Below are 57,445 nucleotides of genomic sequence, written 5' to 3'. Positions count from 1 at the left end.
TTCGGGAAGAAGGCGCGCACCACGTGACCGAAGATGATCGGGTCGGAGACCTTCATCATCGTGGCCTTCAGGTGCACGGAGAACAGCACGTCCTCCTGCTTGGCACGGGCGACCTGCGCGCCGAGGAACTCGCGCAGCGCGGCGACGCGCATCACGGAGGCGTCGACGACCTCGCCCTCGAGGACCGGCACGGACTCCCGCAGCACGGTCGTCGAGCCGTCGTCGCCCTTGAGCTCGATACGCAGCGTACCGGCCTCGGAGATCACCACGGACTTCTCCGTGGAGCAGAAGTCGTCCACGCCCATGGTCGCCACGGCGGTCTTGGACTCGCCGGTCCAGGCGCCCATGCGGTGCGGATGGGTCTTGGCGTAGTTCTTCACCGAGGCCGGGGCACGGCGGTCGGAGTTGCCCTCACGCAGGACCGGGTTGACGGCGGAGCCCTTGACCTTGTCGTAGCGCGCGCGGATCTCGCGCTCCTCGTCGGTCTTGGGGTCGTCCGGGTAGTCCGGCAGCGCGTAGCCCTTGCCCTGCAGCTCGGCGACGGCGGCCTTCAGCTGCGGGATGGACGCCGAGATGTTCGGCAGCTTGATGATGTTGGCCGCGGGCGTCTTGGCCAGCTCGCCCAGCTCACTCAGCGCGTCAGGGATGCGCTGGTCCTCGTTCAGGTACTCCGGGAAGACGGCGATGATGCGCCCGGCCAGCGAGATGTCACGTGTCTCCACGGGCACACCGGCCTGCGAGGCGTACGCCTGGATCACCGGCAGGAACGAATGCGTCGCCAGGGCCGGGGCCTCGTCTGTGTAGGTGTAGATGATGGTCGAGTCAGTCACCGGGTGCTCCGCTCCACGTCTGCAACATTGCTCGACATCAAGATATCTCGTGAGGGAGGTCTGCTCGACAGGGGTCCCGGCCGGAAAGCGCCGCGAGCCGCCGCGGCCAGGAGCCGCTGCCGGTGGCCGTGACAGGCGATCACCCGGCGGCGACGGACGGTCGGCACGGACCGGACACCGGGTCTTCCCCGCCCCTCGGCGATGACGCGTACGGCGTGTCCCGTCCCACCCCGGCGCGGCCGGCCATCGGCCCGGGAATCTTGCGGGGCTGCGATCAGCCGCGAGGCGCGGTGCCGCGCCCGGCCCCGCCCGTCATCTCGCGCTCGATCCAGCGGCAGATCACGTCCACCACGTACACGTGCTCGGCCCGGGTCAGCTCCCGCCCCATGGGGATGCCGTGCCGGCGCTCCAGGCAGCCCCGGCAGCAGGTGGCGGTCGCGTGCTGGGCGACGAAGACCGGATGCCCCCTGTACGGCGTCTGCTTGCCGTCCTTGTACGGCGCGGCCGGCGCGAGCCGTTTCGCGATCAGGTCGTACGCGTGCCACCTGATCGTCGCCGGGCCCTTCAGCCCGGCGGTCGCCCGGTCCCGGCCGCGCAGGTGGAACCTCGCCCGGAACGGCTCCCGGGCGAGGGCGTCGAGTCGTCGGTCGAGCCAGGCGGGATCGGCGGAATCAGACATACCGCTTCGAGCTCAACGTGCGGCTACGGGGCCGGCCTGGCCCCCGGCGCCCGCTCCTCCCCGCTGCGCTGCTGCGGGATCGTCACCGCCGCCTGCTGCAGCGCCACCGTGCGGGCGGGGGCCGGGATGGAGATTCCCTCCTCCCGGTAGCGGCGGTGAAGGCGCTTGATGAACTCGTGCTTGATGCGGTACTGGTCGCTGAACTCGCCGACACCGAGGATCACCGTGAAGCCGATGCGGGAGTCGCCGAAGGTGTGGAAGCGGATGGCGGGCTCGTGGTCGGGGACGGCGCCCTCGACCTCGCGCATGGTCCGCGCGACGACCTCCACGGTGACCTTCTCCACGTGCTCCAGATCGGAGTCGTAGCCCACCCCCACCTGCACCGGCACGGTCAACCGCTGCTCGGGATGGGTGTAGTTGGTCATGTTGGCCTTGGCGAGCTGGCCGTTGGGGATGACCACCAGGTTGTTGGACAGCTGGCGGACCGTCGTCTGGCGCCAGTTGATGTCGACGACGTATCCCTCCTCGCCGGTGCCGAGGCGGATGTAGTCGCCCGGCTGAACCGTCTTGGAGGCGAGGATGTGGACGCCCGCGAACAGGTTGGCGAGGGTGTCCTGGAGGGCGAGAGCGACCGCAAGGCCGCCGACGCCCAGCGCGGTCAGCAGGGGCGCGATGGAGATGCCGAGGGTCTGCAGGACCACCAGGAAGCCGATCGCCAGGACCAGCACCCGGGTGATGTTGACGAAGATGGTCGCCGAGCCCGCCACGCCGGAGCGGGACTGGGTGACCGTGCGGACCAGACCGGCGATCACCCGGGCCGCTGACAGGGTCACCACGAAGATCAGCCACACCTCGAGGGTCTGGTCGACGTGGTGCTGCACCGTTCGCGTCAGCGGCAGCACGGCCGCGGCCGCCGCCGCGCCGCCCGCGATCGCCGCCCAGGGGACGACCGAGCGCAGCGCGTCCACGATGACGTCGTCACCGCTCCAGCGGGTCCGCTTGGCGTGCTTCGCGAGCCACCGCAGAAGCGTGCGGGACAGGAAGGCGAGCAGCAGGCCCGCCGCGAGGGAGATGCCGGCGACGACGAGGTCGTCCAGGGTCAGCGCGCGGTTCACCGGTCACCTCCGGTGCGGGCCGAGGCTGCGGGGTCGTGAAGTCTCGTCACCATGTCACCTGCTCGATGTGCGGGATGTGCGATCGTGCCGGTCCGGAGGAACTCCGGTGACCGGCGCGATCGTTCATCCTGCCCCATCGGGAACACCGGTTCGTGGCCGGACCGGTGTCCGTCGGACGGACGGCTCGGACGATGCCCTCGGCGAGTTCGGCCTGGCCGCGGTCGCTGCCGTACGCGGCGGCGGTCGGGTGCCGTACGCGGCGGCGGTCGGGTGCCGTACCAGCGGCGGGCGACCCACCACCAGGTGCGCAGCCCCGGCGCCGGCCGCCGAGCCGGTCGGCCATGTGGTACAGCGCGCCCGAGGTCGGATGGGCGCTGGTGACCTCGGCGAGGGCGGGACCGACGCACCGCACGGACAGGCCGGCGCCCGCCCGGCCCCCCGGCATCACGGCGGGACCGCCGGTGTTCAGGCCGAGTCCGTACGGCGTCACGCGGCCGCCCGGACTGTGCCGACCCGACTGCCCCGCAGACCCCGACGGCCCGGTCGGCGACCTGCCCGGACAACTGCGCGTCCCGTGCTCCCGGCCGGCGTTCGGCGCGCCCGGGCAGGGCGGCCTCAGAGCGTTCGAGGAGCCGGCAGTGGCGGCGCCGGGTGCGGGTGCTCACCGGACCCGGCACGGACACACGGCAGCGGGTGAACCTCGCGACAACCGTGCGCGCCCGGGGCCTGCCCACCCGGCGCACCCCCGTGTGCCCGTACCGGTGGCTGCCGGCAGAGCAGGGGACTGCGGCCCTGGTGGTTCACAGGTCCGCGAACGACCCGTGCCGGCCGGCCCCGGCGGCGAAGCGGGCGGCTCCCTCCGCGCTCTCGGCCAGCACGGCCGTTCCGTGCCGGAGTTCACCGCGCAGCGCCCTCTCCTCGTCCAGGCCCTCCTGCTCGAGGACCGACGCGCGGTCGCCGCGCAGACAGGCCTGCGGGAACCGGGCGATCTCGGCCGCAAGCGCCTCGGCCTCGGCGCGGGCGCGTCCCGTCGGCACCACGCGGTTGGCGAGCCCCATCTCGTACGCCTCGCGGGCCGGCACGGGCCGGCCGGTGAGGATCATGTCCATGGCCCGGCCGGTGCCGATCAGCCGGGGCAGCCGTACCGTGCCGCCGTCGATCAGCGGTACGCCCCAGCGGCGGCAGAACACCCCGAACACGGCGTCCTCCTCCGCGACCCGCAGGTCGCACCACAGGGCCAGCTCCAGACCGCCCGCCACCGCGTGTCCGGCGACGGCGGCGATCACCGGCTTCGACAGTCGCATCCGCGTCGGCCCCATGGGCCCGTCGCCGTCCTCCGCCACCCGGTTGCCGCGTCCGGTGCCGATCGCCTTGAGGTCCGCGCCCGCGCAGAAGGTGCCGCCCTCACCCCACAGCACCGCCACCCTCGCGCCGTCGTCGGCCTCGAACTCCCGGAATGCGGCGGCGAGTTCGGCGGCCGTCGGCCCGTCCACCGCGTTGCGTGCCGCGGGTCGGGAGAGGACGACCGTGGTGACGTGCTCCGTGCGCTCGACGCGGACCGGCATGGGGAGCCCTCCTTGGTTCGGTTGAGAAGGCCACTGTGCCTCAGATGACCTTGAACCGGACCAGCGCCCCCAGCGCCAGCGCCCCCGGCAGCAGCGGGACCCACACGGTGATGATGCGATAGGCGAGGACCACCGCCGTGGCCACCGCGGCCGGGCCGCCCACCGCGACCAGCGCCACGATCAGCGCCGCCTCGACGGAGCCCAGGCCGCCCGGTGTCGGCACCAGCGCCACGGCAACGGTCGCCGCGAGGTAGGCGAGCGCCATGTGCGCCACCGGCACCGGCAGGCGGAGGGCATGGCCGACCGCGGCGAGACCGGCGGCCTGCAACGCGGGGAAGGCCAGCGAGCCGCCCCACAGGGCAAGAGCACGGGCGGGCCGGGTGTGCACCGACCGGGCCTCGCCGAGGGCGGCCCGCAGGAACGCGCACACGCGCCGCCGCAGCGGCCGTACGACAGCGGCCACGGCCGCCGCCGGCGCCAGCAGGCCGGCCGCGCCCAGCAGCAGCGGGAGGGCCGAACCGTCCGGCAGCAGGGGCCCGAGCCGCAACGCGTCGGGGAAGGCGAGCAGCAGCGCGGCCAGCAGGCCGACCCGGCCCACCGACTCGGCCAGCAGATACAGGGCGAGCGCGGCCGAGGAGCGGGCGAGCGGCACCCCGCACACGGTCATGAAGCGCAGGTTCACCGCGCCCGCGCCGAGCCCGGTGGGCAGCAGGTGGTTGGCCGAGGCCGCCGCGAACTGAGTGGCCAGCAGCCGCCCCTTCGGCAACGGCTGCACCACCGCGCCCTGGCGGGTGAACGCCGCGGCCACCCAGGTCAGACAGGTGGCACCGGCCGCCGCCAGCAGCCACGGCCAGGAGGCGGTACGCAGCTGGCCGAAGCCCTCGGCGAGCAGCGAACGGTTCCGCACGGCGACCACGGAGACGAGCGCGAGCGGCACCAGGCACAGCACCTGGCGGACGGGGACGCGACCGGGGAGGCGCCCCCGGGGCGGGGGAATCGGGACGGCAGTCACATCGGCAGAGGTTCTCCGCGCCGTCCCAACCGCGGGTGAAATGCCGCCGACCTTGACCTCAACGTAGCTTGAGGTTCTACGTTCTGTCCCATGAGCATGGAGACCACCGCATGGACGCAGCTGCACGGCGTGATGAACGCGCAGTCCGAGCGCCGTCCGTTCGCCCGCGCCACACTGCGCCGCATCGCCGCCTTCGCCCGCCCGCACCGCGCGGGCATCGTCCGGTTCGTCCTGCTCGGGGTGGTGACGGCCCTGCTCGCCGTGGCCACCCCCATGCTCGCCGGCCGCGTCGTCGACGCGATCGTGGCGGGGCACGACGCCGCCACGGTGATCAGGCTCTCCCTGCTCATCGCGCTCGTCGCCCTCGCCGAGGCGGGGCTCGGCATCCTCGGGCGGCGACTGTCGTCGACGCTCGGGGAGGGGCTCATCCTCGACCTCAGAACGGCTGTGTTCGATCATGTGCAGCGCATGCCCGTCGCGTTCTTCACACGGACACGTACGGGCGCGCTGGTCAGCCGACTCAACAACGACGTGATCGGCGCCCAGCGGGCGTTCGCCAACACCCTCTCCGGCGTGGTCAGCAACCTGGTCACGCTGCTGCTCACCCTGGCCGTGATGCTCACCCTGTCCTGGCAGATCACCCTGCTGGCGCTGGTGCTGCTGCCGGTGTTCGTGCTGCCCGCCCGCCGCATGGGCAGCCGGATGGCCCGCATGCAGCGCGAGGCGGCGGCGCTCAACGCGGCCATGGGCACCCGGATGACCGAGCGCTTCTCCGCGCCCGGCGCCACCCTGGTCAAGCTGTTCGGCCGCCCCGAGGAGGAGTCCGCGGAGTTCGCGGCCCGCGCCGCCCGCGTCCGGGACATCGGCGTGCGCACGGCCACGGCCCAGTCCGTCTTCATCACCGCCCTCACCCTGGTCTCCGCCCTCGCGCTGGCCCTCGTCTACGGCCTCGGCGGCTGGTTCGCGCTGCACGGCACCCTGCAGGCCGGCGCGGTCGTCTCCCTCGCCCTGCTGCTGACCCGCCTCTACGCCCCGCTCACCGCGCTCGCCGGCGCCCGGGTCGAGGTGATGAGCGCGCTCGTCAGCTTCGAGCGGGTCTTCGAGGTGCTGGACCTCGAGCCGCTCATCGGGGAGAAGCCGGACGCCCGCGAGGTCCCCGAGGGTCCCGTCGCCGTCGAGTTCGACGACGTCCGCTTCTCCTACCCCTCGGCCGACCAGGTCTCCCTGGCCTCCCTGGAGGAGGTCGCCGCCCTCGACACCCGCGGCGGCAGCGAGGTCCTGCACGGCATCTCCTTCCGCGCCGAACCCGGCCGGACCGTCGCCCTCGTCGGCTCCTCCGGCGCCGGCAAGTCGACCATCGCCCAGCTGCTGCCGCGCCTGTACGACGTCGACGCGGGCGCGGTCCGCGTCGGCGGGGTGGACGTCCGCGACCTGACCGCCGCCTCCCTGCGCGGCACGGTCGGCCTCGTCACCCAGGATGGTCACCTCTTCCACGACACGGTCCGCGCCAACCTGCTGCTGGCGAGGCCGGAGGCGACGGACGACGACCTCTGGGACGCGCTCGGCCGGGCCCGGCTCGCCGATGTCGTACGGACCCTGCCCGACGGTCTGGACACGGTGGTCGGGGAGCGCGGCTACCGGCTCTCCGGCGGGGAACGCCAGCGGATGACCATCGCCCGCCTCCTTCTGGCCCGGCAGCGCGTGGTCGTCCTGGACGAGGCCACCGCGCACCTGGACAACACCTCGGAGGCCGCCGTGCAGGAAGCCCTCACGGAGGCTCTGGAGGGCCGTACGGCCGTGGTGATCGCCCACCGGCTGTCCACGGTCCGGGCAGCGGACCAGATCCTGGTCGTGGAGGCGGGGCGGATCGTGGAACGGGGCACGCACGAGGAGCTGTTGGCGATGCGGGGGCGGTACGCGCAGCTGCACCGGACGCAGTTCGCGGACGCCGGCGGAGCCTCGATGGCGGTGGCCGAGGCGCCGCCGGCGTGAAGAACGCGCTGAAGAACGCCTACGGCCACGGCGACGACCAGGCCCACCGGGACATGGGCATCTCGTCCATGAACGGCATCACCGACAACAACGAGACCGTCACGGTGAACGACTTCCGCACCATCCTCGCCCACGCCCAGGCCCACCATCTCGCCCGGCTCACCTTCTGGTCCGCCAACCGCGACCGGCCCTGCACCGGCGGCCCCGCCGACAGCTGCTCCGGCGTGAACCAGTCCGACTGGGACTGCACCCGCGTCTTCGCCGGCCACCGGCTGAGTGAGGTTCACCGGCATGGTCACCGTCTGCCTCGCCGGCACCGGCACCAGCACCGTCGGCCACGTCATCGACGGCACCGGAGGGCCCCTCGAGCTCCTCGACCGACGTCGCGGACCCGGTCCGCTCCGCCTCCCCCGAGCGCGGGGTGCGGCCCTCCGCACGTGTGAGGCGCCGCCGCCTGGATACGCGGTCAGGACGGACTCAGGGCCCGTCCGGAAGGCCATCCCTGCCATGACCAGTGAAAACCAGCTTCCCGCCGCGTCGGAGATCACCCTTGCTGTCAACGGCAAGCCGTACACCCTGCACGTCGACCACCGGCGGGTCCTGCTGGACCTGCTCCGTGAGGACCTCGGCCTGACCGGGTCGAAGAAGGGCTGCGACCACGGCCAGTGCGGTGCCTGCACCGTGCTGGCCGACGGCCGCCGCGTCAACAGCTGCCTGCTGCTCGCGGTCGCCCTCGACGGCAGTGAGATCACCACCGTCGAAGGCCTCGGCGGCGACGGAGAGGAACCGCACCCGCTACAGCGGGCCTTCCTCGACCGCGACGCCTTCCAGTGCGGCTACTGCACCCCCGGCCAGATCTGCTCCGCCATCGGCATGCTCGCCGAGGCCGCGGCCGGGCACCCCTCCCACGTCACCGATCCCGCGGCCCCCTCCGGCCGGCCCGTGCCACTGGACCGGCCCGAGATCCGCGAGCGGATGAGCGGCAACCTGTGCCGCTGCGGCGCCTACCCGCGCATCGTCGAGGCGGTGGAGGACGTGATCCGGTGAACGGCTTCGGATACCTCAGGCCCCCCAGTGCCGAGGAGGCCGTGGAGGCGTACGCCGCCCACCCCGGCGCCCGCTATCTCGCCGGCGGCACCAACCTGGTCGACCTGATGAAACTCGGCGTCGAGCGGCCCACCGTCCTCATCGACGTGGGCCGGCTGCCGCTCGGCACCATCGAGGAGCTGCCCGACGGCTCGCTGCGCGTCGGAGCCACCGTCCGCAACAGCGACCTGGCCGCCGACCCCCGCGTCCGCGACCGCTACCCGGCGCTCTCCCAGGCCCTGCTCGCCGGAGCCTCAGGACAGCTGCGCAACGCCGCCACCACCGGCGGCAACCTGCTCCAGCGCACCCGCTGCCCCTACTTCCAGGACCTCGACAAGCCCTGCAACAAACGCGAGCCCGGCAGCGGCTGCGGAGCCCGCGAGGGCGTGCACCGCGACCACGCGGTCCTCGGCCACTCCGAGCAGTGCATCGCCACCGCCCCCTCCGACATGGCCGTCGCCCTCGCCGCGCTGGACGCCGAGGTCGAGCTGTACGGCACCGAGGGCGTCCGGCGGCTTCCCGCGGCCGAGTTCCACCGGCTGCCGGGCGAGCACCCCGAGCGGGACACCTGGATCCGTCCCGGCGAACTGATCACCGGCGTGCTGCTCCCGGCTGCCCGCGCCGGCGTGCCCTCGGCCTACCGCAAGGCCCGCGACCGGGCCTCGTACGCCTTCGCCCTCGCCTCCGTGGCCGTCGTCCTGCGGGTCGCGGACGGTGTCGTCGACCAGGTCGCAGTCGCCTTCGGCGGGCTCGCCCACCGGCCCTGGCGGGCCCGGCACACCGAGCTGGCCCTGCTGGGCGCCCCCGCGAGCCCCGAGGCCTTCGAGGGAGCCGTCGCCCTGGAACTCGCGCACGCCGAACCGCTGCGCGACAACGCCTACAAGGTGCCCCTCGCCCGCAACCTCGCCCTGGACGTCCTGAACCGTCTCACCCCCGCCCCTCGGCGGCCTGAGCCGACGCAGGAGGAACCATGACCGCCAACCTCCCGGACGAGCACCCCACCCCACGGCGTCAGGCCCCCGCGGCCTCCCCGGCCGCCACCGACGGTCGCCACGCCGGTGGGGTCCTCGGCACCCCCGTCGAGCGGCGCGAAGGGTGGCAGAAGGTGGGGGGCGTCGCCCGTTACGCCGGGGAGTACGAGCTGCCCGGCCGGGTGCACGCGTGGCCCGTGCCCGCCGCGGTCGCGCGCGGGCGGGTCACCGGCGTCGACACCTCGGCCGCCCTCGCCCTGCCCGGCGTCCTCGCCGTGCTCACCCCCGCCGACGCGCCCCGGCTCGCCGAGCCCGAGGACGCCACGCTCGCCGTCCTGCAGAGCCCGGACGTGCCGCACCGGGGCTGGTGCGTGGCCCTCGCCGTCGCCGAGACAGCGGAGGCGGCCCGTGCGGCCGCCCGAGCCGTCCACGTCAGCTACGCGGTCACGCCGCACGACGCCGATCTGCGCCCCGACCACCCGGACGCCTACGAACCCGAGATGACCAACGCCGGGTTCCCGGGCCGTGTCGAGTTCGGCGACCCGGAGGCCGCCCTGGCCGCCGCCGAGACCTGCGTCGACGTCACCTACCGGGTCCCGCCGCTGCACAATCACCCGATGGAGCCGCACACCAGCACGGCCCACTGGGACGGGGACCGGCTCCTCGTCCACACCTCCAGCCAGGGCGGTTCGACCGTGCGGGAGGTACTCGCCCGCATGTTCGGTGTGCCCGAGGACCGTGTCACCGTCGTCACCGAGCACGTCGGCGGCGGCTTCGGCTCCAAGGGCACCCCGCGCCCGGACGTCGTCCTCGCCGCCCTCGCCGCCCGGCGCACCGGCCGGCCCGTCACCCTCGCCTACCCCCGCCGGTACCTGCCCACCACCGTCGGCCACCGCGCGCCGACGGTGCAGCGGCTGCGTCTCGGCGCGAGCGCGGACGGCCGGCTCACCGCCCTGCTGCACGAGGCGATCACCCACAGCTCCCGGGTGCGGGAGTTCATCGAGCAGGCCGCGGTGCCCTCCCGTGTCATGTACGCCACCCCGGCCCTGCTCAGCGCGCACCGGGCGGTCCCCCTGGACATCCCCGGCCCGTCCTGGATGCGCGCCCCCGGCGAGGCGCCCGGCATGTACGCCCTGGAGTCCGCCCTGGACGAACTCGCCGACGCGCTCGGCACCGACCCGGTGGAGCTGCGGGTGCGCAACGAGCCCGAACGGGAGCCGGAGAGCGGCAAGCCGTTCAGCAGCCGGCACCTGGTGGAGTGCCTGCGCGACGGCGCCCGCCGCTTCGGCTGGGCCGACCGCGACCCGCGGCCGCGCACCCGCGCCGAGGGCCCACTGCTCATCGGCACCGGCGTGGCCGCCGCCACCTACCCGGCCTCGTCCGTCCCGGCCACCGCGACCGCCCGCGCCCTGCCCGACGGCTCCTTCACCGTGCGGATCAACGCGACCGACATCGGCACCGGGGCCCGTACCGTCCTCGCGCAGATCGCCGCCGACGCCCTCGGCGCGCCACTCGACCGGGTCCGCACCGAGATAGGGCACAGCGACCTGCCGTCGGCCTGGCTGGCCGGCGGTTCCACCGGCACCGCCTCCTGGGGCTGGGCCGTGCACGAGGCGTGCGCCGCACTGGCGTGCCGGCTCGCCGAGCACCCCGGACCGCCACCCGCCGACGGCATCGAGACCCGCGCGGACACCGCCGGCGAGGCCGACGCCGACAGCCCCTACGCCCGGCACGCCTTCGGCGCCCACTTCGCCGAGGTGGCCGTCGACACCGTCACCGGCGAGACCCGGGTGCGCCGGCTGCTCGGCGTCTTCGCCGCCGGCCGGATCCTCAACGCCCGTACCGCACGCTCCCAGTTCACCGGCGGCATGATCATGGGCCTCGGCATGGCCCTCACCGAGAGCAGCACGCTGGACCGGGCGTTCGGCGACTTCCCCGAGGCCGACCTCGCCTCGTACCACGTGCCCGCACACGCGGACGTCCCCGCCGTCGAAGCCCACTGGATCGACGAGGACGACCCGCACCTCAACCCCATGGGCAGCAAGGGCATCGGCGAGATCGGCATCGTCGGCACCGCCGCCGCCATCGGCAACGCCGTCCACCACGCCACCGGCATCCGCTTCCGCGAACTGCCCCTCACTCCCGACCGGATCCTCACCGGCCTGCTGAACGAGGGGCGGCCGTGACGGGACCGACCTGGGAGTACGAGGGCTACCGGCCGGAGGAGGAACGCCTGCGCGAGTCACTGTGCACGGTGGGCAACGGGTACTTCGCCACCCGCGGGGCGCTGCCCGAGTGCACCGCGGACGACATCCACTACCCGGGCACCTACGTGGCCGGCTGCTACGACCGGCTCACCTCCGAGATCGCCGGACGCCGGGTCGAGAACGAGGACATGGTCAACCTCCCCAACTGGCTGCCGTTGCGCTTCCGCCCGGCGGGAGGCGCCTGGCTCACCCCGGACACCGCCCCCGTCACCGAGCACCGACTCACCCTCCGGCTCGACCCCGGCCTGCTGGAGCGCCGTACCAGCTACCGCCTCGACGACGACGGCGGCACGCTCCATGTGCGCCAGCTACGGCTCGTCCACCTGGTCGACCCCCATCTCGCCGCCCTGCGCACCGAGTTCAGCGTCGACGGCCGTGCGGTCGACCTGGAGGTCGAGGCCGCCCTCGACGGACGCGTCACCAACTCCGGCGTGGTCCGTTACCGGGACCTGGACGGCCGGCACCTCACCCAGGTACGGACCGGCCTCGCCGCACACGGCGCGATGTGGCTGCGCTGCCACACCCGCACCTCCCGCATCGAGTGCGCCCTGGCCGCCCGGCTGACAGCCGACGCGCCCGTGGCGACGGGGCACGAGGCGCTGCGAGCCGTCCAGCACGTGACGCTGCGTCCGGCCCCCGGCGACGCCGCCACCCTCGACAAGACCGTCGCCCTGCACACCTCGCACGATCCCGCCATCGGCGACCCGCTGGACGCCGCCGTCGACCGCGTCGGCGCCGCCCCGGGCTTCGACGAACTGCTGGAGTCGCACGCCACGGCCTGGGAGCAGCTGTGGCGGCGCACCGCGCTGGAGATCCCCGGCGAGGCGGGCGCCATCCTGCGGCTGCACCTGTTCCATGTGCTGCAGACCCTTTCGCCGCACACGGCCGACCTCGACGTCGGGGTCCCCGCGCGGGGACTGCACGGCGAGGCCTACCGTGGCCATGTCTTCTGGGACGAGCTCTTCGTCCTGCCCTACCTGAACCTGCACCTCCCCGAGGTGGCCCGCGCCCTGCTCCACTACCGGCACCGGCGACTGGACACCGCCTGCCGCGCGGCCCGCGCGATCGGCCGGCGTGGCGCGCTGTACCCGTGGCAGAGCGGCAGCGACGGCCGCGAGGAGACCCAGGAGGTCCACCTCAACCCCCGCTCCGGCCGCTGGCTGCCGGACCACTCCCGGCTCCAGCACCACGTCGGCTCGGCGGTGGCGTACAACATCTGGCAGTACTGCGAGGCCACCGGCGACACCGACTTCCTGCACGGCGAGGGCGCCGAGATGCTGCTGCAGATCGCCCGTTTCTGGGCGGACTCGGCCGCCTACGACGAGCACCTCGGCCGCCACCGCATCCGGGGCGTGATGGGTCCCGACGAGTACCACGACGCCTACCCCGACGCGGACCGGCCGGGCCTGGACGACAACGCGTACACCAACGTCACCGCCGCCTGGGTGCTCGCCCGGGCCCTGGACCTGCTGAGCATCCTGCCCGAGCCGCGCCGCCGGGAACTCGGCCAGGCAAGCGGCCTCGAGGAGGACGAGCCCGCCCGCTGGGAGGAGATCTCCCGCACCCTCCACGTGCCTTTCCACGACGGGGTGATCAGCCAGTTCGAGGGCTACGGCGACCTCGCCGAACTGGACTGGGACGACTACCGCAAGCGGTACGAGGAGATCCGGCGCCTGGACCGGATCCTGGAGGCGGAGGGCGACACCGTCAACCGGTACAAGGCGTCCAAGCAGGCCGACGTCCTGATGCTCGGCTACCTCTTCTCCCCACCCGAACTCCGTTCCCTCTTCCGCAGGCTGGGCTACCGCCTCGACGAGCGGCTGTGGACCGCGACCGTCGACCACTACCTGCACCGCACCAGCCACGGCTCCACGCTCAGCGGCCTGGTGCACGGCTGGATCCTGACCCGCGCCCGCCGCGCCGACGCCTGGGCCTTCGTCCAGGAGGCGCTGCGCGGCGACATCGCCGACCTGCAGGGCGGCACCACCGGTGAGGGCATCCACCTCGGCGCCATGGCCGGCACACTCGACCTCGTCCAGCGCGGACTGACCGGCCTGGAGACCCGCGACGGCGCCCTCTGCCTCGACCCGGTCCCGCTGCCCGAACTCTCCTCCTACGGTTTCCGCATCCGCTACCACGGCCACTGGGGCGTCCATCTCCGCCTGCGCAGCGGCCTGCTGGAGATCTCGGTCCCGGACTCCGACCGCGCCCCCATCGACGTCTGCCTGCGCGACCGGGTGGTCCCGGTGGGCCCCGGCGAATCCGCCCGCCTGCTGGTACCGGGCGGAGCCGCTCAGCCCTCGGCCATCGGGTAACGGTGCACGGGCGGCAGCCCCGGCAGCAGACCCGGCCACATCGTGTCCAGGACGTGCGCGCTGGGCGTGAACAACGGCCGCCCGGGGAACGGAAGATCACCGACCTCGTGCCACTCCCAGCGACGGCAGCCGGGGTTCGGTGACGGCCGGTTCGCCGGTGAAGGCGGTCACTCGGACGGCGGCCGCCACCCCCGGCAGGCCGTCCACGCAATCCATCAGGATCGCCCGACCCGAGTCCCGGCCGGGTCGGCCCGCAAGGACGTCTCCTCCTCCAGTTCCCGTACGGCCGCGGCGGCGAAGTCCTCGTCGGCGTCGTTCTTGCCGCCCGGCAGCTCCCAGACACCCCCCACCGAGAGGCCCAGCAGCACCCTGCCCTCCGCCTCCGTGACGACGACTCCGGCGCCGGTGAGGGCGTGCGGGGAGGGGTGCCCCTTGCCGGTGTACCCGGGGGCGGCGGGAGCGGGGTCGCGCAATACGAGCACGGCCAGGCCGTCGGCGTCGTACCGGTCGGCTTTCGCCCAGCCGGCCCGGAGCAGGCCGATCTCCTCCTCGTCCAGGGCGATGCCGCGCCGGCCCTCCGGCACGGCACCGGCCACCGGCGTGATCACGCAGAGCGCCCCACCGGGACGCAGCCGTTCGCGCAGCCGGTTCGGCACCCGGGTGGGGGTGCTCAGGCGTCAGGTTTTGCCGGTGACGACGAAGGTTCCGGCCATGCCCTTCTGGGCGTGGCCCGGGACCGGGCACAGGTACTGGTAGCTGCCGGGTGAGCCGGCGGTGAAGGTGAGGGTGCCGGTGTGCATCCCCGCAGCGGTGGACTCGCCGAGGAACCACAAGGCCGCGCCGGGGAAGGCAGGCGACGCGGTCATCATCGGCATCCGGGCCGAGGCGGCTTCGGCGGAGGTGACGACGAGCCCGTGGGCCATGTCGGAGTCGGCGTTGACCAGCTGGATGGTGACGTGTGCCCCGGCGGGCACGCTGATGGTCGGGTCAGTCATGCCGGCCACGCGGAAGTTCTCCGACGGCATGGACGGGCTCGCGAGCACCGTGAGGCGGACATCGTGGCCGGTGAAGGTGAGCCGCCGGGCGGCGCGATCGGCCGTGGCCGCGGCGGGCACCCGGTCGCCGAGCCTGGCCGCCTCGGCGGGGTCCATGCGGGGGCCGGGGGCGTTCGCCCACAGGGATCCCATGGCGCTGCCGGGATCGGTATGGTTGCCCATCATCGACTGGGCCAGGGTGCCGCCGGTCATCCACCCGGGGGCGGCGGACGGCCCGCCCATCATCCAGTGATACCCGTTCGCGCCGGGGGTGGGGCCGCCGCCCATCATCGATCCGGGCCGCATGCCGCCCATCACCGACTGGTAGTACGAGTAGCTCGGCTCGCCCGTCACGTGCGCGATCGGCGTTCCCGTGGAGTTCGCGGAGGTGACGGCGAGACCGGTGCCGACCCCCACAGCGGCCAGCACAGCCGCGCCGATGGCGGCGATACCTCTGCGCTTCATTGCTGCCTCCGCGTCGTACGGCTCCGTTGCCGGCGCGTGATCACACTTGCGTTGCCCGGAGCCGGGTCCGGTTGCCACATCTCGGTCTGTGTCCAGGGTCCACCTCAGGCAAGGGCGTGGGCAGGAGCACTGTGGCCCCGTATGGGGGACGAAAGGCCCTGATCCGTGGGAGTCGGCAGACGGGATCGGACAGGGCTGAGCGTTCCCGGCTCCGGCACCCGCTTCAGCCAACCAGGACGTATGCCAATAGCCCGCCTTGCGGGCGCGGCGCCACAACTGCCGCGTGTCCGCGGCGGGCACGGGTACCCGGCCGTACACCGACAACCCAACAGCAAACGGCCCACTAGGTGAGTGTATGGAACCCCATAGTTGTCCGGCGGGCTGGATCGAGGCGATCGGGTGGTTCAGCCTGTCCGTGGCCTTCGCCGGCGCGCTGGTCATCCTGATCGACGTCTTCGTCCTCGGCTACCGCCAGAAGATGTGGATCATGAATCTCGTGTACCCGATCACCGCCCTGTACTGGGGCCCGGTCACGCTGTGGTTCTACTTCGTCCACGGCCGGCGCAAGTCCAAACCGGTCATCGAGCAGAACGGGATGCAGGACCCCGACGAGCTGCCGCAGTGGAACGTGCTGTCGAAAGCAGTCAGCCACTGCGGTGCCGGATGCACACTCGGTGACATCGGCGCCGAGTGGCTCGTCTACTCGTTCGCCCTGACCATCGGCGGAAAGGCACTGTACGCGGACTTCCCGCTGGACTTCGCCTTCGCCTGGGTGCTCGGCATCGTCTTCCAGTACTTCACCATCGTCCCGATGCGCGACGTCGGCAGGATCAAGGGCATCTGGGCGGCGGTCAAGGCCGACACCCTGTCCATCCTCGCCTTCCAGATGGGCCTGTTCCTCGGCATGTGGATCTACCAGGAGGTCATCTTCGCCCCGGGCCTGCCGAAGACCACCGCCACCTACTGGATGATGATGCAGCTGGCGATGATCCTCGGATTCTTCACCGCCATGCCGGTCAACGCCTGGCTGATCCGGGTCGGCTGGAAGGAGAAGATGTGACCAGGCCCGGCGCCACCCCGGACCCGCGGCCGCAGCGACCAGGGTCCGGAGAGCGCCGGCAACCCGCAGCCGCCGATGTCGTCCCCATCGTCGGCGCCTCGACGGTGGCGGCCTCGCGGCAGCCATCCGGACCACATGTCCGGCCCACGCAGGCTGGTCCATCCCCCAGCCGCCCGAACCGACCCCGTCGGCTGAAACCCGCCCGGGCACAGGCAGTTTCCATCCGGTACCCGACGTCGCGACTCTATGATTGTGGCGCTCATGGCCCAACACTCCGGTGCAGGGCCGGCACTGGCTTTACCCCCTAGGGGTATATTGTCGGCTGATCGTTCCCCAGTGCGGATGGACACCATGGCGGCATCTGACCACCGGCAAGGCAGCGCTTCGCGCGCCGTCCTCGGCTGGACGCGTGCCGTTGTCGTCGCGCTGGTCGCCGCGCTCGCCGTCCTCGTCCATCACGACATGACATCGGCCGTGAGCCACGTGCCGTCCCCCCGGACGGTGCAAGCGATGGGCACGGGCCAGGGCTTGATTGTGCCGGCGTCCGCCCGTCCCCAGGGGCCTGCCTCGGCGTCCCGGGCTGCGATCCCGTCGGCCGTCGACAATGAGGGAGCCTGCTCGGGCATGGCGGGACAGCACTGCTCCACAGCGAGTGTCGACACGAGTAAGCCGGCGCCTCCGGTCAAGACCTCCGTCGACCGCGCCACGACCGCATACCACCCTGCGATCACCGGACGGACCGTCCCGGGAACGGTAGGCCGAGCACCGCCTGATCTCTCAGTCCTCTCCCGATTGCTGGTGTAGAGCGCGACCGCGGCTGCGCACGTCCCGGTACCGCGCTGCCGCCTCCTCACGCGACCACACTGAAGCGATCCTGGAAGAGGACCATTGTGAACAGCATCAACCGCCGATCCGTGCTGCTGGCCGGGCTCGGCATCGCCGGTACGGGCGCGCTCGCAGCCTGCAGCAACAGCTCCGGCAGCACGCCCGCCCTGCTCGGCCCGTCCGGCTCGGCGGTCGCCGCGGCGGACAAGAGGCGCACCAGCACCGGCAGGACACACGAAACAACCCTGATCGCCGCTGGGGCCATGGTGGAGCTGGGCGCCGGCATCATGGCCAAGACGTGGGCCTTCGGCGGGGAGACTCCCGGCAAGGTCCTGCGCGTCTCGGCCGGGGACACGCTGGCGGCGACCCTGTCCAACCAGCTTCCCGACCGGACCACCACATCCATCCACTGGCACGGCATCGCTCTGCGCAACGACATGGACGGCGTCCCGCCCATCACCCAGGCCGCCGTGAAGGCCGGGAAGAACTTCACCTACCGGTTCCTCACGGACACCCCGGGCACGTACTTCTTCCACCCGCACGTCGGGGTGCAGCTCGACCGGGGCCTGTACGCGCCGCTGATCGTGGAGGACCCCGAGGAACCGCTGCCGTACGACGAGGAGTGGGTCGTCGTCCTCGACGACTGGCTCGACGGCGTCACCGGCACCCCGGACGAGGTCTACAGCGAGCTGAAGCAGGGCATGGGCGGCATGCACGGCGGCGACTCCACCAGCGCATCCGGCCCCTCGGACAACAGCAGCCATGACATGGGAACCATGGGCGGCATGGACATGAGTGGTGGGACGGGCGGGATGAGCAGGTCCCCGTCGGCCTCGCCCTCGGGCGGCGGCATGTCGGGCGGATTCATGCTGATGGGCGCCGAGAGCCCGCTGCTCGGCGGGGACGCCGGCGACGTGAAGTACCCGTACCACCTGGTCAACGGGCGCGTTCCGGCGGATCCGCAGGTCTTTGGGAGCAAGCCGGGCAGGCGGGTCCGGCTGCGTCTGATCAACGCGGGAAGCGACACCGCGTACCGCGTCGCCCTCGGCGGCCACAAGCTCACCATCACCCACACGGACGGCTTCCCCGTCGTGCATCAGCAGGTCGACGCCCTGCTGATCGGCATGGGGGAACGCTACGACGTCCTGGTCACCCTGGACGACGGCGCGTTTCCCCTGGTCGCACTCGCGGAGGGCAAGAACGCCACCGGGATGGCCGTGGTCCGGACCAGTTCCGGGGCCGGTCCCGGGGCGAACGTCCGCCCGAAGGAGCTCGACGGCGAGATCCTTACCGCGTCGCAGCTCCGGGCGGCGGACGACGTACGGCTGCAGGCGCAGAAGGCCGACCGGGTCCACCGCATCGAGCTGAGCGGCGACATGATGTCGTACGACTGGGCCATCAACGGCAGGCGGTTCGACATGAACGACCCGGCCGCGCACCCGATCACGGTCGAGGAGGGCCAGCGGGTACGGCTGGACTTCGTCAACACCACCACCATGTGGCACCCGATGCACCTGCACGGGCACACCTTCCAGCTCGGCAGCAGTGGCCCGCGCAAGGACACCACGATCGTGCTGCCGAAGAAGACGGTGTCGGTGTTCTTCGACGCCGACAATCCGGGTCGGTGGATGCTGCACTGCCACAACGCCTACCACGGTGAGGCCGGAATGATGGCGCTTGTGGCTTACCGGGCCTGACGTCTTCATCGGTGCTCGGGGCCGGGAGGAGACGTCTCCTGCCGACCCCGAGCCGACCGGCGTCCAGCGCCGCAGGAGTGGGAGAGCCGACGGGTTTGATCCACTCGCCGGCGCAAGGCAGGCTCGATACCCGGTGGCGGAGGCCCTCGCGGTGCGCGAGGGCCGCGGGGCAGACGCGGGCCGCCGGCGCCGGCGAGCGATCGCCGCATTTTCGGCGCGGCCTCCCGGCTTGTCCGGACCGGCCGGTTGCGATCTCGTGTCGGCGGGCGTTACCTGGCAGTAGACCGCGCTGGAGGGTCGTCTGAGTGTGGGCTCGGCCCGTCGGGACTTCGACCGGTGCCATGCCTGCGGGCCTCGATACGACGCGCTGGACGGCGCGGACAGCGACTCGGCGGGTCGCCACCGAGGGCCGGGCCTGCCGTCGGACCGGAGAGGACCCGGGGACGGGAGGTTGCACGGGTGCCTGGTTCCGCGGCTGGGGGCAGCGAGCGCGCCGTCACGCACGGGCACGGGTCTGGTGGACAGACGGTGCGTGATCAGCGCACCGAGGAGGACCGGCGGGCGGACGCGCGCAGGGGCGCCGATGCGGGGCTGGATTCCGCGCAGGCGGCCGCACGGCGGGAGCGTTACGGGCCCAATGCCATCGAGGAGGAGAAACGCAGTGTCCTCCTGGAGTTCTTGTCGCATTTCTGGGGCCCGATCCCGTGGATGATCGAGGCAGCCCTGGCGCTGACGGCGGTGACCAGCCGGTGGGCGGATTTCGCGATCATCCTGGCCTTGCTGCTCCTCAACGGCCTCGTGGGGTTCTGGGAGGAACACCAGGCGCAGAACGCGATCGCGGCGCTCAAGGAGCGGCTGGCGAAGGTGGCGCAGGTCAAGCGGGACGGGGAGTGGACGACGGTGCCGGCCTCCGAGCTGGTGCCGGGAGATCTGGTGCGTATCGGCCGCGGGGAGGTGGTGCCTGCGGACGGGACGGTGGTCGAGGGCGAGGGCGAGGCGGACGAGTCGGCACTGACCGGGGAATCGCTGCCGGTGGCCAAGAACCCCGGCGACGGCATGTACTCCGGGTCGGCGGTGTCGCGGGGCGGGCCGTTGGTGCGCGTGCTGGCCACGGGCGCGGACACGGAGTTCGGCCGCACCGCTCAGCTGACGGGGCGGGCGGCACCGGTGAGTCACTTCCAGCGCGCGGTCATCGACATCGGAAAGTACCTGAGTCTGCTCGCGCTCGGCCTGGTCGCTGTGATCGTCGTGCTGTCGCTGCTGCGGGGGAGTGGTGTGACCCGGACGCTGGAGTTCGCGCTGGTGGTGGTCATCGCCTCGATTCCGGTCGCGCTGCCGGCGGTGCTGTCGGTGACCATGGCCGTCGGAGCCCGGTACCTGGCCAAACGGGAGGCCGTGGTCAGCCATCTGCCGGCGGTGGAGGAGATGGCCGGGGTGGATGTGCTGTGCGCCGACAAGACCGGCACGATCACACGCAACGAGCTGGCGGTCGCCGACGTCGTCGTCCTCGAGGACGGAATGGACGAGGGACAGGTGCTCCTGCAGGCATCCCTCACCGCGGAGGCGGGTGGTGGTGACCCGATCGACGAGGCGATACTCCAGGCGTGCGGTGCCGACCGGCTGGAGGGGTGGGAGGTCACCGACTTCACGCCGTTCGACTCCGCCCGCAAGTTCGCCCGGGCCGAGGTGCGAGGCCCCGGAACAGAACGTGTCGTGGCGAAGGGGGCGGTGCAGGCCGTCCTCGGCCTCGCGCAGGCCGGCAGCTCGGTCGCGCAGCGCGTGGAGGAGGTGACACGAGGCTTCGCGAGCCGGGGTTTCCGCGCCATGGCTGTTGCCTGCGCCGACGGCGGCGGGTGGCGGGTGACCGGGATGCTGGGGCTGCAGGATCCGCCGCGGGAGGACTCCCGCGCGACGCTGGAGGAGGCCGGACGGCTGGGCGTGCAGGTCAGGATGGTGACCGGTGACCGGGTGGAGATCGCCCGGGAGATCTGCGGCCGGGTGGGCCTGGGCACCAGTGTCCTGGACGCGAAGCGGATCGAACGGCTCGAGGGCGAAGACCTCGCGCGCACCGTGGAGGCGGCCGACGGGTTCGCCCAGGTGGTGCCCGAGGACAAGTACCGCATCGTGAAGGCCCTGCAGGAGCACGGCCACATCGTCGGCATGACCGGTGACGGGGTGAACGACGCCCCGGCCCTGCACCGCGCGGATGCGGGGATCGCGGTCTGCGGCGCCACCGACGCGGCCCGCGCGGCCTCCGACATCGTCTTCCTGGCCCCCGGCCTGTCGACGATCATCGAGGCCGTCCACCGGTCCCGCGAGGTGTTCCGGCGGATGAAGAACTACGCGATCTACCGGATCACCGAGACCATCCGCGTGGTGCTCTTCGTCACCGCCACGATCGTGGTGTTCGCGTTCTTCCCCGTCACGCCGATCCAGGTGGTCCTCCTGGCCATCCTCAACGACGCCGCCATCCTGTCCATCGCCTACGACCGGGTACGGCCCTCCTCCCGGCCGGAACGCTGGGACCTGACCGAGGTGATGGCGATCGCCGCCGTCCTGGGCCTGTTCGGCCTCGTCTCGACGTTCGTGCTGGTGTGGGTGACGCACCTGCCGCTCGGACTCGCGGACGTCGACGTACGGACCCTGGTCTATCTCAAACTGTCCGTCAGCGGGCACCTCACGGTCTTCCTGGCCCGCACCCGCGGCCCGTTCTGGTCCCACCGGCCGTCCTGGGTCCTGCTCACGGCCGTGATCGGCACCCAGATCCTCGCCACCGTGATCGCCCTGACCGGCTTCCTGATGCAGCCCATCGGCTGGAGTCTGGTGGGCCTCGCCTGGGGCTGGGCCATCGTCGAGTTCCTGCTGCTGGACCCGGTCAAGCTGATGGCCTACCGCGTCCTGGAACAGCACGGCAAGGCGGCGAAAGCCGTCAGCATCTGATCATCCCCGTCCGCCGCAGCCGGGCCGGCCGACACCGGATGGCCCACTGTTCAGGAGGTGGAAAACCCCATGCGTGACGTCCCGACCAGTGCACCCGGCAGCCTGACGAAGAGGAAATCGCCGCCCCGGACGCTCACTGGCGCGCGGCGAACTACCTGGCCGTGGGCCAGATCTACCCGATGGCGAACCCGCTGTTGTCCGAGCCGCTGCTCCCGGAGCACGTCAAGCCCCGACTGCTGGGGCACCGGGGCACCTCGCCCGGCCTGAACCTGGTCCACACCCACCTCGACCGGCTGATCCGCACGCACGGCCTGGACGCGATGTGTGTCTGGGGGCCCGGGCACGGCGGCCCGGCCGTGCTGGCCGACTCCTGGCTGGACGGCAGCTATACCCAGGAGTATCCGGACATCACCCGCGACGCGGCCGGCATGGCCCGGCTGTTCCGTCAGTTCTCCTCCCCCGGCGGGGTGCCCAGCCATGTCGCGCCCCAGACGCCCGGCTCGATCCACGAGGGCGGGGAACTCGGCTACTCCCTCGCCCACGCCTACGGCGCCGCGCTGGACAACCCCGGGCTGCTGGTGGCCAGCACGGCCTCGCCCTCGACCTGCCCGATGACCTCGCCGCCGTCTACGGCAAGCTCGGCTTCGACCTCCAGCGCGTCAACGGCGGTCACCCGCGCACCCTGCCGCTGCCCGCGACCTACGTCATCCACCGTGACGGCGTGATCCGCTGGGTTTTCGTCACCACCGACTACACCACCCGCGCCGAACCCGCCGACATCGTCGCCGCCCGCGACGCAGCCGGCTGAACCTCCTGATGCCGACCCGCCCTACGGCACCCGGACCCACAGTGCCTTGGAGGGTGTGCCCTGGTCGTCGGTCACGAAGAGCATGTACCAGCCGGCTGGGACCAGGTTGCGGTTGTTCGGGATCGTGACCTGGATGCCCGTACCGTCCTTGGTCTTCTTCAACTCCAGGGCGATGGAGCGTTGTTCGACGTCGGTGACGTGGGTGGTGGAGCTGGGGTGGATGAGCCGGGCCGTCTTGATCACGGAGGCGTAGCTGGTGCGGAAGGTCGCGGTCGCGCCGAGGTCGACAGTGCTGGGGCCGCCGGTCAGGGAGGGCCGTGAATCCCGGTAGAGGTAGGGCGGGGTGTAGATCTCCAGGCGTTGCTCGAACGCGCCGGGCCTGGTCTTGGCCTTGTCGGCGAACAGCGAGTCGCCGCCGAAGGTGAGGACGCGGCCGTCGGGCAGCAGGATCGAGCCCGAGTGGTAATTGCGGCCCACCTCGGGGTCGGCGACCCGGCGCATCTTCCCGGTCCTGGCGTCGTAGATGCGCGCCTGGTAGATGTTCTCGGCGGCCGGGCCGCGGTAGTCCTGGGAGCCACCGGTGATCAGCACGGTGTCGTCCGGCAGGATCGACAGTTCCGGGTAGCGGGTACCCTCCGCCAGCGCGGGACCGTCCACAAAGTGCGGGCTGTTCGTCTTCAGGTCGATGAGACGGGTCTTCTTCGACGACTTGGGCGACTCTCCGATACCTCCGCCGCCGACCACCATGAACTTCTCGTCTTGGGCGGGCGGCAGCATGACGGTGCCGGAGGTCTCCATGAGGTTCGCGTCATCCAGGCCGGGCAGCTTGGTGAACTTGTTCGTGTCGAACTGCCAGATGCCCGGGTCGCGGCCGACGCTGCCGGGCCCGTAGCCAGCGTTGGAGCCGGAGTAGAAGAACGTGCCGTCCGGCAGCTGGAAGACCGCCGGGTAGGTGGGGAACTGGCGGATCTTCCCGCTGTAGTGCCAGGTCTTGGTCTTCGGGTCGTAGATCTCGCTCTTGCCCGGCACCACCTGGCCGACGTCGTCCAGGCCGGACAGGGCCAGCACCCGGCCGTCGGCGAGCCGGGTCAGGGTCGGGTACCAGCGGGCCTCGTTCATCGAGGCGACCTTGGTGAACTTCTCCGTGTAGGGGTCGAACTCGTACGCCTGGCGGATTCCCTGGAAGTCCTTCTTGTCCAGGCCGAGTTTGTTGGCGATGCCGTACACGTTGTGGGTGTCCGAACCGGTCAGGCCCTCGACCCGGTAGTTCTCCTGGGCGCCGGTCTCGTACCGGGCGCCGCTCTTCTGCGCCTCGACGTAGATGCGGCCCATGCTGCCTTCGGTGTGCAGGAATTTCCCGGTCTTCTTGTCGAAGATCTTCTTGGCCGGCGCGACGGTGACGGGGTCCTTGGAGACGAAGGTCTTGTGGTTCTGCTTGCCGGTGAACCGGGTGCCGGCCGGCAGGGTGACGGACTTGTCCGGGTCCTCGTTGTGCACGACCATCAGCCCGCCGGCCTTGGTGACGTCGCCCTTGAGCTTCTCGTACCGCTTGGTGCCACCCGCGAATAGCAGGTTGCCGTTGGCCAGATGGATGTGTCCGGTGCAGAACAGGTCGCTCGGCGTCGCGATCTCGTGGTACGTGTTCTTGACCGGGTCCCACACCAAGGAGCGGAAGTTCTTCGCGTCGAAGTTCTGGATGTTGTTGCCGGACCCGGCGACCAGCAGCACCTTGCCGGTCTGCAACAGTGCCCCGTGGATGGTGTTCTGCCGGAACTCCTTCGGCACGTCGAGGATGTCCCAGTGCCCGTTCTCGGCCTTGTACTGTGGTCTGTTGATCTCGTATTCGTGGTACTTCTGGCTCCCGAAGCGGTACAGCCACGGCCCGTTCAGTCCGGCCAGCGCGAGCACCACCACGGTGCCGACCGCGAGACGACGGGCACGACGGCGCGTGCCGATGCCGAGATTACTCATTCCCACATCCCCCCCGGAATGCGTGCAGCAGCGGTCCATGGCTGCCCGGGCGGGCAGCCACGCGACAAAACGCCATCCTATTTTGCATTATGCAAAGAAGCTCCCAAAGTGATGTAACAGGTGTGACAACGCCACCACTTGGGGCTCAGCCGCTTCACGTGACCCAGCCCGCAGCCGAGGTCCAGCGCGCGCCCGTCCGCCGGCGCCGGGAGATGCTCCGCCAGCAGTCGCCGCTCGCAACTCGTCCGGGCCGGACAGGGGCCCCGGCCGGCCGCCCTGCCCGCGACCACCCCCGCACCCGCCTTCGGCGACCAGGTCCCCGTCGAACTGGCCGGGGTGACCCGGTTCGTACCCGTCGCCGACATCACCCATGTCGAGGCCCAGGGCGACTACGCGCGCCTGCACACCCCGCACGGCAGCCACCTGGTGCGCGTCCCGCTGTCCACCCCGGAGGAACAGTGGCGCGCCCGCGGGCTCGTACGCATCCACCGCAGCCGGCTCGTCGCCCTCGGCCGCATCGAGGAACTCCGCCTCGCGCGGCCGTAGCCACCGACGCCGCCCGGGGCGGACACCAGGGACCCCACACCGCAGGGTCACGCCGTGGCCGTGGGTGCCCGGGGCGAGGTGGTCCCCGGCAGGGGAGAGGCCCCGTTCGCCCGCCGCGTCGTCGCACCCGAACTCGGCGAGGTGGCGCAGGCCAGGGCCGTGGTTCCGGTGCCTCCGCCGCGCTCGGCCGCACGGTCACAGGCACCGGGCCAGGAACTGAAGGGCCAGACTGGTCCCGGACACGACCAGCCACAGGCAGCCCCCGAGCAGCAGGGGTGCGGGACCGGTCCGGCGCAGCCTGGAGGGCTGCGTGGACAGGCCGATCGCGGACAGGGCGACGGTGATCAGGAAGAGGGCGAACGTGCTGAGCGGGCCGTGGGCGTCGGACGGTACGAGACCGGCGGTGTTCGCGGCCGCCAGGACGAGGAAGCCGGTGAGGAACCACGGCACCAGCCGGCCGATGCGCACCCGGTCGGAGGAGCCCCGCCCGGAGACCGCCGCACCGGCACCGGCCGGTACCTGAGTCGCCCGGGCGCGACGACGGGCGAGGGCGGCGAGGCCCAGGCAGACCGGGATGATCAGCAGCGTGCGGGCCAGCTTGACCACCACCGCGTAGTCGGCCGCCGGGCCGCCATAGGTGGTGGCGGCGGCGACCACCGACGACATGTCGTTGACCGCGGTGCCGGCGAACAGGCCGAAGGCGTGCTGCCCCAGGCCCAGCAGATGCCCGAGCACGGGGAAGGTCAGCACCGCGGCGACGTTGAAGACGAAGATCGTGGAGACGGCATAGGCCACCTCCGCCTCGGCCGCGCCGATCACCGGGGTGACCGCGGCGATGGCGGAGGCGCCGCAGATGCCGGTCCCCACACCGATCAGCGTGCGCAGATCGCGGGCGACACCCAGGCGGCGTCCGATCCCGTACGCCGCCGCCAGGCAGACCGCCAGGGTCACGATCATCACCGGCAGGGAGCCGACACCGACCCGCAGCACCTGGCCCAGGGACAGTTGCGCGCCGAGGACCACCACTGCGGCTTGGAGCACTCCGCGTCCGGCGAAGGCGATGCCGGGCAGCATCCGGTCCCCGGGCCGCACCGCGAGCGCCACCAGTACCCCGAGCACGATCCCGCTGACCGGCCCGCCGACGACCGGGACCAGCCGGCCCAGCACCGTCGCGACGAGGGCGACACCGACGGACAGGGCCAGTCCGGGCAGCCGGGCCGCGGGGCCGGTCAGCCGGGAGGCGGGGCCGGGGCACGGCACGGTGAGCGCGGGGCCGGGCCTGCGCGGGGCGGCGGGGCGGGGCGGGGGTGCGGTCCCCGGCCGGGAGGGGCTGACGTCCTTCATGATCACCACTGTGGTCCGCCCCGTGCTCGCCCTGTAGCCCCCGATCAAGCAACAGGTCATAGCGAAGACGTATGACGATCTCATACGCTGTCGCTGTGACCGACTCCGTGGCGCCGGACCCCCGCACCGTCGCCCTCCCCCTGCGCACGCCCGACCTGGAGTCGTTGCGGCTCCTCGTCCTCGTGGCCGACCTGGGCAGTCTCGGCCGGGCGGCCGAGCGGCTGCGGATCTCCCAGCCGTCCGCCAGTCGCCGGCTGTCCACACTGGAACGCGCGCTGGGGCTGGTGCTGGTCGACCGGACCCGCCGCGGCTCCCGGCTGACCATGGCCGGACAGGTCGTCGCCGGACACGCCCGGCGGGTCCTGGGCGAACTGGACGAGCTGCTCGCCGGAGCCCACAAGTTGCGTGACCGGCGGGAGGCCGAACTGCGCGTCGCGGCGAGCCTGACCATCGCGGAGTACCTGCTGCCCGGCTGGATCAGCGAGCTGCGCGCTCGCCGGCCGGAGCTCTACATCGGCCTGCAGGTGACCAACAGCGAGCACGTGCCCGGGCTGGTCGAGTCGGGCGAGGCCGACATCGGGTTCATCGAGGGGCCGCGGCTGTCCCGGGTGATGTCCACGCGGCAGGTGGCCGAGGACCGGCTCGTCGTCGTGGTCGACCCCGCTCACCCCTGGGCGCGGCGGCGCGAGCCGCTGTCGGCGCGGGAACTGTCGCACGCGCCGCTGGTCCTGCGGGAGAGCGGCTCGGGCACGCGGCAGACCCTGGACCGCGCCCTGCACCTGGCCGGCTGCGAACGCGTCCGGCCCCTGGTGGAACTCGGCTCGACGGCCGCCGTACGCGGCGCGGTGATCGCCGGTACCGGGCCGTCCGTCCTGAGCGAGCTGGCGGTGCGCGGGGACATCACCGAGGGCCGGCTCATCGGTGTCGACGTCGCGGGCGTCGACCTCACGCGCGACCTGCGCGCGGTCTGGCCGACCGGGCGGCGCCTGGTGGGCCCTGCGGCGGAACTGGTCGCGGTGGCCCGCCGGGCGTTCACCCGCGGGCGAACGGCTCACCCATAGGGAGGGGCACCCGGCGGCCCGGGGGCCGCCACGCGGTCGGCCGGGCCGGCACTCGACGGCACCGGGGCTCGGCGCGCCTTGCGCGGGAGCGATCCCCGGCACGGCGCGTCGCCGAAGGCGAGCCGGGCCACCCGTGCGCTCCTCCGCCCCACCAGGCGTACCCCGTCCCCGCTCCCAGCCGATCCCTGACCTGCGGAGACACAGGCCGCCAGGCACCAGCTGCGGACCGCGGCAAGAATCCGTAGAGAAGCCGAACCCTGCTCTTCTGCGTTCGGACACGCCGCGGGCGAACCGCGGCACACCGACCGCCGAGTGAAATACACCACCATCATGCCCGTAGGCACGGGCGTTCCTGACGGGTAGGTTCCCACGGCCGGCGTCCACGGGGACGACCCCGGTGGGCGCCTTGTGATCGCGGATGGCCCGTCAACCCCTCCTCCCAGGAGAGAACACGACACATGTCTGCACAGGAACCTGCGCACCACTCACCCCAGCGCATCGGCGTGGTGGCCGAGTCCGTTTCCGGTGAGACGCGGGTCGCGGCGACGCCGGCGACCGTGCGTCAGCTGCTGGCCCTCGGCTACGAGGTCGTGGTGGATCCCGAGGCCGGAGCGGCGTCCGGCTTCAGTGACCAGGCCTACCTCGACATCGGCGCCGAGATCGGCGAGGCCTGGGACACGGATGTCGTCCTCAAGGTGAACCCTCCCTCCGACGCGGAGATCGCCCGGCTGCGGCAGGGTACGACCGTGCTCGCCCTGCTGGCGCCGGCGCAAAGGCCCGAACTGCTCCGGGCACTCGCCGATGCCGGGGTGACCGCTCTGGCCCTGGACGCGGTGCCGCGCATCTCCCGTGCCCAGCCCATGGACGTGCTGTCGTCGATGGCGAACATCGCCGGGTACCGCGCGGTGATCGAGGCCGCCCATGTCTTCGGCCGGTTCTTCACCGGCCAGGTCACCGCGGCGGGCAAGGTGCCACCGGCGAAGGTACTCGTCGCCGGCGCGGGTGTGGCCGGTCTGGCGGCGATCGGGGCCGCCTCCAGCCTCGGTGCGATCGTGCGGGCCACCGACCCGCGGCCCGAGGTCGCCGACCAGGTGAAGTCGTTGGGCGGCGAGTACCTCCCGGTGCACGTCGCCCAGGAGACGAGCGCCGACGGCTACGCCAAGGCGACCTCCGCCGACTACGACCGTGCCGCCGCCGAGCTCTACCACGAGCAGGCCGCGGACGTGGACATCGTGATCACCACCGCGCTGATCCCGGGCCGGCCGGCGCCGCGCCTGCTGACCGCCCGGGACGTGGCGGTCATGAAGCCGGGCAGCGTCGTCGTCGACATGGCCGCCGCCCAGGGCGGCAATGTCGAGGGCACCGTGCCCGGGCGTGCGGTGGTCACCGACAACGGGGTCACCGTCATCGGCTACACCGATCTGGCCTCCCGGCTGCCGGCCCAGGCCTCACAGCTGTTCGGCACCAACCTGGTGAATCTGCTGAAACTGCTCACTCCCGGCAAGGACGGGCGGCTGACGATCGACTTCGACGACGTCGTGCAGCGGGCCGTGACCGTGGTGCGGGACGGCGACGTCACCTGGCCGCCGCCGCCCGTCGCGGTCTCGGCCGCGCCCGCCCCGCAGCCCGGGACCACACCCGCCGCGCCCGAGCCGAAGCAGCCGAGGCCGACACCTGCGCGGCGCTTCGGCCTGATCGGGCTCGGTATGCTCGCCATGTTCCTGCTGGTGGCCTTCGCTCCCGCCCAACTCGCGGGAAACTTCACCGTGTTCGCCCTGGCGGTGGTGATCGGCTACTACGTCATCGGCAAGGTGCACCATGCGCTGCACACCCCGCTGATGTCCGTGACCAACGCGATCTCCGGGATCGTCGTGATCGGCGCCCTGCTGCAGATCGGGCACGAGAGCCTGCTCGTCACCGTGCTGTCCTTCGTGGCGATCCTGCTGACGAGTGTGAACATCTTCGGAGGCTTCGCCGTCACCCGCCGCATGCTGTCCATGTTCTCGAAAGGCTGAGCCCAGATGACCTCCCTGACGGCTTCCCACGCTGCCGACCTGGTCGCCGCACTGCTGTTCATCCTCAGCCTGGCCGGCCTGTCCCAGCACCGCACCTCCCGCGCCGGCGTCGTCTACGGCATCGCCGGCATGGTCCTCGCACTGGTCGCCACGGTCGTGGTGGCGGCGCGGAGCATCAGTGCCGGGCCAGTCGCCCTGATCGTGCTGGCCATGGCGCTCGGCGCGGTGATCGGCCTGTGGCAGGCCCGCCGCGTCGAGATGACACAGATGCCGGAACTGATCGCGGTGCTGCACAGCTTCGTCGGCCTTGCCGCGGTGCTCGTGGGCTGGAACAGCTACCTGGAGGTGGAGGCGCACGGCACGGCGCAGACCCGGATCGGCGCCGACCTGCTGGGCATCCACCACGCCGAGGTGTTCATCGGCATCTTCATCGGAGCGGTCACCTTCACGGGCTCGATCGTCGCGTTCCTGAAGCTCTCGGCGCGCATCAAGTCCCGGCCGCTGGTGCTGCCGGGCAAGAACGCGCTGAACCTCGGCGCGCTCGGCGCGTTCGTCGCGCTGACGGTCTGGTTCACGATCAGCCCGAGCCTGCCGCTGATGATCGCGGTCACCGTGCTGGCGCTGACCCTCGGCTGGCACCTGGTCGCCTCGATCGGCGGAGGCGACATGCCCGTCGTCGTCTCCATGCTGAACAGCTACTCGGGCTGGGCGGCGGCCGCGGCCGGGTTCCTGCTCGACAACAACCTGCTCATCGTCACGGGCGCGCTGGTGGGCTCCTCCGGCGCCTACCTGTCCTACATCATGTGCAAGGCGATGAACCGGTCCTTCGTCTCCGTCATCGCGGGCGGTTTCGGCATCGAGGCGGTGTCCGGCGGTCAGGAGGAGCAGGGCGAGCACCGTGAGGTACGGGCCGTGGAGGCGGCCGAGATGCTCGCCCGGGCCCGCTCGGTGATCATCACCCCGGGTTACGGCATGGCCGTCGCCCAGGCCCAGCACCCCGTCGCCGAGTTGACGCGCCGGCTGCGTGAGCGCGGCATCGAGGTCCGCTTCGGCGTCCACCCCGTCGCCGGGCGCCTGCCCGGGCACATGAACGTGCTGCTGGCCGAGGCGAAGGTGCCGTACGACATCGTCCTGGAGATGGACGAGATCAACGACGACTTCGCCGACACCTCGGTCGTGCTGGTCATCGGCGCGAACGACACGGTCAACCCGGCCGCCACCGAGGATCCGGCCAGCCCGATCGCGGGCATGCCGGTCCTGCGTGTCTGGGAAGCGGAGCAGGTCGTCGTCTTCAAACGCTCGATGGCCTCCGGTTACGCGGGGGTGCAGAACCCGCTCTTCCACCGCGAGAACAGCAGCATGCTCTTCGGCGACGCCAAGCAGAGCGTCGAGGAGATCCTGAGCGCGCTCGGCACCGACGGCAGCCATGGGGCCGCCCCGGCCGCCCGTCAGGCGACGACGGCAGGCCGGTGAGCCGGTCCTGAGTTCGTCCGGCCTCCCGCCACGGCCGGCGCGGAAGGACCCCGTGCCGGCCGGCAGAACCGCTCGGTGCAACCCCCTTGGCGCCGACCGACCAGCCCTCGTTCCCACGTCGAACGGATTGCCGCCGAGACATACGGCACAGCCACCGCACATCGCGCCGTTACGGGGTATCCGGATTCGGGTAAGGGCTGTCAGGCGTACTGTTGCCGTTTGACAACAATAGCCGTGAGGCAACAGAGTGGCCGTGTCGGCCGTGCGCGGGGAAGGACCTGGAATGCTCCGGTGGACGGAGACCACTCCGTGCGCTGGTCGTCGTCGCCGAAAGGCGGCGACGGCTCAGGCGCCGCGAACGGCGGCTCAGGCGGTCTGGCTGCTGGGACCCGGTGTGTCCTCGTGTATCTGCGTCGCCGCTGTGACGCAGAACGCCTCGAGCCCCTCCAGCAGCGCGACCCGCTGGGCGGCGGGCATATCCGCCAGCACTTTCCGCAGCTCCCGCTCCCTGCGGATGCGCAGGTCGGCGAGGAAGGCGCGGCCTCGGCCGCTGAGGTGCAGCCGCACTTCGCGCCGGTCCTCCGCACTCACCACCCGCTCGACGAACCCGGCCGCCACGAGCCGGTCGCACAACCGGCTCGTGGACGGCGGGGTCGAGGCCAGGGATTCGGCAAGCGTGCGCAGGTTGATGCCGTCGTGGTGCTCGAGGATGTGCAGCACCCGCAGCTGGGACGCTGAGGTGGGCGCGGTGGAGGCCCGGCCCCACACGACTTCCAGCAGCTCGACGGCCTTGGTGGTCACACGAGCGACCTCTTCGGGCTCTGGGCGGCGGCGGAAGGCAGTCACGGTCACACTCTCGCAGGCACTGGGGCGGCTGTCAGCGTACTAGGCGCACGCGCGGCCGCGGACGACCCGGTGCGACCGACGCGGCTCAGCGGGCGCGCCCCCGCGAGCGCGGTCCGTACCTTGTCCGGCGAAAGATTGGTGTGTTTCCCATCGTGAAGAGATTCAACGCCGCCGAGCGCGCTCTGCGCACGGCGGCCCCCCACGAGTTGCTCGACGCCGTGCGCGCCGTACTGATCGAGCAGTACGGCGCGGAAGACGTCGAGCTGTTCATGGCCGACTACGGCCTGACGGTGCTTCAGCCCCTGTCGGTTCCCTCCCGCCCGCTCGAGCCGGTGTCGGTGTACAACAGCCCGGCCGGCCGGGCCTTCGGCTCGCAGAAGCCGTACTGCGAGGGCGGTCGGGACGGGCGGGCCCGCCTGCATCTGCCGGTCAGCGTGCGCGGCGACCGGCTCGGCGTGCTGTCCGTGACCCTGCCCGGGAGCGAGGCGGCACGCCGCTCGGAGTCCGAGCTGGCCGAGATCGCCGAGGTGTTGGGGCACGAGCTGATCGTGGCCGAGCGCGACACCGACGTGTACCTGCAGGCGCGGCGCAAGGACCGGCTCACCCTGGCCGCCGAGATGCAGTGGCAGCTGCTGCCCGGCCGCTCCTGCTCCCGCCCCGAGTACGAGCTGGGGGCGCAACTGGAGCCTGCGTACGCCATCTTCGGCGACAACTTCGACTGGTCCGCGACGGCCGACCGCCTGATGCTCTACGTCACCAACGGCATGGGCGAGGGCATAGAGGCCTCCTTGCTGACCAACCTGGCCATCAACGCCCTGCGCAACGCACGGCGCGCCGGCATCTCCATCGCCGACCAGGCGGCCCTCGCCGACCAGGCCGTCTACGCGCACTACCGGGGACGCTGCTACCTGTCCGTGCTCATGTTCGACTTCGACCTGGCCACCGGCCGGGCCGGTGTCGTGGACGCGGGCTCGCCCCGGATGCTGCGGCTGCGGAACGGCACCGTGGAGCGCATCACCCTGGACGCCCAGCTTCCCCTGGGCATGTTCGAGGAGACCGACTACGTGGCCCAGGAGTTCGACGTCGAGCCCGGTGACCGGCTCGTCTTCGTCAGCGACGGCGTGCACGCCGTGGCCTCGCCCAAGGGTGAGACGTACGGGGACAAGGCTCTGGCCCGGGCCGTCCAGGCCACCCGGCTGCTGCCCGCCGCCGAGGTGCCGCGCGCCATCCTGCGCGAACTGACCGGTCACCGCGGCAAGGCCATGCCCGACGACGACGCCCTGGTCGTGTGTCTGGACTGGCGGGGCAGAGGCCCGGGCGGCGGACCGGTCCCGGCGGGCTGATTGTGACGATCGCGTGTGGTTCGGCTCGTATCGCCGCGCCAACGCTTGCCATAAGGCAATAATTGCTCCGTGGCCTGCCGTTCGGCGGGCTGCCGGGCCACGCGGCAGGGAGACGATGCAGGTGGCGGAGCGGCACGATGCGGCGCCCGAGGTCGTGCGGGAGCTGGGTGGCTTCCTGGAACGGCGCCGCGAAAAGCGGTGCTGGCCGGCATGCGCCCCGCCGTGGCCATCACCCTGGTCGAGCTGGGCCTCACCCCGCCCGGCCCGGTCACGGCCCTGGACGTCGAGGGGGCACTGGCCCCGCTGGGCCGTGCCCCCTCGGCAGCCTCACCCGCTCACCCGGAAGAGGGTGCATGATGCATGCTCCACTCGCCCCGACCACGCGTCTGCCCATCGGCTCGGACGCGGATCCGGCCTGGCTACGCCAACACGTACGCCGGGCCGCCGCCGATCTCGGCTTCAGCCTGGTCCAGCAGACGAAGCTGGTCACCGCGGGCAGTGAACTGGCCCGCAACACGCTGGTGCACGGCGGTGGCGGGGCCATGGAGATGACGGTCCTGCAAGAGGGGCGCAGCCGCGGACTGCGACTGTCGTTCGTCGACGCCGGACCCGGCATCCGGGACATCGACCAGGCCATGACCGACGGCTACACCACCGGCGGCGGCCTGGGTCTGGGCCTGAGCGGTGCCAGACGGCTCGTCCAGGAGTTCACGCTCGACAGCAGTCCCGGCAAGGGCACGACCGTCACCATCACCGACTGGACCACCGGCCTGCCCTCCCCGCGCACGGGTGCGCCGTGAGCAGGGTCTGGGACATCCCCGTCCAGGACCCCACCAGAGTCCGGGACGTCCGCGTGGCCCCGGAAGCGGCCTGCGCCCACACACGGCTGGACGCCCATGCCACCGCGGTCGCGGCGCTCGTGGCCACCGAGCCGGCGACGCGTGGCCGTACAGCAGTCGCACTGGCGGCCGGACAGTCTCTCGTCCTGCACAGCGACGTGCTGCCCAGCCGCTGGGTGCCTCCGCACGACCCCCGGCTCCTCGGCCACGACCCGGCCGTGACGGCCGCGGTCGTCCTGCGGGACGCAGGCAGTGCCGCACGCCCGCTGCGCGACGACACCAGCGTCGCCGTCCTTGCCCCTGAACCTCCGGACGGACTTCCATGACCGCACCTTCCGACATCTGGAAGATCGCGTCCGTCACCGACGCGGCCCTGGCCCGTGCCGCCGTCGACCGCATCGTCACCGACGGCGAGACTCCGGCGCTGCAACGGGCCCGTTTCCTCGCGTCGCTTTCCGCCCTGCTGCGCCACTGCCTGGACCGGGGAGGCGAGTGGGAACTCCTGCTCCACCTCCGGCACACGAGCGCGCAGGAGGACGGCCGGTTCGGTGTCTCACTGCGGCCGGCCGGCTCGTTCCTCCCGGTCCCGGACCGTGGGCCCGTCCTCACCTGCCCGCTGCCCCGCCGGCCCTTCGGGCACCCTGTCCGCGCCGGCACGCCGCTGCCCGAGGCCCTCCTGCACGCCGACGAGAGCACCGCGGCCCTGCTGGGCATCCTGAGCGAGCAGGAACACCTCACCCAGGTGCACCGGGAGGAGCTGCACCACACCAACCAGGGCGTTCTGGCGTTGCACGCCGACCTGGAAGCCGCCGTGCTGGCCCAGCGCCGGCTGCTCGACGCCGAGCGGGCCGCCCGCGCCGAGGCGGAGCGGGCCCGGCGCCTGCTGACCTTTCTCGGCGACGCCAGTGCCGCCATCACGGCGTCCCTCAGCCCCCCGGCCATCCTGCGCCGCCTGTCCGACCTGCTGGTGCCGGACTACGCGGCCGACCTCGACGTCTGGCTCTTCGACGAGGACAACGACGACGAGCGGCCCCACCGGGTCCGGGAGCACTCGGCGGCCGCGGTGGTCGCCGCCCGCACGGGCCGCCCCCAGCACGCGGCCCCCCACCCCGGTGACCTGCCCGGCATCGGCGACCTCCCGCCCTCCGCCCTGTCTCCCGAGCGCCCCCTGCTGGCCATCCCCCTGGAAGCGCACGGCCTGCTGGGCGTCCTCACCCTCACCGCACCCGGCCCCCGCTTCGACCCCGACGCCTGCGTGATGCTGGTGGAACTCGCCCGTCGCGCCGGCATCGCCCTGGACCACGCCCGCCGTTACGAGCGGTACCGCGACACCGCCGAGACCCTGCAGCGTGCCCAGCTGACCGACCTGCCCGCCGTCCCCGGCCTGTTCCTGGCCGCGCGCTATCTCCCCGCCACCCAGGGGCTGAACATCGGCGGCGACTGGTACGACGCCTTCGTCCAGCCCGACGGAAGCCTGCTGGCCGTCATAGGGGATGTCACCGGCCACGGGCTGCACGCCGCCGTCGTCATGGGCCAGCTGCGCACCGCGCTGCGCGCCTACGCCGTCGAGAACTCCACCCCCGGCGAGATCCTCACCCGCCTGCACCACATGCTCCGGCACCTGCAACCCGACCTGTACGCCACCGCGTTGGTCGCCCGCATCCGGCCCGGCGAACAGGAGGTGGTCTGGGCATCGGCCGGCCATCCGCCCGCCGTCGTGCGCGGCGCGGACGCAACCGTGCGGGTCCTGAACGACAAGCCGGGCGTCATGCTGGGCATCCCGGTGACGTACACCTATGCCGACCATGTCGCCGGTCTGCCGCCCGGCTCCTCCCTGGTGCTCTACACGGACGGCCTGGTCGAACGCCGCGCGCAGGGCATCGACCCCGGCATCGAACGCCTCGCCCGGGCACTGGCAGCACTGAGCGCACCGGAACTGGCACGGGACCTGGACGCCGCCGCCGACGCCCTGCTCGAACCCCTCCTGCACGACTCCGAACGCGACGACGACGTCTGCCTGTTGCTGTGCCACACCATGACGCCGACCGGGCGGGAGCGGCGTACAGAGGCGCACTGACCTCCGGGTCGGGAAGCAGTGCCTGTGCCGGCCCTCGGAACGGTGGCGTGGAGGCCACCGGGCGAGAGGTGGATGCCGTGAAAGCCCATGGATCGCTTCCGTCCGCAAAGGCCCAGCTGCGCGCGGCCCCGCGCCACGCGCCGGTCCTCGTCGCCGGCCGTCTGTCGGCCGAGCGAGCGGGAGCCGAGGAGGTGACCCTCCGGCCGGCCGGCCACGGACCGACCGTGCTGCAACCGGTGTCCCACCTGCCGCACACCGGAGCCCCGGTGCCCGCCCGCGAGGGCCCGGCAGGCAGCGCCTTCACCGGGCAGCAGGGACCTGGACCTCATGTCCGACGCCACCGTGGTGTGCCTCGACCGCCACGGCCGACGTGCCTGACACCGTCCCGATCACGCGGATCACGCGGGTCCCGGATCGGGACGGTCCGGGCCCCGGCTGATGCCGTCCCGGGCCGCCAGGAAACCCCGCAGGCCGCGACCGAGCGCGTCCCGGTCGCCCGTCCCCATGGCCGTGAAAACGGCGGCGAGCGCCTGCGACCGCCGGGAGGCCACCTCGTCGAGAACCTGCCGGCCGTGCCCCGTGATGTTCAACTGCACCTCGCGCCGCCTCTGCGGGTGAAGTACGCGCTCCAGAAGGCCGGCCGCCTCCAGCCGGTCGCACAGGCGGCTGGCCGTCGGCATCCCCATCTCCATGCTCTCCGCCAGAGCGGTGAGATTGAGCCCCGGCGCGGCCTGAAGGATCCGCAGGGCCCGCAGTTGGTGCGGCGACAGGCGCAGGCGCGCTCCTTGCGCGGCCACCGACCACAGGTTCGCGAGACTGTCCACGGCATCGGTGAGTTCCAGCGCCAGGGCAGCCATGGGATCCCCGTCCGGCTCGCTTGCCCGGTCGTCCCCGAATCCGCTGCGACGAGTCACGCACACATCGCTTTCAGTAATCGCCCGCTCGTACGAATGCCACCCCCATCCAAACGCGGTACCCGAACGGCCGTCGAGCAAGCACCGCCGGCCCGTCCATCCCGGGAACCCGGTGCGAACAGGGGAGGTTCTGCTGCGTTCTCGGTGTCTGCCGCCGCGCCGTGTCCGGTTGCCGTCCAGCCGGTGAACACGTCGTCCGCCGAGATCGGCCGCGTTGGTCAAAACTCCTCCGAATGGCCGGTGACCGGCATCGATCGTCCCGCCTGCCGCGCAGATGAGAGCGTTCTCGAACACAGCGGCGAGGCTGAAACGCCGTCAGGTGGGTAAGCGCGGTATCCGACGGCATCGAGGAGAAGGGGAAAGCCATGTCAGTGGAACCCGAACCCGTCGAAGCGTCGATGGCGGCGGAACACGTCGCCGAATCGATGGCCGAGTTGTGGCGGCGGGCACATGAGGATGTCGCCCCGACGATTTCCGGTGAGCAAATGCGCGCTCTTCTCGTACTGGAGAATGAGCCGGGCTGTCCGGATGCGCTGGCCGGGGAACTCGGCGTCGACTCCGCTTCCGCGGCGAGGCTGTTGGGCCGGCTGGAACAGCGCACACTGGTGCGCCGCGCCCCCTCCGGCGCGTTCTGCCTCACCGGAGCCGGGAAGTGCGTGCTCGAAGCGACGCGCCAACGCCGCCGCCAGCTTCTGGAGCAGGTCCTGGTGACGGCAGCCGCTTCGGACCGACCGGTGTTGCGGGAGGCGATCGACCAGCTGTACGGCCGGCTGAGGCCGTTGGTCAGGGTGCCGCGCAGCCGCTCGCCGCAGTGACGACGCGGATGCGGCGGGGCGAGGGTCACAGGGCGCACGCCGACGAGGAGGTCGTTGCACGGGAAGCCGCGACCTGCGGGAGGCCACGAGACCGCGGGAGGCCACGAGATCGCGGACGCGTGCCGTCCTGGGCCGACGGTGCGACGCCACCGCCCATGCCAGGGGAGCCTCGCGCAGGTTCCTGAACGGCCTTGAGCCTCCGTTCTGCGAGAAGGCGCCCTCCACGGTGGAGCTGGCCGTCTCCGAACTGGTGACGAACGCCGTACGGCACGCCCGAGGCGACCTCTGCGTCCTGGAGCCGGCGGACCTGACGCGGTGTCGGCGACCGTCCGCGACGACGACCCCACGCCGCCTCGCACTCGAACGCCCGACTTCACCGGATCCGGTGGATTCGGCCTGCTCATGGTGGGCAGGCTCGCCGACGAAGTGACGGCGGAGTCCACGGCGCAGGGCAGGACGGTCCGCGCCAGGATCGCCAAGTGGGCGTCCGCAGGCCGGTGACGGCGCAGCAGGGCGGTGCCAGTACTCTTCGTTCGTTGCCCTACGGCAATCAAGAGCCCGAAGGGCTGCCGAGGCGTTCGAGGGGGAACCAGGGACGGATGCTCCCAACACAGCATGGACTTGTCGGCGTACGGGTGGTTCCCGGTTCCGCCGCGGCGGCCGGAGCCGCCTGGGCCTGGCAGGAACCCTCGGTGCTGCTCATCGAGGACGACGAGGCGGACGCCCTCCTGGTGGAGGAACTGGTCGCCGACTGCACTCCGGGCATGCGGCTCACCTGGGTGCGTTCCCTGACCGAGGCCCGTGAGGCAGTGGCCGAACAGAGCCCGGACTGCGTGCTGCTCGACCTGCACCTGCCCGACTCCCACGGGCTGGCGGGCGTGGCCCGCGTACGCCAGCACGCGGATGTCGCGGTGGTGGTCCTGACGGGCCTGGCCGAGGAGAGCGCGGGTCTGGCGGCGGTCGCGGCGGGTGCGCAGGACTACCTGGTCAAGGGGCGGGTCGACGCGGAGCTGTTCGGCCGCGCCGTCCGATACGCCATACAGCGCAAGCTGGCGGAACAGGCGGCTGCCGCTCTTCAGGCAGGCCAGCTGCGGGCGGAGGAGAACCGACGGCTGGAACGCGGGCTGCTGCCCACCCCGCTGCTGCGGGACGCCCCGGACCTGGAGGTGGTCGCCCGCTATTTGCCGGGCCGGGAACAGGCGTTGCTCGGCGGCGACTTCTACGATGTCGTACAGACCCCGGACGGCAGCGTGCACGCGCTGATCGGCGATGTCTCGGGGCACGGCCCCGACGAGGCCGCGCTCGGCGTGGGTCTGCGGATCGCTTGGCGGACGCTGGTGGTCAGCGGTGCCACGGGGGTCCGGCAGCTGAGCACCCTGGAGGAGATCCTGGTCGCCGAGCGCACCGGTGAGCAGATCTTCGCCACGCTCACCAGTCTGCAACTGCTGCCGGACGGGCGTTCGGCGCGGGTGATGCGCGCCGGACACCCGGGCATGCTGCTGCGGGCCGGTGACACGGTGGAGTGGGTGGAGGTGCCGGGCGGGCCGGCGCTCGGGGTGCTGCCGAGCGGTATGGCCTGCTGGCCCGTGGAGGACATCCCCCTGCCCGTCGGCGCGGGGATCGTGCTGTTCACCGACGGCCTGTTCGAGGGCCGGACCGGTCCGGGACATCAACGACTCGGGGAGCAGGGACTGTTGGAGTCGGCCCGGTCGGCCGCCGCCTTGCCCGCGGAGGCGTTCGTGGACAGACTGATCGGCCGTGCCGAGGCACTGGCCGAGGACTACGGCGGTCTCGCCGACGACGTGGCCGTGGTGCACCTGCGGTGGAACCGGCAACCCCGAGGAAGCAAGGAATCGTGACCGTGACGACGTCTCCTGCGCCCGTCCACCTCCGGCGGGGCAGCCGGATCACCGTGCAGGGCTGGTTCCACGTGGCCCTCGCGGTGATGATCGCGCTGGTGGTGACCGGCTCGGTGATCGGCGCCGAGCTCCTGGCGCGTACCGCGCACGTCTCCGACCAGCTGATCGAGGACGTCCAGCCCGCCCGCGCCGAGGCGCTGGGTCTGCAGAACGCCCTGCTGAACCAGGAGACGGGCGCGCGCGGTTATGTCATCGCCGCCGACCCGCGGTTCCTCGCCCCCTACACCGAGGGCGAACGGGACGAGCGGGATTCCGCCGCCCGCCTGCGCCGGCTGATCGGCGACCGGGCGACCCTGCGCGAGGACCTGGACGGCATCGAACGCGCGGCGGCCGACTGGCGCCGGACCTACGCCGAACCCCTCGTCGCCGGCGTCACCGCGGGCAGGCCCCACCCGGTCGACAAGGCCACCACGGCCCGTGGCAAGGCGGCCTTCGAGCACATCCGCGCCCTGTTCACGGTGCAGAACACCCACCTGACGCAGGCGCGGGAACGCGGCCGCAGCGAGCTGGCCCACGTGCGCACCGTACGAAACTGGCTGCTCGGCGCCATGGTCGCCACCTTCCTCCTCACCGGTGGCTTGCTCGCCGTGCTGGTCCAGGTCCTCGTCGCCCGGCCACTGGACGGGCTGCGCATCGCGTCCCGCCGCGTGGCCAAGGGCGAGTTCCAGCACCGCATCCCGTCCGATGGGCCCGCGGACATCCGGGCGATGGCGAACGACGTCGAAGCCATGCGCCAACGCCTCGTGACGGAACTGGACGCGTCACACGCCCGGCACGAGCACCTCACCCGGCAGACGGCCGACCTGGACGCCCAGGCCGTGGAACTGCGCCGCTCCAACGCCGAGCTGGAGCAGTTCGCCTACGTGGCCTCCCACGACCTGCAGGAGCCGCTGCGCAAGGTCGCCTCCTTCTGTCAACTGCTCGAAAAGCGGTACGGCGACGAGCTGGACGACCGGGCGAAGCAGTACATCGCCTTCGCCGTGGACGGTGCCAAGCGCATGCAGACCCTCATCAACGACCTGCTCACCTTTTCCCGTGTCGGCCGGGTCAACGACGCCAACGTACCCGTCGCGCTGGAGCAGACCCTGGACAAGGCGGTGGCCAACCTGACCGCCGCGGCCGAGGAGTCGGGCGCCGTCATCGAGCGTCCCGACGACCTGCCCGAGATCACCGGCGACCCGATGCTGCTGGTGATGCTCTGGCAGAATCTGATCGGCAACGCCATCAAGTTCCGGCACCCCGACCGCCCGCCCCGCGTCCGCATCACCTGCGAAGCCGAAGCGGACGCCGACGAGGGCACCGCGCGATGGCGGCTGAGCGTGGCGGACAAGGGCATCGGCATTCCCGAGGAGTTCGCCGAGAAGGTCTTCGTCATCTTCCAGCGCCTGCACGGCCGGGACGCCTACACCGGCACGGGCATCGGCCTTGCGCTCTGCAAGAAGATCGTCGAGTTCCACGGCGGGCGCATCTGGATCGACACCGCGTACACCGACGGCACCCGCTTCTGCTTCGTCCTCCCGGCCGGCACACCCCGCCCGGCCGGCGACACGGCGACCGCCCGCACCACCCCGGAAGGACAGCCCGCATGACCCCCGAAGCACAGCCCATCGAGGTCCTCCTGGTCGAGGACGACCCGGGCGACGAACTGATGACCCGCGAGGCGTTCGAGGACAACAAGATCGGCAACACGCTCCACGTCGTTCGCGACGGGGAGGAGGCCCTCGACTTCCTCTACCGGCGCGGCGCGTACACCCACGCCCCGACCCCGGACCTGATCCTGCTCGACCTCAACCTGCCGAAGTACGACGGCCGGCAGGTTCTGGAACGCATCAAGTCCGACCCCGATCTCGCCCATGTCCCCGTGGTGGTGCTCACGACGTCCTCCGCGGAGGAGGACATCCTGCGCAGCTACAAGCTCCACGCCAACGCCTACGTCACCAAGCCCGTCGACCTCGACCAGTTCATCGCCGCGGTCCGGCAGATCGACGAGTTCTTCGTGACCGTCGTACGCCTGCCCCGCCAGGACATGACCCAGCGGTAGGCGACGACCGGGCAGCCGGCATCCGCCCGTGGGGAACATGCCCGGCCGCAGACGCGCCAGGAGCCGGGAGACCGGGCATCCGCCGGGCCCGAACCGCCACAGGCGGGGCGCCCGACGCGGTGCTGCCGCGGTCATGGCGACGCGCCCGTGGAGCAAGCGTGCCCGCGTGGCCCGGTCGGCGGCCGCACGGCGTCGACCGGAGTGTTCCGGCGGGCGGTGGCCGAGCCTGTGGCTCGCAGTGCAGTCAGCTGCCACCAGGTCCGTAGGACGTCGGCATGCCGCGCCGCACCTGGGACGACTCCGCCGCTTGGGCTGCTGCGCTGGCGGCCAGGGCCAGCAGGAGGGCCAGCGCGCCGGTGATGACGTTGTTCACGATCGTCTTCGTGGTGTTGACGTGCCCGGCGACCACCCAGGGGGAGATGATCGCCCATATGCCCAGGGCGCAGGATGCCCATGCCATGCTGTGGGTGCGTTCGTAGGCGCGGCCGAAGCCGCCGCTCATCAGGACCGCGAAGGCGATACCGGTGAGCAGGTTGCTGACGGCCAGTGTCGACAGACCGTTGAAGCCCGTGATCCACGGCGATGCCGCGAGGTACAGACCCGTGAGCAGTGCCACGGTCTCGATGGCCTGTCCCTTGGGCGTGCTGGTGGCGCGCTCGGCCATCTCGTGCCTGAGGCGCATGTCGACGATGTCCGGATGCGTTTCCATCGACGGCCTGGGAGAAGTGGTCATTTTCTTCACCTTCGAAGGGATGTGCGTTGACTTGCGCGAGTACCCGTAACGGCGATCGCCAACGGCCGTCGGCCCTTTTTCCGCCGAGCGGGAGACCCGGTGCTCGCGACGTCGGCGCCGTGGGACGGGGCCCCGGAGGTCCCTGGGCCCCCGCATACCCCGGCCCTGCCGGTGCGGCCGGACCGGTACGGCCCACACGGAGATCAGGGAGGTCGTCGGGCATGGCGACCGCGGCGCCTGCTGCCGGCGGCGGGACGAGGGACGCAGGCCCAGCGGCATCACCGGCGGCCGAAGCGCCACCAGGTGCGCTTGGGCGCCGGCGGGCAGTCGCACCGTCGCGATTGCGGCACACCCGCGAGGACTTGGTCCACGTGGTTCCCGCAGCCTGCGTACGTGGCCTTGCCGCAGGTCGAACAGGTGACGCGCCGGCACATGGCGGACTTCCTTTCCTTCGGTGGGACCCCGGGGCGTCGCTCGCCCCGGGAGGGTGCGCGCGGGGGACCGCCGCGGGGCCGGGCGGCCGCTCTGCCGCCCGTGCCCGCGGACGTTCGGGCGGTCAGGCTGCTGTCTCCCAGGAGCCGTAGCCGCCGAGCAGGTCGTACACCTCGGTGCGGCCGCTGTGCCGGATCAGGCTGGCGGCGATGGACGAGCGGTGACCGCCGGCGCAGTGGACCACCAGACGGCCCTCGGCCGGGACCTCGTCGAGGCGCTTGGCCAGTTCGGCCAGGGGGATGTGCAGAGCGCCTTCGATGGCGCGGCCGCCCTCGCGCTCGCCGCAGTTGCGTACGTCGAGGACCAGCGGGGGCTGGGCCGAGGTGAGTTCCGCACGCAGGGCCTCGGCGGTCAGCCGGCCTGCCTGGCGTATCTGCTCGACGAGAGCGAGGAACAACTGCTCGGGCTCGGCCGCGTAGCCGTGGACGCGGTCGAAGCCGATGCGCGCGAGGCGGGTGACGGTCTCCTCGGCGCGGCCCTCGGGGGCGACGATGAGGATCTCGTCCTCGGGGGTGAGGACGCTGCCGACCTGCTCGGCGAAGCGGCCGTCGAGGGGGACGTTGACCGAGCCGGCCAGATGACCGGCGGCGAATTCGAACTGGTCACGTGCGTCGAGGACCACGGCGCCGGCGGTGCGCAGGCGGGCGAACTCGATCGCGTCCAGCGCCGGAGCACCCTCCTGGGGCTCGAACAGGTCGCGGTTGCGGCGGTTGAGGTCGGCGTCGTACGAGAAGTAGCCCGGGGCGGCGGACTGGCCGGCGGTGACGAGGCGGACGAAGCTGTCCTGGTCCATGGGCCGGCAGGCGTAGTTGGTCAGACGCTGCATTCCGATGGTCGACTGCAGCTCGGTGGAGAGGTTCTTGCCGCACGCCGAGCCGGCGCCGTGGGCGGGGAAGACGCGGACCTCGTCGGGCAGGGTCATCAGCTTGTGGTGGACGCTGTCGTAGAGCATCCCGCCCAGCTCCTCGGCGGTGACGCCGGCGGAGGCGAGCAGGTCGGGTCGTCCGACGTCGCCGATGAACAGGGCGTCGCCCGTGAGCACCCCGTAGGGGACGGTGTCCTGGGGCTTCTCGAAGACGAGGATGCTGATCGACTCGGGCGTGTGGCCCGGGGTCTCCAGGATCTGCAGGGTGACCTCGCCCAGGGAGATCCGCTCGCCGTCGGCGAGCTTCCGGATCGGGTATTCGGTGACGGCGCGCTGCCCGTAGCCGATCCAGGCTCCGGTGCGCCGGGCCAGTTCCAGGTGGCCGGCGAGGAAGTCGGCGTGGAAATGGGTGTTGATCACCGCCTCCACGGTGAATCCATGCGCCTCGGCGTCCGCGACGTACTCGTCCACGTCCCGGCGGGGGTCGACGACGATCGCCTTGCCGCTGGTCGGATCGCCGATGACGTACGCCGCTTGGGACAGGCAGTCGAGGTAGTGCTGCGCGAAGTACATGAGGTGCCTCCTGGCGCCTGTAGTGCGGGGGAACCGGAGTCCCGGGACGTCCGTGGGTATGCGGGAAAAATACCCACGGGGGTATTCACGAGAAGCATCGTATACCCATGGGGGTATATGGAGGCAAGTTGCCTTCGGTGGCCTCGGGGTCCATACCGCCCCGGCCCCGCCTCCTGGGTGTCGCCATCGCGGGTGGCCCCTTGGGCGGCCGCCCCGGCGTCGCGCTCGGGGTGGCGTGGAGGGAGTCGCAGGCGAGCGGTCGCGTCGCCGCCTCGATTCACTCGCACCGCTCGGGCGGCGGCCCTCTGGCCTGCGGGTTTCCCTGTGCGGGCGGATGACGTCCGCGATCCGGAAGGTGGGGACGGACGGCCTTGCCCGGCCGGGGTCGAAGTGGGCCCGAAATACCCCCAGGGGTACTTGTGCTATCGTGGGTATATACCCCCGGGGGTAACCTGGGCGGAGTGTCGCCGGGTTCTTCGTCGAGTGCGGTGGGGAGGCCGGTACCACGGTCTCGCCGCTGCCCGCTTCTGGGCGGGACGTGCCGGCCGTGGACGACGGCATCGCCTCCGCCACCGCTGCCGGCACCGACCGTGGCGACCGGCTGCACGCCCCTCCCGTTCCGCCCCTGTCTATTTCGAGAGGTTGTGTCATGTCCCTCTTCCCCACCGGTGAGGACCGTGTGTCCGTCGACGAGGCTCTCCGGCGCATTCGGGACGCCGACGCTCCGGCCGTTCTCCTGGATGTGCGTGAGCAGCACGAGTGGGACGCCGGCCACGCACCCGGCGCCGTGTACGCACCGCTCTCCGGCCTGGCGGCGGGGGCGGCGCTGCCGGAGGCGGTCCGGACCCGTCCGCTGGTGGTGATCTGTCGCAGCGGGCAGCGCTCGCAGCAGGCCGTCGGACTGCTGGCCGCGCGGGGCGTGCAGGTGGTGGACGTCGAGGGCGGCATGAGGGCCTGGGCCGCCGCCGGGCACCCGGTCGTGGACGACCACGGGAACATCGGCTCGATAGCATGACCGCTCTGATCCTCGCGCTCGTCGCCGGTGCCGTCATCGGCCTGGCCCTCGGCGGCCTCGGCGGGGGCGGCAGCGTCCTCGCCGTACCCGCCCTGATCTACCTGCTCCACTTCACCCCGGCGGAGGCGACGACGGCCAGCCTGGTCATCGTCACCCTCACCTCGGTCACCGCGCTCACCGGGCACGCCCGGGAGGGGAACGTGACCTGGCGCACCGGGCTGCTGTTCGCCGCGGCGGGCATCGTGCCCGCGATGGTCGCCGGCGCCGCCGCCGGCCATCTGCCCCAGGCTCTGCTGACCCTCGCCTTCTCGGTCATCGCGGCGCTCGCCGCGGTGCGGATGCTGCGCCCCACGCCCGCGGTCGTCGAGTCCGGCGCCCAGGTGAACGCCGGCAAGGCCGGTGCCGCGGGGGCCGGTCTCGGCGCGGTGACCGGGTTCCTGGGCGTGGGCGGCGGCTTCCTCGCCGTACCGGCACTGGTGGGTGTGCTGCGGCTGCCCATGCGTCGTGCGGTCGGCACCAGCCTGCTGGTCATCACGATCAACTCACTGGCCGCGCTCGGCGCCCGCGCCGGCACCGGGATGCACCTGGACTGGGCCGTCATCGCGCCGTTCACCGGGGCGGCCGTTCTGGGCGCCTGGGACGGAAAACGTCTGTCCAAAAAGCTCAAGGGCGGCACACTGCAGCGCGTCTTCGCGTACGTCCTGCTCGCGGTCGCCGTCTTCATGCTCGTCGACGCGCTCTTCTGACCGACCCGCCGCGGTTCGGGGCCCCCCCGCACCGTCACCCCACGGGACGCGGGCACGTCCGCTCCGGGGCAACATCCACTCACAAGGAAGACATCTGTCATGACCATCGCCACCATCGATCCCCGCCAGGCCAGGACCCGCCTGCAGGAACTCATCGTCATCGACGTCCGCACCCCGGGCGAGTATGCCGACGGCCACATTCCCGGCGCCCTGAACATCCCACTGGACCAGCTCGACGGCGCGCTGCCCGACATCCGTGACGCCGCCGAACGTACGGACGTGCTCGTGGTCTGTGCCTCGGGTGCCCGGTCCGAGAAGGCGTGCATGCAGCTCGCCGGGAAGGGCATCCACGCCGTGACGCTCTCGGGCGGCACCGGAGCCTGGGCCGCCCACGGTCACGAACTGGACCGCCCTGCGGCCTGCGACGTCAAGACGGCGTGGAGCATGGACCGCCAGGTTCGCCTCACCGCCGGATCCCTCATCCTGCTCGGCCTGGCCCTCGGCGAGTTCGTCCACCCGGCCTTCCGGCTGCTGTCCGCCGGCGTCGCCGGCGGCCTGGTGTTCTCCGCCGTGACCAACACCTGCGGCATGGCCGCCATGCTCGGCAAGCTTCCCTACAACCGGCCCCGCAAGGCCGACCTCGACGCCACGCTGGCACGCCTGCGCAGCCTCTGACCCCTGCGGGTGTCCCATGGGCCCCGGCTCACGGGGCACCCGTACGGAGGCCGTCCCGTGATCGCCGCCGGCCCGCCCCCGGGCGGTACCCCCGGGGGTATTTGTGAGGGGTGACGGAGGAGTGACAGGGGAACTCGATCTCGAGGGCGCTCCGTTGAAGGCCGTGCTGAACCGGCTGCGGCGTGCGCAGGGCCAGATCTCCGGCGTGATACGCATGATCGAGGAAGGCCGGGACTGCGAGGACGTCGTCACGCAGCTGGCCGCCGCCTCGCGGGCCCTCGACCGTGCCGGTTTCGCGATCACCGCCACCGGCCCGCAGAAGTGCGCGGCCGACATCGAGGACGGGCACAGGAACGGCGAGCACGTCCAGCAGATGCGCACACGCCTGGAGAAGCTCTTCTTGTCACTGGCGTAGGAGATTCCGGGCCGCTGCCCGGCGCGCCGCAGTGCACGGCATGGAGTCGGTCAGGGGGGCGAGGGGCCGGCGCCGACTCCGGGTGCCGGTGACCGCATCGAGGGAAGATCGGGCCGGACCGGTCGGCCGCTGCCGCCGCCCGACGCCGGTGCCGACGATCAGACCCACGGCTGTCCCGGCGACCGGGTGGTTGTCACGGCGCTCGGGGCACGGTGCCGTCTTTGCCGAGCGCGCCCGTCATGAGCTGCCACATCCACGTTGCGGAGAGCTCCTCCGGCCCGGGTGAGGCCAGTGCTCGAGCCCCTCATCACCGGGTCCGTCGATGCCTCCGGACCCGGTGACACCCCCCGGTCGTCAACAACAGGGGAAGCCGTGCCGGACCCGGAGGCCGAAGGCCCCGTTGCCGAGCCACGAAGACGGCAACGGGGGAACCGGCCCGGGCCCGGCGAAACCCGGACCGGTCGGTCACAGACGGCCGGTCAGCATGCCGTGCCAGTAGACCGGCGGCAGCACGTACCGCTTGAACACCCACATGTCGCGCCGTTCCTTGAAGGTGTTGATGAGGGGGAAGGTCGGGGACGGCTTCAGGTCGTAGTCGAACTCCGCGAGCAGCATCCGGTCGCGTGCGGTCACCAGGGGGCAGGACGTGTAGCCGTCGTAGCGCCGTGTCGGCCTCCGGCCGTTCATCACGTCCAGCAGGTTGGCGGCCACGACCGGGGCCTGCTTGCGCACGGCCGCCCCGGTCTTGGACGTGGGCAGGTTCGCCACGTCGCCGAGCGCGAAGACGTCTGCGTACTGCGGGTGCTGCAGTGTGTGCTTGTCCGCCGCGACGAACCCCAGAGGGCTCGCCGGGTCGGCGAGCGGGCCGTCCTTGAGCCAGTCGGGCGCGCTCTGCGGCGGCACGGCGTGCAGCAGGTCGTAGGGAACGGTCTCCTCGGTGCCCGTCGCACGGTCCGTGAGGACGACCTCGCGGGAGTCTCCGTTCACGGCGGTCAGCTCCGACCGCAGCCGCACCTCGATTCCGTACCGGGCGGCCACCTGCTCCAGTGTGCGCCCCCATTCCGGCACCTTGAACAGGGTCGGGTCCGGGATGACGAGGATGATGCGGATCCGGTCGAGGACCTTCTGCTTGCGCCAGTGATCGGCGGCCAGGTAAGCGATCTTCTGGGGTGCGCCGCCGCACTTGAGAGGCGTCGCCGGGTGGGTGAAGACGGCCGTGCCCGATCGCATCTGCCGGATCAGGTCCCAGGTGCGGGGGGCGTACTCCGGCGCGTAGTTGCTGGTCACCCGGTCGTGTCCCACCGCTTCGGCGAGCCCGGGCACGGCGTCCCAGTCGAGTTGCAGGCCGGGCGCCATCACGAGGTGCTCGTAGGTGAGCTCCTCGCCCCCGGACAGCGTGACGGTGTGGGCACCGGGGTCGACGGCGACGGCGTGCCGGCGTATCCAGCGCACGCCGCCGGGGATGACGGAAGCCTCGGGACGGCGGGTGGTGCGCAAGGACGCCTGGCCGCCGCCGACGAGCGTCCACAGGGGCTGGTACCAGTGGGTGTCGGAGGGTTCGACGAGGGTGATGTCGGTGACGCCGGCGCGGCGCAGGCGGGCGGCGACGCTGATCCCGGCGCTGCCGCCGCCGATGACGGCGACGCGGTGCCGGCCGGTGATCTCATCCGTGCCGGGTGGGGGGATGGCGACCATGGTGGAAGTCCTTCCGTCTGGTCGGGCACCTCTCGGGCGCCTCGGCAAATACCCCGGGGGGTTTCTTGTCGACGAGGCTACGGCGGCGTTCGGGGCCGGTCAAACACCCCCAGGGGTATTTGACCGAGAGGTAAAACATCCGACTTTTCGGTCTTTTCGGTTGGTGGGGTGCCGGCCAGCCGTACGGCCGCCACCCATCGCATCCTGACCCGGGCGGCCTGCTCGCCGTCACCCACCTTCCGGCCATGAGCCCGCGACTCCCCGCCACTTCGTGGCCGGCGTGTGGACGGTCACCCATCGGCTGCGGGAGCCAGCCGTGCCCCCGGCCGGAGTGCCGGGTCCGCCCCGACCCGGCACCGGGGCGGGCACCTGGGGTCCTCGGTCGTGCCGAACCGCTGCTCGTTGCCGCGTGTGGGGCGCGTCGGCCGGAGGGCGGCTCCTGGACCGGGGTTCCCGGCCCCTGGACTCGCGTCCCTGGCAGCCGTGGGCCGGCGGACCGGAACCTTCCTTCCTCGGCCGTTTCTCGCGGCGCTTCCCGGCGGCATGGCGCCGGGTCGGGACGGGCCGTGCAGCACTGCCGTCTCCTGCGCGGCGCGCTGTCGATTGATCACGAGGGCCGAGTCTGTCCGCCGCTGTCCTCCGCGTCGCCCCGGTCGCCGGGGGGAGCCGGCGGGCCGCCGGTATCCGATGCGATCCGTGCCGCCATCTCGGCGAGACGCCTGCAGGTTTCCTCGATCTTCCGCTGGGTCTCGTTTCGTTCGGTGATGACCGCGGCGAGGAGCAGCGCGGTCATTGCGGCGGCGCCGTTGAACGCCTGCAGCGCGATCATGTTGGTGAGCAGCGTGTGACCGGCGAACGGGCCTGTCCTGCGGGTGGCGGCGAGGATCGCAGAGGTGGATACGGCCAGCGCGCAGGGTGCGGCTGCGGCGAGTTGGAAGCGGAAGGCGGCCCAGGTCAGCAGAGGGAAGGCGAGGAAGGCCAGCGGGGCGGGGGCGTTTTCGAGGGTGCCGACGCCGATGGTGGCCGCGACGAGCAGCGTGCCCTCTTCCCATCGAGAGGGCGGGGCGTGCTTCGGTCGGTGTGCCGAGCGCAGGACGAGCAGCAGGGGGGTGACCACCAGGACGCCCATCGCGTCGCCGGTCCACCAGACCCACCACGTCGGCCAGAACCCGCCGGCGGGCAGCGCGTGAGCGAGGCGCAGGGTGCCGCTGCCCACGGTCGCGCTGACGAGCATGCCGGTGAGCCCGCCGAGGAAGACCAGTGCGAGAGCGTCCCGGAAGTGGCTGATCCGAGTGTGGAACCCGGTGCGCCGCAGGAGCGTGTAGGAGCACAGAGGCGCGAGTGTGTTGCCCGTCGTGATCGCGAGTACGGCGGGGATCGACGGCCCGAGTGAGATGTTGATCAGGAAGGCGCCGAGTGCGATGCCGGGCCAGATCCGCAGGCCGAGCAGGAGCAGGCCGGCCAGGGCGACGCCGGTCGGTGGCCACAGCGGAGTGACCTGACCGCGCACGAGTTGCTGGAGCAGTCCCAGCTTGCCCGAGGCGTAGTACAGCGCGGCGACGGCCCCGATCCGCAGGGCGGTCATGCCACCGCGCCGGAGCCTGTCACGGTGAGCGGGAGTCATCGGCAAGTCTTCCGGTCGGCCTCGGCCGGTCGTTCCCCGTCCGCGGACCCGGCCGGCCCCGCCGGATCCACCACACCGCTGCTCATCTGTGTGACCTTTCGAAATGTGCTGTGCCGGGGCTGCTTCGGGCGACCGCTCGGGGAGCGCGTTCTGACGGTTCCTCTTCAGCCGTGTCGTCGAGGGCTGTCCGTCAGCTCAGTGGGGAGTGCGCAGGGCGAGGATGGCCATGTCGTCGTGCCCGTCGCTGGGATGGTGGTCGGCGAGGGCCTGCACGAAGTCCCGCAGGGGCAGGGCGGCGTGCGTGGTGGCGAGTTCGGCGAGTTCGGCGAGGCTCTCGTCGATGGGGTGGTCGGGGTGTTCGATGAGGCCGTCGGTGAAGAAGACCACGGTGGTGTCCCGGCGCAGGGGGTGCGTGTGGTCGGGGCGTTGGTGCTCGGTGTCGACGTTCAGTGGTAGTCCGGGTTCGGCGAACAGGTATTCCGCCCCGCCGCCGGGCTTGATCAGCAGAGGCGGGACGTGGCCCGCGGTGCTCCAGTGCAGTCTCCAGGCGGGCCCGTCGGGTTCGATGCGCGCCAAGCTGGTGGTGGTGACGGGGTTGTCGGTGATGGCCTCCAGGGTGAGGTCGAGCTGGGTGAGGACCGCGCTGGGCGGAGTACGCATGGCGAACAGCAATGCCCGCAGCATGTGGCGGGTGGAGGCCATGGCGGCGGCGGCGTGGAGGTCGTGGCCGACCACGTCACCGATGACAACGGCCACCGCGCCGTCCGGCAGCAGGATGGCGTCGTACCAGTCGCCGCCGACATGGTGGGGTTCGGCTGCGGGCTTGTAGATGGCGGCGGCGCCGAAGGGCCGCATGTCGGGCAGCGTCGGCAGCAAGAGCCGCTGGAACTGTTCGGATCCGGCGCGTACCTGGTCGAGCAGGCGGACGTTCTCGATCGCGATGCCGGCGGCGCTGGCGAGGGCCACGAGGATGTCCTCGTCGTGCACGTCGAAGGGCTGTCCGTCCCGTCGCTCGGAGAGGTAGAGGTCCCCGTAGATCTCGCCGCGGACGCTGACGGCGACGCCGAGCAGGGTGTGCATCCGCGGGTGGCCCGGCGGGAACCCGACGGAGGCCGGGTGGGAGGGGATGTCCGTCACCCGCAGAGGTTCCGGGTGACGGATCAGGTGTCCGAGCACACCCAGGCCGCGTGGGAACCCCACGTCGGCCAGGGCCGCGCGTTCCAGTTCGGACATGCCGGCGACGATGAACTGCTGCAGATACTCGCCGGACTGGTCCAGAATTCCCAGTGCTCCATAGTGGGCGCCGACCAGGTCCATGGCAGTGGTCACGATGCGATGCAGCACCGCGGGCAACTCCACCTCCCGCGTGATGGCCACCACCGCGTCCAACAGACTCTGAACCCGGTCCTTGGCGGTGGCCAGGGCGCGCATCTGCTCGTCGATCCGGCCCAGCTCGGCGTCCAGACGCGCCATCAGGTCGGGACGGGGCGGCCTCGCCCCCTCACCCTCCTTGCCGCCGGCCATCACGATCGCCCGGCGGACCGGTACGCGTACTCGGTCGCCCTCGGCCGGCAGGAGCCGGCGCCGGTTCGCACCAGGATCCCTGCGAAGGCGAGCCGTCCGGCGATCGCCGCGCCCGGACGGGGGTCGGTGAAGGTCCTGTGCCATCCGCTGAACAGGGCCCTCGCGGCACCCTGCGTGGCCCTGCGTTCCTCCCGCCCGGTGAACATCCGCAACAGCAGCCCGGTGCCCCTCTTGCCCGGGCTCGGACGGCCGAACTCCGCCGGACACAACAGATCGGCCCTGCTGCGGCCGGCGAACACACCGGACAGGCGCTCGGCCGCATCCACCTGGGCGAGTTGCATCCAAGCCTCGCTGCTCAGCTCGCCGAAGGGCTCGGGCGCGGGCGCGACGCCGGGGTTCCGGCCGGACGCCACGTCCGCCGGCCCGAGCGCCCTGGTCACCGTGGTCCGCGTCACCCGGTATGGCTGGGCCGAAGCCCGCCCGGATGCCGCCGGGTTCCGCCGCCCGACCCGGCGGATCCCCTCATCGAGCCACTCACGCGATCTGCGCACCCACAGTCTCCTGACACGACCGACCTGCAAAGGGTGACCCGACGCGACCGCCCGACCAGCCCATTGCACCGAAGGCGGCATGTCACACACCGTCATACAAGGTGACTCCCGCTGTCGTTGCCGCTGTCACGGGCGGGAAACTGCGCGAGGGGACTCCCGTTCCCGGCACGGGGCTCGCCCCGCGCCGGGAACGGGAGTCATGCGTCAGGACGGGGGCTGGAGGACTGCGTCGATGACGTAGATGGTGGCGTTCGCAGCCTGGATGTTGCCGCAGACGATGTTCGCCTTGCCGTTGACCTTGAACTTGGTGCCCGAGCCCGACGTGGTCAGTTTGCTGCCTTCCACTGTCGTGAAGGAGCCCTTGGAGAGCTCGTTCGGGGTGACCTGCTTGTCCACGACGTGGTAGGCCAGCACCTTCTTCAGCCGCCCCTGATCGTTGAGCAGCGAGGCGAGCTGTGACGCGGTCACCTTCTTGAAGGCCTGGTTGTTGGGAGCGAAGATGGTGACGTGGGGTTTCCCGTCGAGGGTGCCGCTCAGCCTTGCCCTGACCGCGGCCGAGACCAGTTGGCTGAGCTGTGGATACGCGGCGGCAGCCTCCACGACCTTGTCCTTGGCCGTGTCGGCCTTCTGCGCGAGCGCCGAGCAGCCGGGACCGAACGTCCCCGACGGGCTGGGAGACGCGTCCTGTGCGTGGCTCTGCGACGCCGGACCTACGAGCGCGAGCGGGACGGCGACCAGAGCTGCCGCGGTGGCCTTTGCTGTACGCGTGCGGGTGAACCTCATCGCAACCTTCCTCCCGTGGAGGCGTGAACACTGCAGAGGTCGGGACGGCGGACGTCTTGGTCTCCGCCGGGCGGGGGTGGGGCGGCTGCTGCGCCACGGCCCTGAGCCGTCATCACCCCGGCCACTCGTCGAGCGTATACATTCGGCGCCGGTGACCGCATCTCGACGCTCGTACGCGGTGAAGGCCCCGCCCTGCCGGACCTGCGCCGTCGTGGTGTGGGCCCCGTTGCCCGGCCACCGCCTCGGGGAGTCGCGGCCGCTGCCTGCCGACCAGCGCGAGCACGGCCGCAGCACAACCCGGGCCCCGTTCGGGTCGGCACCCTCGTACACCACCGGTTGGAAGTCGCCGCCCCGTCGGGCGACGAGGCCGGTCCGTCCACCCTCGTGGTTGACGAAGCCACACCGCTCCGCCGCCCCGCTCATCCGTTTCCGTTCGCGTGCGGCCTCGCCGGTCGGCGAGCATCCTGTGATCATGGCCATCGCCGTTGCCGTACCGGCCGCACTCCTGGCCGCCTGCTGTTTCGCCGTGGCGGCCGTGCTGCAGCAGGAGGCCGCCGCGACCGTGCCCGAGAAGGAGTCCCTTCGGCCCCGGCTGATCTGGGCCCTGGCCCACCGGCCGCTGTGGCTGGCCGGCATCGCCCTGTCGGCCTTCTCGTTCGTCGTCCAGGGCGCGGCTCTCGCCTTCGGCCCACTGGTGCTCGTGCTGCCGTTGGCCTCGACGGACCTGCTCTTCGCCCTGCCGATCCTCGCCCGGCGACGCCGTCGGCATCTCACCCGGCGGGACGTGACGGGCGCGGTGTGCACCGCCGGCGGAGTGGCCGCCTTTCTGGCCGTGCTGCCCTACTCCCCGGGTGCGGGGCGGCCCGGCGTAGGGGACTGGCTGCCGCTCCTGGCGGTGGTCGCGGCGTGTGTCACCGTGCTGGTGCCGGCCGGGCTCCGCACCTCGGGCCGGGTGCGTGCGGGCGTGTACGCTGCCGCTGCCGGGCTCCTCTTCGCGCTGCTGGACGCGCTCACGAAGAGCGCGGCAGGTCTGTTCCGGGACAGCGGCCCGGCCGCGCTGGTGCACTGGGAGCCGTACGCACTGCTTCTCGTCGGCGGAGCGGGGCTGCTGCTGGCACAGAGTTCGTTCCAGGCCGGGTCCCTGGCGGTCAGTCTTCCCCTCATCGACACCGTCGAGCCGATCGGCGCCGTCCTCATCGGAGCCGCCGTCTTCCACGAACGCCTGGCCACGGCCGGGTATCTCGCCGTCCAGATCCTCGGCGCGGCCCTGGCCGTGACCGGCATCGTCGTCCTGGACAGGTCACCGCTGGTGCGCACCTGACCATGGGCCCATCGGCGGGTGACGCACCGCGTCGGGTCGCGCTCCGGTGGTCCTGGCCCGTCGGAGCCTTGAAGCATCCATGACGGACGTCCGGCTCCGGGTCGGTGAGCCTCCGGCTGTGACGCGCTTCGACGGCGGGGTGGTGACGCCGTGCCAAGGGGGCGTGTCCTGTACGGCGCTCGGTCCTGAGCGCGCCTGCGCTCGCTCTATCCGGCGAACCGCGTATCCGATGGATGGCAGTGGCGTGGGCCAGTGCGGTGGACTACGACTCGCTCATCCACGGTCGCGATGCAGCAGGAGAAGGGCGCAGGTTGTCTCCGGCGTGCCCGGCCTGCGATCGCATCTTGACAGTGTGGGGCATCGAGGAGGCGGGTTGCTTCGGTCGCCGGTCAACTCGTCGTTCGTCTGCGTGAGTTAGGGGTTGGCAATGGCACTCTCACACTGGCAGAGAGCTTTGGAGTGGCTGGCTGCCGCGGCCAAAGACCCGCGCGCGTGTCGCGACGACTGGATGCACGGGCTGACCGGGGTCCACCTCTTGGCCACCGGGCGCCTGTGGGACGTCCTGACCGTCCCCGAACGCCTCGGTCTGCGCACCGTCGAACTGCTCAGCACCGTCCCGGTGTCGCAGCGGGGGCCGGTTCTGTACGACGGCCGGGCCCACCGCGTGGGATTCCTCGTGCCGCCCGACCCCACCGCCCTGTGGGCCGGCCACGCTTTGAGATACGTCTCGAAGGGCGGCTGGATCGCGGCCCCCGCCCCGCACTGCCGGTGGGGGACACTGCAGTGGCTCGTTCCACCGGACGGAAGCGGCGCTCTCACCCCACCCGCACTTCTGGAAATGGCTCTGGACCAAGCCCTTCGCGCGATGGCCCATGCCCACGGCTGCTCTCGGCACCACCTTCTGCCGAACTGCCGCACAGCCGAGCCGACCGCGAGCCCCACCCGCGATCGGGACCCTGATCACTGCGGGCGGTCTGCGGTCAGCAGCACCGCTGCGTCGTCAGCCGTGCATCGATGCCCGCAAGAGCCTTTGGACGGCAGCCACCCCGGCTCTCCATAGATAGAGCCGGCGGAGACACACCGTCCCTTGCATTTCGTGCGGTACTCCGTCCGCGTGTGCATCTCCTCCACCCGGACTACGTCGGCCACATAATGACCAAAATGGCAGATATCGGGGTAAGTGCATTGCGCTTGTCCGTCTCCCAAGCGCCGGAGGGGCTTCCGTGGATGTCGGGCTGATCAATGGCCTTCCCGGCCACCCCCTCTTCGTTCACAGCGCCGTGGTGCTGGTACCGCTGACGGCGTTGGCACTCCTCGTCTGTGTGCTGTGGCCTTCGGCGGCGCGTCGACTCGGCTGGGTACTGCCGCTGCTGGGCCTGGTGACTCTCGTTCTGGTGGTGCTCACCACCGAGTCCGGCGAATGGCTGGAGGAGCGGGTACGGGAGACCGCGCTGGTGGAGGAGCACACCGAGATGGGCTCCGACCTCACTCCGTGGACGATCGCCCTGTTCGTCCTGACGGTCGTCGTCTGGCTGCTCGGCCGTGTCGGCTCTCGCTGGGAGCGTGGGGGCAGGGGTGCGGCCGGGAGTTCCGCGGAGGGCGGGGCATCCGCTGTGGCTCGGCGGGCCTCCTCCGTCCCGGTGCGTGTCGCAGCGCTGGTGCTCGCCCTGATCGTGGCAGTCGGCGCAGCCATCCAGGTGTACCGGATCGGCGACTCGGGCGCGAAGGCGGTCTGGCACGGCCGGTTCTCGACAGGCGAATCCGGCAGCAAGGGGTGACCGGACAGCCGTCACTGCAGGCCGGGCGGCGCATCCGCCCCATCGGGTGACGTTCCCCGGCTTCGGCCGTCCCGTCCCCCGACTGCCGTCCGTGCCGACGGCGCTGCCCGAACCGAACCGCCGTGCCGGGACGGTGTTCGTTCCCGCATGGTTGTCGAGTGGCCGGAGCCCCGGTCGGCTGTCCGGCAGGGCGGCATCCTGGTCAGGGGGCGGTGGAGAGCTGGTCGCGCACCCATGCGGGGTCGGGGTTGGTGTGGGGTCGGCCTCCCACTACGACGGTCGGCACGGTCTCGTTGCCGTCATTGGCCGTCCGCGCCGCTGCCGCCCCGGCCGGGTCGCGCCAGATGTCGACCCAGTGCAGGCGGTCAGCGCTGCGTCCCAGCCGCATGCGCAACCGCAGACAGTACGTGCAGCCCGGCCGCCAGTAGACGACCGGCCTGCCGTCGATCGCGCTGCGGCGTTGTGCCTCCACCGCGCCGATCGACGTCGGGAAGATCAACGGGGAGTTCACGAAGGCGAGCATCACGAACACGAGCAGGAACGCCAAGGCCGAGCCGGGCTCCTGCCCGAGGACCAGCGCGGTCGCAACGGCTGAGCCGCACAGTATGAGCATCAGGGGCAGGATCCAAGTGCGCGTCATGGTGACGCAGACTATCGCTGCGCAAGAGGCCTCTCGAAGCGGACTGACGCTCGGGGGCCGCCTCGACACCGGCGCACCGCGCTGCCGTTGCGTTGCCGGGAGCCGGGAGCCGGGAGCCGGGAGCCGGGAGCCGGGAGCCGGGAGCCGGGA

Annotated in this window: 46 protein-coding genes and 6 pseudogenes (1 of these 52 cut by a window edge); 31 read left to right on the top strand and 21 right to left on the bottom strand. The window is 71.8% G+C overall.

Features of this window, described 5'->3' with window-relative positions:
* The 6 genes and pseudogenes from AC5WRT_RS30675 to AC5WRT_RS30650 form a co-directional block, all read right to left on the bottom strand.
* Positions 1–830 carry the beginning of an NADP-dependent isocitrate dehydrogenase gene (locus AC5WRT_RS30675; protein ID WP_496100806.1) on the bottom strand. The gene continues 1,390 nt to the left of window position 1, outside the view, so only the first 830 of its 2,220 coding nucleotides appear in the window; it begins with the start codon at positions 828–830; the stop codon falls past the left edge of the window.
* Positions 831–1,104: 274 nt separating this feature from the next.
* Positions 1,105–1,509 carry a DUF4186 domain-containing protein gene (locus AC5WRT_RS30670; protein WP_496097304.1) on the bottom strand — a complete coding sequence of 135 codons (405 nt, stop codon included), beginning with the start codon at positions 1,507–1,509 and terminating at the stop codon, positions 1,105–1,107.
* Positions 1,510–1,532: 23 nt separating this feature from the next.
* Complete coding sequence (locus tag AC5WRT_RS30665) at positions 1,533–2,624, bottom strand: mechanosensitive ion channel family protein (protein ID WP_496097305.1); 1,092 nt, start codon at positions 2,622–2,624, stop codon at positions 1,533–1,535.
* 298 nt (positions 2,625–2,922) lie between these two features.
* A pseudogene (locus tag AC5WRT_RS30660) lies at positions 2,923–3,120 on the bottom strand (amino acid permease); the annotation flags it as partial.
* A gap of 304 nt (positions 3,121–3,424) precedes the next feature.
* Positions 3,425–4,189 carry a crotonase/enoyl-CoA hydratase family protein gene (locus AC5WRT_RS30655; RefSeq protein WP_496097306.1) on the bottom strand — a complete coding sequence of 255 codons (765 nt, stop codon included), beginning with the start codon at positions 4,187–4,189 and terminating at the stop codon, positions 3,425–3,427.
* Between the two features lie 40 nt (positions 4,190–4,229).
* Entirely contained in the window at positions 4,230–5,201 is a 972-nt protein-coding gene (locus AC5WRT_RS30650; protein ID WP_496097307.1) for a lysylphosphatidylglycerol synthase transmembrane domain-containing protein, read from the bottom strand.
* A gap of 96 nt (positions 5,202–5,297) precedes the next feature.
* Between AC5WRT_RS30650 and AC5WRT_RS30645 the strand changes: the two genes are divergently transcribed.
* The 6 genes and pseudogenes from AC5WRT_RS30645 to AC5WRT_RS30620 all read left to right on the top strand — a co-directional run bounded on the left by AC5WRT_RS30645 (position 5,298) and on the right by AC5WRT_RS30620 (position 13,832).
* Entirely contained in the window at positions 5,298–7,193 is a 1,896-nt protein-coding gene (locus AC5WRT_RS30645) for an ABC transporter ATP-binding protein (RefSeq protein WP_496097345.1), read from the top strand.
* A pseudogene (locus tag AC5WRT_RS30640) lies at positions 7,175–7,462 on the top strand (chitinase); the annotation flags it as partial. The gene AC5WRT_RS30645 and the pseudogene AC5WRT_RS30640, both read left to right, overlap by 19 nt.
* A gap of 238 nt (positions 7,463–7,700) precedes the next feature.
* The gene (locus tag AC5WRT_RS30635) at positions 7,701–8,240 is read left to right on the top strand and encodes a (2Fe-2S)-binding protein (RefSeq protein ID WP_496097308.1); all 540 of its coding nucleotides are present in this window, start codon (positions 7,701–7,703) and stop codon (positions 8,238–8,240) included.
* Positions 8,237–9,253: an FAD binding domain-containing protein gene (locus AC5WRT_RS30630; protein ID WP_496097309.1), complete on the top strand. Its 1,017-nt coding sequence runs from the start codon at positions 8,237–8,239 to the stop codon at positions 9,251–9,253. Before AC5WRT_RS30635 ends, AC5WRT_RS30630 begins: the two co-directional genes overlap by 4 nt.
* Positions 9,250–11,436 (top strand): xanthine dehydrogenase family protein molybdopterin-binding subunit, encoded by a 2,187-nt coding sequence (locus tag AC5WRT_RS30625; protein ID WP_496097310.1) that lies wholly within the window; start codon positions 9,250–9,252, stop codon positions 11,434–11,436. Before AC5WRT_RS30630 ends, AC5WRT_RS30625 begins: the two co-directional genes overlap by 4 nt.
* Positions 11,433–13,832 (top strand): glycoside hydrolase family 65 protein, encoded by a 2,400-nt coding sequence (locus tag AC5WRT_RS30620; RefSeq protein ID WP_496097311.1) that lies wholly within the window; start codon positions 11,433–11,435, stop codon positions 13,830–13,832. Before AC5WRT_RS30625 ends, AC5WRT_RS30620 begins: the two co-directional genes overlap by 4 nt.
* A 215-nt stretch (positions 13,833–14,047) precedes the next feature.
* Here AC5WRT_RS30620 and AC5WRT_RS30615 read toward each other — a convergent pair whose 3' ends face one another.
* Positions 14,048–14,488, bottom strand: a complete 441-nt coding sequence (locus tag AC5WRT_RS30615; RefSeq protein WP_496100805.1) for an NUDIX domain-containing protein — start codon at positions 14,486–14,488, stop codon at positions 14,048–14,050.
* A gap of 21 nt (positions 14,489–14,509) precedes the next feature.
* Positions 14,510–15,331: a sulfocyanin-like copper-binding protein gene (locus AC5WRT_RS30610; RefSeq protein WP_496097313.1), complete on the bottom strand. Its 822-nt coding sequence runs from the start codon at positions 15,329–15,331 to the stop codon at positions 14,510–14,512.
* 355 nt (positions 15,332–15,686) lie between these two features.
* On the opposite strand from AC5WRT_RS30610, the gene AC5WRT_RS30605 reads away from it, so the two are divergent.
* The 5 genes and pseudogenes from AC5WRT_RS30605 to AC5WRT_RS30585 form a co-directional block, all read left to right on the top strand.
* The gene (locus tag AC5WRT_RS30605) at positions 15,687–16,391 is read left to right on the top strand and encodes a DUF4396 domain-containing protein (protein WP_496097314.1); all 705 of its coding nucleotides are present in this window, start codon (positions 15,687–15,689) and stop codon (positions 16,389–16,391) included.
* Between the two features lie 890 nt (positions 16,392–17,281).
* A complete protein-coding gene (locus AC5WRT_RS30600) occupies positions 17,282–18,913 on the top strand; it encodes a multicopper oxidase family protein (protein ID WP_496097315.1) in 1,632 nt (543 codons plus the stop codon).
* Positions 18,914–19,441: 528 nt separating this feature from the next.
* Positions 19,442–21,853, top strand: coding sequence for a plasma-membrane proton-efflux P-type ATPase (locus tag AC5WRT_RS30595; RefSeq protein WP_496097316.1), 2,412 nt, complete (start codon positions 19,442–19,444; stop codon positions 21,851–21,853).
* Between the two features lie 116 nt (positions 21,854–21,969).
* Positions 21,970–22,437, top strand: a pseudogene (locus AC5WRT_RS30590) (phosphoketolase family protein); the annotation flags it as partial.
* Positions 22,437–22,661, top strand: a pseudogene (locus AC5WRT_RS30585) (AhpC/TSA family protein); the annotation flags it as partial. The pseudogenes AC5WRT_RS30590 and AC5WRT_RS30585, both read left to right, overlap by 1 nt.
* Positions 22,662–22,682: 21 nt before the next feature.
* Here AC5WRT_RS30585 and glxA read toward each other — a convergent pair.
* Positions 22,683–24,632 (bottom strand): radical copper oxidase GlxA, encoded by a 1,950-nt coding sequence (gene glxA, locus AC5WRT_RS30580; protein ID WP_496097317.1) that lies wholly within the window; start codon positions 24,630–24,632, stop codon positions 22,683–22,685.
* A 255-nt stretch (positions 24,633–24,887) separates the two neighbouring features.
* Between glxA and AC5WRT_RS30575 the strand changes: the two are divergent.
* A pseudogene (locus tag AC5WRT_RS30575) lies at positions 24,888–25,166 on the top strand (LytR/AlgR family response regulator transcription factor); the annotation flags it as partial.
* Positions 25,167–25,373: 207 nt separating this feature from the next.
* Here the strand turns inward: AC5WRT_RS30575 and AC5WRT_RS30570 are convergent.
* The gene (locus AC5WRT_RS30570) at positions 25,374–26,522 is read right to left on the bottom strand and encodes a YeiH family protein (protein WP_496100804.1); all 1,149 of its coding nucleotides are present in this window, start codon (positions 26,520–26,522) and stop codon (positions 25,374–25,376) included.
* A gap of 71 nt (positions 26,523–26,593) precedes the next feature.
* Between AC5WRT_RS30570 and AC5WRT_RS30565 the strand changes: the two genes are divergently transcribed.
* The 3 genes from AC5WRT_RS30565 to pntB all read left to right on the top strand — a co-directional run bounded on the left by AC5WRT_RS30565 (position 26,594) and on the right by pntB (position 31,071).
* Complete coding sequence (locus tag AC5WRT_RS30565) at positions 26,594–27,583, top strand: LysR family transcriptional regulator (protein WP_496097319.1); 990 nt, start codon at positions 26,594–26,596, stop codon at positions 27,581–27,583.
* A gap of 458 nt (positions 27,584–28,041) precedes the next feature.
* Positions 28,042–29,598, top strand: coding sequence for a Re/Si-specific NAD(P)(+) transhydrogenase subunit alpha (locus AC5WRT_RS30560; protein WP_496097320.1), 1,557 nt, complete (start codon positions 28,042–28,044; stop codon positions 29,596–29,598).
* 6 nt (positions 29,599–29,604) lie between these two features.
* Positions 29,605–31,071 carry a Re/Si-specific NAD(P)(+) transhydrogenase subunit beta gene (gene pntB / locus AC5WRT_RS30555; protein WP_496097321.1) on the top strand — a complete coding sequence of 489 codons (1,467 nt, stop codon included), beginning with the start codon at positions 29,605–29,607 and terminating at the stop codon, positions 31,069–31,071.
* Between the two features lie 366 nt (positions 31,072–31,437).
* Here pntB and AC5WRT_RS30550 read toward each other — a convergent pair whose 3' ends face one another.
* Complete coding sequence (locus AC5WRT_RS30550; RefSeq protein WP_496097322.1) at positions 31,438–31,872, bottom strand: MarR family winged helix-turn-helix transcriptional regulator; 435 nt, start codon at positions 31,870–31,872, stop codon at positions 31,438–31,440.
* 197 nt (positions 31,873–32,069) lie between these two features.
* On the opposite strand from AC5WRT_RS30550, the gene AC5WRT_RS30545 reads away from it, so the two are divergent.
* From AC5WRT_RS30545 to AC5WRT_RS30525, 5 genes and pseudogenes are all read left to right on the top strand, one after another.
* Positions 32,070–33,260 carry a PP2C family protein-serine/threonine phosphatase gene (locus tag AC5WRT_RS30545; protein WP_496097323.1) on the top strand — a complete coding sequence of 397 codons (1,191 nt, stop codon included), beginning with the start codon at positions 32,070–32,072 and terminating at the stop codon, positions 33,258–33,260.
* Between the two features lie 192 nt (positions 33,261–33,452).
* Positions 33,453–33,617 (top strand): annotated as a pseudogene (locus AC5WRT_RS30540) (STAS domain-containing protein); the annotation flags it as partial.
* Positions 33,617–34,060 (top strand): ATP-binding protein, encoded by a 444-nt coding sequence (locus tag AC5WRT_RS30535; protein ID WP_496097346.1) that lies wholly within the window; start codon positions 33,617–33,619, stop codon positions 34,058–34,060. The pseudogene AC5WRT_RS30540 and the gene AC5WRT_RS30535, both read left to right, overlap by 1 nt.
* Complete coding sequence (locus AC5WRT_RS30530; protein ID WP_496097324.1) at positions 34,057–34,425, top strand: hypothetical protein; 369 nt, start codon at positions 34,057–34,059, stop codon at positions 34,423–34,425. Before AC5WRT_RS30535 ends, AC5WRT_RS30530 begins: the two co-directional genes overlap by 4 nt.
* Complete coding sequence (locus tag AC5WRT_RS30525; RefSeq protein ID WP_496097325.1) at positions 34,422–36,176, top strand: PP2C family protein-serine/threonine phosphatase; 1,755 nt, start codon at positions 34,422–34,424, stop codon at positions 36,174–36,176. Before AC5WRT_RS30530 ends, AC5WRT_RS30525 begins: the two co-directional genes overlap by 4 nt.
* A 398-nt stretch (positions 36,177–36,574) precedes the next feature.
* Here the strand turns inward: AC5WRT_RS30525 and AC5WRT_RS30520 are convergent, their stop codons facing one another.
* Complete coding sequence (locus tag AC5WRT_RS30520; RefSeq protein ID WP_496100803.1) at positions 36,575–37,033, bottom strand: MarR family winged helix-turn-helix transcriptional regulator; 459 nt, start codon at positions 37,031–37,033, stop codon at positions 36,575–36,577.
* A 422-nt stretch (positions 37,034–37,455) separates the two neighbouring features.
* Between AC5WRT_RS30520 and AC5WRT_RS30515 the strand changes: the two genes are divergently transcribed.
* The 5 genes from AC5WRT_RS30515 to AC5WRT_RS30495 all read left to right on the top strand — a co-directional run bounded on the left by AC5WRT_RS30515 (position 37,456) and on the right by AC5WRT_RS30495 (position 41,865).
* Complete coding sequence (locus AC5WRT_RS30515; protein WP_496097327.1) at positions 37,456–37,905, top strand: MarR family winged helix-turn-helix transcriptional regulator; 450 nt, start codon at positions 37,456–37,458, stop codon at positions 37,903–37,905.
* 315 nt (positions 37,906–38,220) lie between these two features.
* Positions 38,221–38,406, top strand: a complete 186-nt coding sequence (locus AC5WRT_RS30510) for an ATP-binding protein (RefSeq protein ID WP_496100802.1) — start codon at positions 38,221–38,223, stop codon at positions 38,404–38,406.
* A 98-nt stretch (positions 38,407–38,504) separates the two neighbouring features.
* Positions 38,505–39,764 (top strand): PP2C family protein-serine/threonine phosphatase, encoded by a 1,260-nt coding sequence (locus AC5WRT_RS30505; RefSeq protein WP_496097328.1) that lies wholly within the window; start codon positions 38,505–38,507, stop codon positions 39,762–39,764.
* Positions 39,765–39,850: 86 nt separating this feature from the next.
* Positions 39,851–41,413 (top strand): sensor histidine kinase, encoded by a 1,563-nt coding sequence (locus AC5WRT_RS30500; protein ID WP_496097347.1) that lies wholly within the window; start codon positions 39,851–39,853, stop codon positions 41,411–41,413.
* A complete protein-coding gene (locus AC5WRT_RS30495) occupies positions 41,410–41,865 on the top strand; it encodes a response regulator (RefSeq protein ID WP_496097329.1) in 456 nt (151 codons plus the stop codon). The genes AC5WRT_RS30500 and AC5WRT_RS30495 overlap by 4 nt, the downstream gene beginning before the upstream one ends.
* A gap of 244 nt (positions 41,866–42,109) precedes the next feature.
* On the opposite strand, the gene AC5WRT_RS30490 is transcribed toward AC5WRT_RS30495, so the two are convergent.
* The 3 genes from AC5WRT_RS30490 to AC5WRT_RS30480 form a co-directional block, all read right to left on the bottom strand.
* Positions 42,110–42,574, bottom strand: a complete 465-nt coding sequence (locus AC5WRT_RS30490) for an SPW repeat protein (RefSeq protein WP_496097348.1) — start codon at positions 42,572–42,574, stop codon at positions 42,110–42,112.
* 302 nt (positions 42,575–42,876) lie between these two features.
* The gene (locus AC5WRT_RS30485; protein ID WP_496100801.1) at positions 42,877–43,032 is read right to left on the bottom strand and encodes a DUF8730 family Cys-rich protein; all 156 of its coding nucleotides are present in this window, start codon (positions 43,030–43,032) and stop codon (positions 42,877–42,879) included.
* A 122-nt stretch (positions 43,033–43,154) separates the two neighbouring features.
* A complete protein-coding gene (locus tag AC5WRT_RS30480; RefSeq protein WP_496097331.1) occupies positions 43,155–44,528 on the bottom strand; it encodes an MBL fold metallo-hydrolase in 1,374 nt (457 codons plus the stop codon).
* Positions 44,529–45,177: 649 nt separating this feature from the next.
* Between AC5WRT_RS30480 and AC5WRT_RS30475 the strand changes: the two genes are divergently transcribed.
* The 4 genes from AC5WRT_RS30475 to AC5WRT_RS30460 all read left to right on the top strand — a co-directional run bounded on the left by AC5WRT_RS30475 (position 45,178) and on the right by AC5WRT_RS30460 (position 47,379).
* A complete protein-coding gene (locus tag AC5WRT_RS30475) occupies positions 45,178–45,543 on the top strand; it encodes a rhodanese-like domain-containing protein (protein ID WP_496100800.1) in 366 nt (121 codons plus the stop codon).
* Positions 45,540–46,289, top strand: a complete 750-nt coding sequence (locus AC5WRT_RS30470) for a sulfite exporter TauE/SafE family protein (protein WP_496097333.1) — start codon at positions 45,540–45,542, stop codon at positions 46,287–46,289. Before AC5WRT_RS30475 ends, AC5WRT_RS30470 begins: the two co-directional genes overlap by 4 nt.
* 99 nt (positions 46,290–46,388) lie before the next feature.
* Positions 46,389–46,964 carry a rhodanese-like domain-containing protein gene (locus tag AC5WRT_RS30465; RefSeq protein ID WP_496097334.1) on the top strand — a complete coding sequence of 192 codons (576 nt, stop codon included), beginning with the start codon at positions 46,389–46,391 and terminating at the stop codon, positions 46,962–46,964.
* 121 nt (positions 46,965–47,085) lie between these two features.
* On the top strand, positions 47,086–47,379 hold the full coding sequence (locus AC5WRT_RS30460; RefSeq protein ID WP_496097335.1) for a metal-sensitive transcriptional regulator: 294 nt from the start codon (positions 47,086–47,088) through the stop codon (positions 47,377–47,379).
* Between the two features lie 465 nt (positions 47,380–47,844).
* Here the strand turns inward: AC5WRT_RS30460 and AC5WRT_RS30455 are convergent, their stop codons facing one another.
* The 5 genes from AC5WRT_RS30455 to AC5WRT_RS30435 all read right to left on the bottom strand — a co-directional run bounded on the left by AC5WRT_RS30455 (position 47,845) and on the right by AC5WRT_RS30435 (position 53,556).
* On the bottom strand, positions 47,845–49,074 hold the full coding sequence (locus tag AC5WRT_RS30455; RefSeq protein WP_496097336.1) for an NAD(P)/FAD-dependent oxidoreductase: 1,230 nt from the start codon (positions 49,072–49,074) through the stop codon (positions 47,845–47,847).
* 607 nt (positions 49,075–49,681) lie between these two features.
* A complete protein-coding gene (locus tag AC5WRT_RS30450) occupies positions 49,682–50,659 on the bottom strand; it encodes an MASE1 domain-containing protein (RefSeq protein ID WP_496097337.1) in 978 nt (325 codons plus the stop codon).
* A gap of 234 nt (positions 50,660–50,893) precedes the next feature.
* Positions 50,894–52,222: a PP2C family protein-serine/threonine phosphatase gene (locus tag AC5WRT_RS30445; protein WP_496100799.1), complete on the bottom strand. Its 1,329-nt coding sequence runs from the start codon at positions 52,220–52,222 to the stop codon at positions 50,894–50,896.
* On the bottom strand, positions 52,222–52,677 hold the full coding sequence (locus tag AC5WRT_RS30440; RefSeq protein ID WP_496097339.1) for a P-loop NTPase family protein: 456 nt from the start codon (positions 52,675–52,677) through the stop codon (positions 52,222–52,224). Before AC5WRT_RS30440 ends, AC5WRT_RS30445 begins: the two co-directional genes overlap by 1 nt.
* Before the next feature lie 300 nt (positions 52,678–52,977).
* Positions 52,978–53,556, bottom strand: a complete 579-nt coding sequence (locus tag AC5WRT_RS30435) for a fasciclin domain-containing protein (protein WP_496097340.1) — start codon at positions 53,554–53,556, stop codon at positions 52,978–52,980.
* A gap of 472 nt (positions 53,557–54,028) precedes the next feature.
* Between AC5WRT_RS30435 and AC5WRT_RS30430 the strand changes: the two genes are divergently transcribed.
* Positions 54,029–54,877: a DMT family transporter gene (locus tag AC5WRT_RS30430; protein ID WP_496097341.1), complete on the top strand. Its 849-nt coding sequence runs from the start codon at positions 54,029–54,031 to the stop codon at positions 54,875–54,877.
* 1,223 nt (positions 54,878–56,100) lie between these two features.
* Positions 56,101–56,655 carry a DUF2231 domain-containing protein gene (locus AC5WRT_RS30425; RefSeq protein WP_496097342.1) on the top strand — a complete coding sequence of 185 codons (555 nt, stop codon included), beginning with the start codon at positions 56,101–56,103 and terminating at the stop codon, positions 56,653–56,655.
* Positions 56,656–56,857: 202 nt separating this feature from the next.
* Here the strand turns inward: AC5WRT_RS30425 and AC5WRT_RS30420 are convergent, their stop codons facing one another.
* Entirely contained in the window at positions 56,858–57,295 is a 438-nt protein-coding gene (locus tag AC5WRT_RS30420; RefSeq protein WP_496100798.1) for a glutaredoxin domain-containing protein, read from the bottom strand.
* Positions 57,296–57,445: the final 150 nt, after the last annotated feature.

It is taken from the genome of Streptomyces sp. NTD91, assembly GCF_059510455.1.
Note: the sequence above shows the minus strand (reverse complement) of the source record. Positions and strands in the feature narration are given on the sequence as shown.

Bases quoted from the DNA above. Each gene is read 5' to 3' on its own strand.
- AC5WRT_RS30470 (WP_496097333.1), top strand. From the start codon at position 45,540: ATGACCGCTCTGATCCTCGCGCTCGTCGCCGGTGCCGTCATCGGCCTG.
- AC5WRT_RS30435 (WP_496097340.1), bottom strand. From the start codon at position 53,556: ATGAGGTTCACCCGCACGCGTACAGCAAAGGCCACCGCGGCAGCTCTG.
- AC5WRT_RS30605 (WP_496097314.1), top strand. From the start codon at position 15,687: ATGGAACCCCATAGTTGTCCGGCGGGCTGGATCGAGGCGATCGGGTGG.
- AC5WRT_RS30495 (WP_496097329.1), top strand. From the start codon at position 41,410: ATGACCCCCGAAGCACAGCCCATCGAGGTCCTCCTGGTCGAGGACGAC.
- AC5WRT_RS30485 (WP_496100801.1), bottom strand. From the start codon at position 43,032: ATGTGCCGGCGCGTCACCTGTTCGACCTGCGGCAAGGCCACGTACGCA.
- AC5WRT_RS30645 (WP_496097345.1), top strand. From the start codon at position 5,298: ATGGAGACCACCGCATGGACGCAGCTGCACGGCGTGATGAACGCGCAG.
- AC5WRT_RS30625 (WP_496097310.1), top strand. From the start codon at position 9,250: ATGACCGCCAACCTCCCGGACGAGCACCCCACCCCACGGCGTCAGGCC.
- AC5WRT_RS30560 (WP_496097320.1), top strand. From the start codon at position 28,042: ATGTCTGCACAGGAACCTGCGCACCACTCACCCCAGCGCATCGGCGTG.
- AC5WRT_RS30535 (WP_496097346.1), top strand. From the start codon at position 33,617: ATGCATGCTCCACTCGCCCCGACCACGCGTCTGCCCATCGGCTCGGAC.
- AC5WRT_RS30430 (WP_496097341.1), top strand. From the start codon at position 54,029: ATGGCCATCGCCGTTGCCGTACCGGCCGCACTCCTGGCCGCCTGCTGT.
- AC5WRT_RS30500 (WP_496097347.1), top strand. From the start codon at position 39,851: ATGATCGCGCTGGTGGTGACCGGCTCGGTGATCGGCGCCGAGCTCCTG.
- pntB (WP_496097321.1), top strand. From the start codon at position 29,605: ATGACCTCCCTGACGGCTTCCCACGCTGCCGACCTGGTCGCCGCACTG.
- AC5WRT_RS30420 (WP_496100798.1), bottom strand. From the start codon at position 57,295: ATGACGCGCACTTGGATCCTGCCCCTGATGCTCATACTGTGCGGCTCA.
- AC5WRT_RS30445 (WP_496100799.1), bottom strand. From the start codon at position 52,222: ATGGCCGGCGGCAAGGAGGGTGAGGGGGCGAGGCCGCCCCGTCCCGAC.
- AC5WRT_RS30520 (WP_496100803.1), bottom strand. From the start codon at position 37,033: ATGGCTGCCCTGGCGCTGGAACTCACCGATGCCGTGGACAGTCTCGCG.
- AC5WRT_RS30670 (WP_496097304.1), bottom strand. From the start codon at position 1,509: ATGTCTGATTCCGCCGATCCCGCCTGGCTCGACCGACGACTCGACGCC.
- AC5WRT_RS30570 (WP_496100804.1), bottom strand. From the start codon at position 26,522: ATGAAGGACGTCAGCCCCTCCCGGCCGGGGACCGCACCCCCGCCCCGC.
- AC5WRT_RS30455 (WP_496097336.1), bottom strand. From the start codon at position 49,074: ATGGTCGCCATCCCCCCACCCGGCACGGATGAGATCACCGGCCGGCAC.
- AC5WRT_RS30525 (WP_496097325.1), top strand. From the start codon at position 34,422: ATGACCGCACCTTCCGACATCTGGAAGATCGCGTCCGTCACCGACGCG.
- AC5WRT_RS30490 (WP_496097348.1), bottom strand. From the start codon at position 42,574: ATGGAAACGCATCCGGACATCGTCGACATGCGCCTCAGGCACGAGATG.
- AC5WRT_RS30565 (WP_496097319.1), top strand. From the start codon at position 26,594: ATGACGATCTCATACGCTGTCGCTGTGACCGACTCCGTGGCGCCGGAC.
- glxA (WP_496097317.1), bottom strand. From the start codon at position 24,632: ATGAGTAATCTCGGCATCGGCACGCGCCGTCGTGCCCGTCGTCTCGCG.
- AC5WRT_RS30475 (WP_496100800.1), top strand. From the start codon at position 45,178: ATGTCCCTCTTCCCCACCGGTGAGGACCGTGTGTCCGTCGACGAGGCT.
- AC5WRT_RS30505 (WP_496097328.1), top strand. From the start codon at position 38,505: ATGCTCCCAACACAGCATGGACTTGTCGGCGTACGGGTGGTTCCCGGT.
- AC5WRT_RS30450 (WP_496097337.1), bottom strand. From the start codon at position 50,659: ATGACCGCCCTGCGGATCGGGGCCGTCGCCGCGCTGTACTACGCCTCG.
- AC5WRT_RS30515 (WP_496097327.1), top strand. From the start codon at position 37,456: ATGTCAGTGGAACCCGAACCCGTCGAAGCGTCGATGGCGGCGGAACAC.
- AC5WRT_RS30610 (WP_496097313.1), bottom strand. From the start codon at position 15,331: ATGAAGCGCAGAGGTATCGCCGCCATCGGCGCGGCTGTGCTGGCCGCT.
- AC5WRT_RS30635 (WP_496097308.1), top strand. From the start codon at position 7,701: ATGACCAGTGAAAACCAGCTTCCCGCCGCGTCGGAGATCACCCTTGCT.
- AC5WRT_RS30465 (WP_496097334.1), top strand. From the start codon at position 46,389: ATGACCATCGCCACCATCGATCCCCGCCAGGCCAGGACCCGCCTGCAG.
- AC5WRT_RS30480 (WP_496097331.1), bottom strand. From the start codon at position 44,528: ATGTACTTCGCGCAGCACTACCTCGACTGCCTGTCCCAAGCGGCGTAC.
- AC5WRT_RS30655 (WP_496097306.1), bottom strand. From the start codon at position 4,189: ATGCCGGTCCGCGTCGAGCGCACGGAGCACGTCACCACGGTCGTCCTC.